Source organism: Rhizobium centroccidentale, assembly GCF_030182565.1.
Classification (GTDB): Bacteria; Pseudomonadota; Alphaproteobacteria; order Rhizobiales; family Rhizobiaceae; genus Rhizobium.
Genome location: NZ_JAQJCG010000003.1, coordinates 402,310 through 459,135, shown reverse-complemented (window position 1 = coordinate 459,135; position 56,826 = coordinate 402,310). Strand labels below are relative to the sequence as shown.

53 protein-coding genes (2 of these 53 cut by a window edge) are annotated in these 56,826 nt (G+C 59.4%); 23 read left to right on the top strand and 30 right to left on the bottom strand.

The window, feature by feature from the left end; genetic code table 11:
- Positions 1-132 carry the start of a thiol reductant ABC exporter subunit CydD gene (gene cydD / locus PH562_RS06025; RefSeq protein WP_285172020.1) on the bottom strand. The gene continues 1,518 nt to the left of window position 1, outside the view, so 132 of the gene's 1,650 nt are visible here — the first part of the coding sequence; the start codon lies at positions 130-132; its stop codon lies beyond the left edge, outside the window.
- Positions 133-374: 242 nt separating this feature from the next.
- Between cydD and PH562_RS06020 the strand changes: the two genes are divergently transcribed.
- The 6 genes from PH562_RS06020 (at position 375) to PH562_RS05995 (ending at position 7,012) form a co-directional block, all read left to right on the top strand.
- Positions 375-539, top strand: a complete 165-nt coding sequence (locus tag PH562_RS06020; RefSeq protein ID WP_162738136.1) for a hypothetical protein — start codon at positions 375-377, stop codon at positions 537-539.
- A 422-nt stretch (positions 540-961) separates the two neighbouring features.
- Positions 962-1,420 (top strand): universal stress protein, encoded by a 459-nt coding sequence (locus PH562_RS06015; protein WP_285172019.1) that lies wholly within the window; start codon positions 962-964, stop codon positions 1,418-1,420.
- A 131-nt stretch (positions 1,421-1,551) separates the two neighbouring features.
- Positions 1,552-2,808, top strand: a complete 1,257-nt coding sequence (locus PH562_RS06010) for an arsenic transporter (protein WP_285172018.1) — start codon at positions 1,552-1,554, stop codon at positions 2,806-2,808.
- Positions 2,809-2,864: 56 nt separating this feature from the next.
- Positions 2,865-3,467, top strand: coding sequence for a TetR/AcrR family transcriptional regulator (locus tag PH562_RS06005; RefSeq protein WP_113231151.1), 603 nt, complete (start codon positions 2,865-2,867; stop codon positions 3,465-3,467).
- 41 nt (positions 3,468-3,508) lie between these two features.
- On the top strand, positions 3,509-4,489 hold the full coding sequence (locus tag PH562_RS06000; RefSeq protein WP_285172017.1) for a zinc-binding dehydrogenase: 981 nt from the start codon (positions 3,509-3,511) through the stop codon (positions 4,487-4,489).
- 177 nt (positions 4,490-4,666) lie between these two features.
- Positions 4,667-7,012, top strand: coding sequence for a heavy metal translocating P-type ATPase (locus PH562_RS05995; RefSeq protein ID WP_285172016.1), 2,346 nt, complete (start codon positions 4,667-4,669; stop codon positions 7,010-7,012).
- A gap of 88 nt (positions 7,013-7,100) precedes the next feature.
- Here PH562_RS05995 and PH562_RS05990 read toward each other — a convergent pair whose 3' ends face one another.
- From PH562_RS05990 to PH562_RS05955, 8 genes are all read right to left on the bottom strand, one after another.
- Positions 7,101-8,141, bottom strand: coding sequence for an LLM class flavin-dependent oxidoreductase (locus tag PH562_RS05990; RefSeq protein WP_285172015.1), 1,041 nt, complete (start codon positions 8,139-8,141; stop codon positions 7,101-7,103).
- 12 nt (positions 8,142-8,153) lie between these two features.
- A complete protein-coding gene (locus tag PH562_RS05985; protein ID WP_285172165.1) occupies positions 8,154-9,065 on the bottom strand; it encodes an ABC transporter substrate-binding protein in 912 nt (303 codons plus the stop codon).
- Between the two features lie 104 nt (positions 9,066-9,169).
- Positions 9,170-10,114 carry an ABC transporter substrate-binding protein gene (locus tag PH562_RS05980; RefSeq protein WP_285172014.1) on the bottom strand — a complete coding sequence of 315 codons (945 nt, stop codon included), beginning with the start codon at positions 10,112-10,114 and terminating at the stop codon, positions 9,170-9,172.
- A gap of 93 nt (positions 10,115-10,207) precedes the next feature.
- On the bottom strand, positions 10,208-11,992 hold the full coding sequence (locus PH562_RS05975) for an amino acid ABC transporter permease/ATP-binding protein (RefSeq protein WP_285172013.1): 1,785 nt from the start codon (positions 11,990-11,992) through the stop codon (positions 10,208-10,210).
- Positions 11,993-12,031: 39 nt separating this feature from the next.
- A complete protein-coding gene (locus tag PH562_RS05970; RefSeq protein ID WP_113231144.1) occupies positions 12,032-12,580 on the bottom strand; it encodes a GNAT family N-acetyltransferase in 549 nt (182 codons plus the stop codon).
- Positions 12,581-12,588: 8 nt separating this feature from the next.
- Entirely contained in the window at positions 12,589-13,788 is a 1,200-nt protein-coding gene (locus PH562_RS05965; RefSeq protein ID WP_285172012.1) for a M20 aminoacylase family protein, read from the bottom strand.
- 15 nt (positions 13,789-13,803) lie between these two features.
- Positions 13,804-15,153 carry an LLM class flavin-dependent oxidoreductase gene (locus tag PH562_RS05960; RefSeq protein WP_285172011.1) on the bottom strand — a complete coding sequence of 450 codons (1,350 nt, stop codon included), beginning with the start codon at positions 15,151-15,153 and terminating at the stop codon, positions 13,804-13,806.
- Between the two features lie 24 nt (positions 15,154-15,177).
- Complete coding sequence (locus tag PH562_RS05955) at positions 15,178-16,170, bottom strand: LLM class flavin-dependent oxidoreductase (protein WP_285172010.1); 993 nt, start codon at positions 16,168-16,170, stop codon at positions 15,178-15,180.
- A gap of 371 nt (positions 16,171-16,541) precedes the next feature.
- On the opposite strand from PH562_RS05955, the gene PH562_RS05950 reads away from it, so the two are divergent.
- Positions 16,542-16,751: a hypothetical protein gene (locus tag PH562_RS05950; protein WP_229002183.1), complete on the top strand. Its 210-nt coding sequence runs from the start codon at positions 16,542-16,544 to the stop codon at positions 16,749-16,751.
- 43 nt (positions 16,752-16,794) lie between these two features.
- On the opposite strand, the gene PH562_RS05945 is transcribed toward PH562_RS05950, so the two are convergent.
- The 3 genes from PH562_RS05945 to PH562_RS05935 are packed head-to-tail and all read right to left on the bottom strand — an operon-like array spanning position 16,795 to position 20,244.
- On the bottom strand, positions 16,795-18,402 hold the full coding sequence (locus PH562_RS05945) for a DHA2 family efflux MFS transporter permease subunit (protein WP_285172009.1): 1,608 nt from the start codon (positions 18,400-18,402) through the stop codon (positions 16,795-16,797).
- A gap of 5 nt (positions 18,403-18,407) precedes the next feature.
- On the bottom strand, positions 18,408-19,550 hold the full coding sequence (locus tag PH562_RS05940; protein WP_285172008.1) for an HlyD family secretion protein: 1,143 nt from the start codon (positions 19,548-19,550) through the stop codon (positions 18,408-18,410).
- A gap of 43 nt (positions 19,551-19,593) precedes the next feature.
- Complete coding sequence (locus tag PH562_RS05935; RefSeq protein WP_285172007.1) at positions 19,594-20,244, bottom strand: UdgX family uracil-DNA binding protein; 651 nt, start codon at positions 20,242-20,244, stop codon at positions 19,594-19,596.
- A gap of 141 nt (positions 20,245-20,385) precedes the next feature.
- On the opposite strand from PH562_RS05935, the gene PH562_RS05930 reads away from it, so the two are divergent.
- The 8 genes from PH562_RS05930 to PH562_RS05895 all read left to right on the top strand — a co-directional run bounded on the left by PH562_RS05930 (position 20,386) and on the right by PH562_RS05895 (position 28,124).
- On the top strand, positions 20,386-20,739 hold the full coding sequence (locus PH562_RS05930) for a hypothetical protein (RefSeq protein WP_285172006.1): 354 nt from the start codon (positions 20,386-20,388) through the stop codon (positions 20,737-20,739).
- A 270-nt stretch (positions 20,740-21,009) separates the two neighbouring features.
- Positions 21,010-22,023 (top strand): taurine ABC transporter substrate-binding protein, encoded by a 1,014-nt coding sequence (gene tauA / locus PH562_RS05925; protein ID WP_285172005.1) that lies wholly within the window; start codon positions 21,010-21,012, stop codon positions 22,021-22,023.
- Between the two features lie 55 nt (positions 22,024-22,078).
- Positions 22,079-22,867 carry a taurine ABC transporter ATP-binding protein gene (locus tag PH562_RS05920; protein ID WP_113231135.1) on the top strand — a complete coding sequence of 263 codons (789 nt, stop codon included), beginning with the start codon at positions 22,079-22,081 and terminating at the stop codon, positions 22,865-22,867.
- The gene (locus PH562_RS05915; protein WP_113231134.1) at positions 22,864-23,718 is read left to right on the top strand and encodes an ABC transporter permease subunit; all 855 of its coding nucleotides are present in this window, start codon (positions 22,864-22,866) and stop codon (positions 23,716-23,718) included. The genes PH562_RS05920 and PH562_RS05915 overlap by 4 nt, the downstream gene beginning before the upstream one ends.
- 85 nt (positions 23,719-23,803) lie before the next feature.
- Positions 23,804-24,874 carry an LLM class flavin-dependent oxidoreductase gene (locus PH562_RS05910; RefSeq protein ID WP_285172004.1) on the top strand — a complete coding sequence of 357 codons (1,071 nt, stop codon included), beginning with the start codon at positions 23,804-23,806 and terminating at the stop codon, positions 24,872-24,874.
- Positions 24,875-25,026: 152 nt separating this feature from the next.
- A complete protein-coding gene (gene mntR / locus PH562_RS05905; protein ID WP_113231132.1) occupies positions 25,027-25,476 on the top strand; it encodes a manganese-binding transcriptional regulator MntR in 450 nt (149 codons plus the stop codon).
- A 218-nt stretch (positions 25,477-25,694) separates the two neighbouring features.
- On the top strand, positions 25,695-27,164 hold the full coding sequence (locus PH562_RS05900; RefSeq protein WP_285172003.1) for a sensor domain-containing diguanylate cyclase: 1,470 nt from the start codon (positions 25,695-25,697) through the stop codon (positions 27,162-27,164).
- Positions 27,165-27,284: 120 nt separating this feature from the next.
- The gene (locus PH562_RS05895) at positions 27,285-28,124 is read left to right on the top strand and encodes a mechanosensitive ion channel family protein (RefSeq protein WP_113231130.1); all 840 of its coding nucleotides are present in this window, start codon (positions 27,285-27,287) and stop codon (positions 28,122-28,124) included.
- A gap of 173 nt (positions 28,125-28,297) precedes the next feature.
- On the opposite strand, the gene PH562_RS05890 is transcribed toward PH562_RS05895, so the two are convergent.
- The 4 genes from PH562_RS05890 to PH562_RS05875 all read right to left on the bottom strand — a co-directional run bounded on the left by PH562_RS05890 (position 28,298) and on the right by PH562_RS05875 (position 31,941).
- Positions 28,298-28,960, bottom strand: a complete 663-nt coding sequence (locus tag PH562_RS05890) for a hypothetical protein (protein WP_285172001.1) — start codon at positions 28,958-28,960, stop codon at positions 28,298-28,300.
- 418 nt (positions 28,961-29,378) lie between these two features.
- Positions 29,379-30,470 carry an LLM class flavin-dependent oxidoreductase gene (locus PH562_RS05885; protein ID WP_285171999.1) on the bottom strand — a complete coding sequence of 364 codons (1,092 nt, stop codon included), beginning with the start codon at positions 30,468-30,470 and terminating at the stop codon, positions 29,379-29,381.
- Positions 30,471-30,598: 128 nt separating this feature from the next.
- Complete coding sequence (locus PH562_RS05880) at positions 30,599-31,321, bottom strand: nucleotidyltransferase domain-containing protein (protein WP_285171998.1); 723 nt, start codon at positions 31,319-31,321, stop codon at positions 30,599-30,601.
- Between the two features lie 149 nt (positions 31,322-31,470).
- The gene (locus PH562_RS05875; protein WP_285171997.1) at positions 31,471-31,941 is read right to left on the bottom strand and encodes an Lrp/AsnC family transcriptional regulator; all 471 of its coding nucleotides are present in this window, start codon (positions 31,939-31,941) and stop codon (positions 31,471-31,473) included.
- A 127-nt stretch (positions 31,942-32,068) separates the two neighbouring features.
- On the opposite strand from PH562_RS05875, the gene PH562_RS05870 reads away from it, so the two are divergent.
- Entirely contained in the window at positions 32,069-33,319 is a 1,251-nt protein-coding gene (locus tag PH562_RS05870) for an argininosuccinate synthase (RefSeq protein ID WP_285171996.1), read from the top strand.
- Positions 33,320-33,448: 129 nt separating this feature from the next.
- The gene (locus PH562_RS05865; RefSeq protein ID WP_285171995.1) at positions 33,449-34,366 is read left to right on the top strand and encodes an ornithine cyclodeaminase family protein; all 918 of its coding nucleotides are present in this window, start codon (positions 33,449-33,451) and stop codon (positions 34,364-34,366) included.
- Positions 34,367-34,405: 39 nt separating this feature from the next.
- Here PH562_RS05865 and PH562_RS05860 read toward each other — a convergent pair whose 3' ends face one another.
- The 3 genes from PH562_RS05860 to PH562_RS05850 all read right to left on the bottom strand — a co-directional run bounded on the left by PH562_RS05860 (position 34,406) and on the right by PH562_RS05850 (position 36,773).
- Positions 34,406-34,987 carry a nucleotidyltransferase family protein gene (locus PH562_RS05860; protein ID WP_113231124.1) on the bottom strand — a complete coding sequence of 194 codons (582 nt, stop codon included), beginning with the start codon at positions 34,985-34,987 and terminating at the stop codon, positions 34,406-34,408.
- 59 nt (positions 34,988-35,046) lie between these two features.
- Complete coding sequence (locus PH562_RS05855; protein ID WP_285171994.1) at positions 35,047-35,670, bottom strand: P-loop NTPase family protein; 624 nt, start codon at positions 35,668-35,670, stop codon at positions 35,047-35,049.
- 200 nt (positions 35,671-35,870) lie between these two features.
- Positions 35,871-36,773, bottom strand: a complete 903-nt coding sequence (locus tag PH562_RS05850; RefSeq protein WP_285171993.1) for a LysR family transcriptional regulator — start codon at positions 36,771-36,773, stop codon at positions 35,871-35,873.
- 104 nt (positions 36,774-36,877) lie between these two features.
- On the opposite strand from PH562_RS05850, the gene hglS reads away from it, so the two are divergent.
- From hglS to PH562_RS05835, 3 genes are read left to right on the top strand one after another with little or no spacing between them, the layout of a single operon-like run.
- On the top strand, positions 36,878-38,272 hold the full coding sequence (hglS, locus tag PH562_RS05845) for a 2-oxoadipate dioxygenase/decarboxylase HglS (RefSeq protein WP_285171992.1): 1,395 nt from the start codon (positions 36,878-36,880) through the stop codon (positions 38,270-38,272).
- A gap of 59 nt (positions 38,273-38,331) precedes the next feature.
- Positions 38,332-39,864 (top strand): L-piperidine-6-carboxylate dehydrogenase, encoded by a 1,533-nt coding sequence (gene amaB, locus PH562_RS05840; protein ID WP_285171991.1) that lies wholly within the window; start codon positions 38,332-38,334, stop codon positions 39,862-39,864.
- Positions 39,865-39,869: 5 nt separating this feature from the next.
- Positions 39,870-41,105 carry a pyridoxal phosphate-dependent aminotransferase gene (locus tag PH562_RS05835; RefSeq protein ID WP_285171990.1) on the top strand — a complete coding sequence of 412 codons (1,236 nt, stop codon included), beginning with the start codon at positions 39,870-39,872 and terminating at the stop codon, positions 41,103-41,105.
- On the opposite strand, the gene PH562_RS05830 is transcribed toward PH562_RS05835, so the two are convergent.
- A complete protein-coding gene (locus PH562_RS05830; RefSeq protein WP_285171989.1) occupies positions 41,102-41,242 on the bottom strand; it encodes a hypothetical protein in 141 nt (46 codons plus the stop codon). The two genes, PH562_RS05835 and PH562_RS05830, sit on opposite strands and share 4 nt — an antisense overlap.
- Between PH562_RS05830 and ydiJ the strand changes: the two genes are divergently transcribed.
- Positions 41,241-44,279, top strand: coding sequence for a D-2-hydroxyglutarate dehydrogenase YdiJ (gene ydiJ / locus PH562_RS05825; RefSeq protein ID WP_285171988.1), 3,039 nt, complete (start codon positions 41,241-41,243; stop codon positions 44,277-44,279). The genes PH562_RS05830 and ydiJ overlap by 2 nt on opposite strands.
- A gap of 81 nt (positions 44,280-44,360) precedes the next feature.
- Here ydiJ and PH562_RS05820 read toward each other — a convergent pair whose 3' ends face one another.
- A complete protein-coding gene (locus PH562_RS05820; RefSeq protein ID WP_285171986.1) occupies positions 44,361-45,464 on the bottom strand; it encodes a saccharopine dehydrogenase family protein in 1,104 nt (367 codons plus the stop codon).
- Between the two features lie 138 nt (positions 45,465-45,602).
- Here PH562_RS05820 and PH562_RS05815 point away from each other — a divergent pair, with 138 nt between their 5' ends.
- A complete protein-coding gene (locus PH562_RS05815; RefSeq protein ID WP_041678395.1) occupies positions 45,603-46,034 on the top strand; it encodes an Lrp/AsnC family transcriptional regulator in 432 nt (143 codons plus the stop codon).
- 10 nt (positions 46,035-46,044) lie between these two features.
- On the opposite strand, the gene PH562_RS05810 is transcribed toward PH562_RS05815, so the two are convergent.
- The 8 genes from PH562_RS05810 to PH562_RS05775 form a co-directional block, all read right to left on the bottom strand.
- Positions 46,045-46,869: an ABC transporter ATP-binding protein gene (locus tag PH562_RS05810; RefSeq protein ID WP_285171985.1), complete on the bottom strand. Its 825-nt coding sequence runs from the start codon at positions 46,867-46,869 to the stop codon at positions 46,045-46,047.
- The gene (locus tag PH562_RS05805) at positions 46,866-47,855 is read right to left on the bottom strand and encodes an ABC transporter ATP-binding protein (protein ID WP_285171984.1); all 990 of its coding nucleotides are present in this window, start codon (positions 47,853-47,855) and stop codon (positions 46,866-46,868) included. Before PH562_RS05805 ends, PH562_RS05810 begins: the two co-directional genes overlap by 4 nt.
- Before the next feature lie 3 nt (positions 47,856-47,858).
- The gene (locus PH562_RS05800; protein WP_015342901.1) at positions 47,859-48,716 is read right to left on the bottom strand and encodes an ABC transporter permease; all 858 of its coding nucleotides are present in this window, start codon (positions 48,714-48,716) and stop codon (positions 47,859-47,861) included.
- 3 nt (positions 48,717-48,719) lie between these two features.
- A complete protein-coding gene (locus PH562_RS05795) occupies positions 48,720-49,724 on the bottom strand; it encodes an ABC transporter permease (protein ID WP_095436624.1) in 1,005 nt (334 codons plus the stop codon).
- Positions 49,725-49,841: 117 nt separating this feature from the next.
- Positions 49,842-51,743: an ABC transporter substrate-binding protein gene (locus PH562_RS05790; RefSeq protein WP_285171983.1), complete on the bottom strand. Its 1,902-nt coding sequence runs from the start codon at positions 51,741-51,743 to the stop codon at positions 49,842-49,844.
- A gap of 195 nt (positions 51,744-51,938) precedes the next feature.
- A complete protein-coding gene (gene arfA, locus PH562_RS05785; RefSeq protein WP_285171982.1) occupies positions 51,939-53,447 on the bottom strand; it encodes an arabinosylfuranosidase ArfA in 1,509 nt (502 codons plus the stop codon).
- A gap of 218 nt (positions 53,448-53,665) precedes the next feature.
- Positions 53,666-54,595: an ArsR/SmtB family transcription factor gene (locus PH562_RS05780; RefSeq protein WP_113231112.1), complete on the bottom strand. Its 930-nt coding sequence runs from the start codon at positions 54,593-54,595 to the stop codon at positions 53,666-53,668.
- A gap of 178 nt (positions 54,596-54,773) precedes the next feature.
- Positions 54,774-55,274: an invasion associated locus B family protein gene (locus PH562_RS05775; RefSeq protein WP_285171981.1), complete on the bottom strand. Its 501-nt coding sequence runs from the start codon at positions 55,272-55,274 to the stop codon at positions 54,774-54,776.
- A 359-nt stretch (positions 55,275-55,633) separates the two neighbouring features.
- On the opposite strand from PH562_RS05775, the gene PH562_RS05770 reads away from it, so the two are divergent.
- Positions 55,634-56,656, top strand: a complete 1,023-nt coding sequence (locus PH562_RS05770) for an LLM class flavin-dependent oxidoreductase (RefSeq protein ID WP_285171980.1) — start codon at positions 55,634-55,636, stop codon at positions 56,654-56,656.
- 103 nt (positions 56,657-56,759) lie between these two features.
- Here the strand turns inward: PH562_RS05770 and cml are convergent, their stop codons facing one another.
- Positions 56,760-56,826 carry the 3' end of a CmlA/FloR family chloramphenicol efflux MFS transporter gene (gene cml, locus PH562_RS05765; RefSeq protein WP_285171979.1) on the bottom strand. Its footprint extends 1,130 nt past the window's final position, so 67 of the gene's 1,197 nt are visible here — the last part of the coding sequence; its start codon lies off the right edge, out of view; its stop codon occupies positions 56,760-56,762.

Here is a 56,826-nt window from a genome sequence, read left to right as displayed (position 1 = left end):
CTCGCCGACACCGCCACCTTCGCTGATCGCGCCGACACCGACCGCAAGCATTGCCGCCTGACCGATCCATCCAAGAGAAGACAGGCAGAGCAGCGCCGATGCAAGGCGGAGGCCGCGACACTTTGCAGCCATCGGCTCCTTCGCCGCCTTGCCGATAGTCAAACTCTCCGACGCAGGCGAGTTCGCAAGCTTGCGTCTTTCCAACATTCCATCGGTGGCGGAGGAGGCTGTCACGTGAGCCCGTCCTTTCCAAGTCAGTGTCATCAAGGAGGGTTCGCCGACCAATAAAGATCGAATGAACTGCATTGCAGACCACCAATCTGTCGTTGAACCCAGAACGCACTTACCGCGATCGACGATATCGGAGCCCCAATATGACCGGCTTTCTGCCTCTTGTCAGCGACAAGAATAGCAGTGCCCGTCTCGCCGATGGGTTGATTCCGTGGCAAGCTGTTCGCGACATGGTTCTAAGGCAGATTGTGCACTGCGCAAAAGCGTGCAGGATGTCGCAGGGCTTCGCCGCAGCCATGTCAGATTGACGCAGAAGCCCATGATATTTCTAGGCTGTTGCGATGGTGGCGCCCCATCGTTCGGCGGCTAAACCGTTTGCACTGCAGCAATTTTCCCCGATCCTGCCACCTCTTCGGGAAGCATGTATCCACGGCCGCTCACGATCCGATCGGAGGTGAAAACCGCGACCATTTGACCTCTATTACGGTAAACTTCACGCCAGGCTGGCGAATCACCCGATCGAATCGACCGCGCCGACGGTGAAATGAACAGTCATCGGCGGAGGGCCTACAGATAGGTACGGCTTGCATCACGCCGGCAACGAGACTTGACGGAGGCCGCCATTATAGATGTGTTGGGTACTCGTTTGCTTGTCCGGGCAAGTTTAACCGGAAAGATTGCAAGCGGCGCCGAAGAACGCCTTCGGGCCGAGACGTTTTGGGAGAATGCGATGTACGACAAGATCATTTGCGCAATTGGGTTGGGCTCGCGCGAGCGCGCCGAACGCCTATTGCGGACGTCTCAGGCACTTTTATCTCCAGGCGGTGAATTGACGGTCGCGCATGTTATCGAGCGTTTCCCCTCGGGACGCGAAAGCCCCGACGATTGGGCTGTTTCAGTGATCACCGAGGCTGAGGAGAAGCTCGATGCTCTGTGTAGGCGTCTCGGCGTTACCGCCTCCGTCGACGTACGCATGGGCACGGCATCGAAGACGCTGCTGACCGTCGCCAAAGAGAAGGAGGCCGACCTCATCATTCTTGCGACGCATACCTCCGATATTATCGATCGCATATTTGGGTCGACGGTCGAATATGTCATACGCCATGCAGAATGTTCCGTCCTTGTCGAGCGAGCCGACAAATCGCATGACGATACGACAAGGAAAACGGCAACAGCGAAGAAGGCATAGCGCTCCGTCAGATCGGCATATCATGCAGGATTCTGTCGAGATATAGCGTGGTTACGATTTGCGCTGGCCCGCAGTGATGCTACATAGCCGCTCCGACCCTAAATCCCAGAAGAGTTACCAAGACAAGCCGAATGACCGAATCCGCCATCACCTGGAGCATCGCCGGCCTGACAGCCCTCGGTGTTGTCACACGTCCATTCCGATGGCCGGAAGCGATCTGGGCTGTTCTCGGCGCAGCACTTCTCGTTGCGCTGCGGCTCATCGGCCCTGCCGATGTATGGACAGGTATATCCAAAGGATTCGATGTCTATCTCTTCCTGATCGGCATGATGCTGCTGTCGGAGCTGGCGCGGCGCGAAGGGCTCTTCGACTGGGTGGCGGCTATCGCCACCTCGCATGCCAGGGGCTCTCCTCGCCGGCTGTTCGTGCTCGTCTATATCGTCGGCGTGGTCGTGACGGTATTTCTGTCGAATGACGCAACCGCCGTCGTACTTACGCCGGCCGTCTACGCAGCCTGCCGTGCGGCGCGGGTGAAGGACCCCATGCCATATCTGCTGGTCTGCGCCTTCATTGCGAATGCCGCGAGCTTCGTGCTGCCGATCTCCAATCCAGCCAATCTGGTCATCTTCGCCGGCGGCGAGATGCCGCCCCTGTCGCGCTGGATGCAGACCTTCCTGCTGCCATCAATCGTGTCGATCATCGTTACCTTCGTCTGTCTCTATTGGACGCAGCGCCATGCACTGGCCGAAGACACGATCGCCCGCGAGGTTGGACAACCCGCCCTTTCCCGCAGCGCCAAGCTGGCAGGATGGGGGCTGATAGTCACAGCCCTCATTCTGATCGTGGCGTCGGCCATGAACGTCGATCTCGGCATCCCGACATTTGTCGCGGGCCTCCTCACGACCGTCATCGTTCTCGCGCTTACGCGGCAAAACCCGCTGAAGACGGTTCGTGGCATCAGCTGGAGTGTAATACCTCTGGTTGCGGGCCTTTTCGTGATTGTCGAGGCGGTCAATCACACCGGGCTCACCGCTCTGCTGTCCCAAAAGCTGGCATTGCTGGCGGCTCAATCGCAGACACAGGCGGTTGGCGTTGCCGGGCTTTCCGTTGCCATCGTCTCCAACCTCGTCAACAATTTGCCGGCCGGTCTTTTCGCCGGCAGCGCGGTGCAGGCCGCCCATGTTCCTGATTCCATTGCCGGCGCGGTGCTGATCGGCGTCGATCTCGGACCCAACCTCTCCGTTACGGGCTCGCTCGCCACAATCCTCTGGCTTGCCGCTCTTCGCCGCGAAGGGCTCCACATGGGAGCACTGGCGTTTCTGGGGATCGGCGCTCTCGTGATGTTTCCCGCTTTGATCCTCTCGCTTGCCGCTCTCGCACTGATCTGACCGCGAACAACATCGGGTTTATAGACGACCGGTCGATTATTTGTTACGGACCGCTCATGATGACGAAGAAGAAATCAGAGCTGACTCGGAGCCATATTCTCGCAATCGGGCGGGAGCTGGTGCTGCGCAAGGGTTTCGGAGGCGTAGGCCTGAAGGAGCTGCTCGAACAGAGCGCCGTGCCGAAAGGCTCGTTCTATTACTATTTCGCATCCAAGGAGGCCTTCGGCTGCGCCTTGTTGAAGCAATATTGCTCCGACTATGCGGAGCGGCTCGACGCGCTCTTCGGCTGGAAGGGCAATGGCCGCCAGCGCTTGATGCATTATTGGGATGCCTGGCTTTCCGATGGCAATACGGCCAGCCTCGCCGACCGGTGCCTGGTCGTAAAGCTGGCCGCCGAGATCTCCGATCTCTCCGACAATATGCGCGTGATCCTGCTCGGCGGCGTCGAGGACCTCATTCGCCGCATTACCAAAACAATCACCGAGGGACGCGAGGACGGTTCGATCTCACCATCCTGCATCCCGGAAAAGACGGCGCGTTCGCTCTATAGCCTGTGGCTCGGGGCAGCAATCCTGGCGAAGCTCGGAAAAGACAAGACACCGCTCGACCAGGCCATGCTTGCCACTGAGCAAGCCCTTTCGGCACCCGGCGGCCTTTGATCCAAAGCAGGACCTGCATGTCAACACACAAGGAAAATACAATGCGCAGTGCCATCCACGATGTCTTCGGCGATCCGGCTGCGGTCCTTTATCTAGCCGACATGCCGCTGCCGGAGCCCGCCGCCGGAGACGTGCGCATTCGCACCATTCTCTCCCCCATCCACAATCATGACCTTTGGACCGTGCGCGGCGCCTATGGCTACAAGCCGGTTTTGCCCGCCATTGGCGGCAGCGAAGCGGTCGGCTTCGTCGATGCCGTCGGACCTGACGTCGACAAGGCATTGATCGGCAAACGGGTCGTTGCGGCCGGTGTCCATGGCACTTGGGCCGAACAATTCACGGCACCGGCAGCAAGCCTCGTTCCGGTGCCGGACGTGATTTCCGACGAAGCCGCGGCGCAACTGATCGCCATGCCGTTCAGCGCTATCTCGCTTTTGGAATTCCTCAATGTCGAGCGCGGCGATTGGATCATCCAGAACGCAGCGAATGGGGCTGTCGGCAAAACCTTGGCCATGCTGGCACACAGCCGCGGCATACACATGATCAATCTCGTTCGACGAGACGGCGGCATCGATGAGCTATCAGCATTCGGCATCGGCAATGCCGTCTCGACCGCGGCGCCCGATTGGAAGGCGACGGTGCGCGCCATGATCGGCGACGCGCCGATCCGTGCCGCAGTCGATTCCGTCGGGGGTGTTGCAAGCAACGACCTGGCAGACCTGCTGGGCGAAAACGGCCTTTTGGTTTCCTTCGGCACCGCGGCCGGCAAACCGATGCAGATCGCCTCGAGGGCCGTCATCTTCAAACAGCTCACGATCAAGGGCTTCTGGGGTATCAAGATCAGCGCCGCCATGCCGGCGGAAGAGCGCCGACGGCTGATCAGCGAGCTAATCTCCCGCGTCGCCTCAGGTGAGGTCAAGCTGCCCGTGGAGGCAGCTTACGACATTGCGGAGATTGCGGAAGCCGTGAAATCCTCGCTGGCGCCCGGCAAGACCGGCAAGGTTCTGCTGAAACTGCTATAGGTCTCTCTGCGCCGTGTCATAGCAGCCGCCGCAGGGAACTGAGGCGGCTTCATGGTGCGGGCCAGATCGATTGCCGTCACCGCGAGCGATCGCCTAAAAAATTCATGAAATTGCTCTTGTACCTCTAGTTACTAGAGGCTGTAGCAATGGTTCCGGTAGAAAATCTGGAACCGAAACATGACGCCGACAACACAACAGAGCCGCTATCGCGTAGAGGGCATGGATTGCGCTTCATGCGCTGCGAAAATCGACACCGCCATTCGCCGACTGCAGGGCGTCGAGGATGTTTCCGTCTCGGTCACCGCAGGCACGATGACGGTCAGGCATCAGAGCGATCCGGAGCTGTTGCCCAACATAACCAAGCGGGTCATGGGACTGGGCTACAAGGTTTTCCCGCTGCCGCAGAGCAATGCCGCCGTGTCAAAGATCGAAGAGAGCGGCCATGCTTGCGGGTGTGGACACGATCATCACACGGATAAGTCCAGTGGCCACGGCCATGACCATGCAGGCCACGAGCATGAGCATGATCACGGCGACCACGATCATGGCGCCGGGCATCAACATGATCATGCCGGTCACATCAACACCTCTGAAGAGCGCGATGGCTCGGTTGTCGGCCTTCACGGTCACGATCACGGACCGACCACCGGGCCGTGGTGGAAATCCGCCAAAGGCCGCCTGACGATCGCCAGTGGTGTAGCGCTTACTGTCGCCTGGGGTGTCGGCAAGCTGATACCGGCATGGGATATGTGGATATTCACTGCGGCCATGCTCGTCGGCTTGGTGCCGATCGCAAGACGCGCCTTTATGGCCGCAAGAATGGGAACGCCGTTCTCGATCGAGATGCTGATGACGATTGCGGCCGTTGGCGCCGTAATCATCGGCGCCAGTGAGGAAGCTGCTACCGTGGTCTTCCTGTTCCTGATCGGCGAGCTGCTGGAAGGTGTCGCCGCCGGCAAGGCGCGCGCGAGCATTCAGTCCCTGACGGATCTGGTGCCCAAAACCGCTCTCCTTGAAGAAAATGGCAAGACCCGTGAAGTGCATGCCGAAAGCCTTGCCGTCGGCGCCATCATCCTGGTTCGCCCGGGCGACCGCATTCCGGCCGACGGCGTGATCCTTTCCGGCGAAAGCGCCATCGACGAGGCGCCGGTGACAGGCGAAAGCACGCCGGTGCGCAAGGGCGTGGATGCAGCCGTCTTTGCGGGCACGGTCAATGGCGATGCCGCCCTGCGCGTCCGCGTAACGGCGGCAGCATCGGACAATACCATCGCCCGCGTCGTCAAGCTCGTCGAGGAAGCGCAGGAATCGAAGGCTCCGACCGAGCGTTTCATCGATCGCTTCTCGCGCTATTACACGCCTGGGGTCGTCGTTGTCGGTGCGCTCGTCGCGGTTATTCCGCCTTTACTTCTGGGCGCCAGCTGGAGCGAATGGGTCTATAAGGGCCTGGCAATCCTGCTGATCGGTTGCCCCTGCGCCCTGGTCATCTCGACGCCGGCGGCAATCGCAGCGTCACTGTCTTCAGGCGCCCGCCGCGGTCTGTTGCTGAAGGGCGGCGCCGTGCTCGAAAACATCGGCAAGGTCACCGCTGTTGCTTTCGACAAGACCGGCACGCTGACCGAAGGCAAGCCCAAGGTCACCGATATCGTCGGTCTAAGCATGAATGAAACGGACGTGCTACGGCTGGCAGCCGCGCTCGAAACTGGATCGAGCCATCCACTCGCCCGCGCCATCCTCGACCGCGCGGCTGAAGCTGAAACGGATATCCCTCAGGTCATCGACGCGAAAACCATCGGCGGCAAAGGTGTGAGCGGCACGGTCGATGGTTTGGACGTTTTCCTTGGATCGCCGCAGGCAGCCGCCGATCGCGTATCATTGACCTCGGAGCAATCGGCTCGGATCGCCGCGCTCAACGATGAAGGGAAAACGGTTTCCGTCATCGTTGCAAAGGGTACGGCGGCCGGCCTGCTCGCCATGCGCGACGAACCGCGCGCCGATACGGCTGCAGGCCTTAAGGCTCTTGCCGATGCGGGCATCAAGACCATCATGCTGACGGGTGACAACCAGCGCACGGCGCGGGCTATCGGCAAGACACTCGGCATAGAGGTTCGCGCGCAACTGCTGCCAGAAGACAAGCAAAGGATTGTCGGCGAGCTGAAGCAGCAAGGCTTTCATGTCGCCAAGGTCGGTGACGGCATCAACGATGCGCCGGCACTCGCAGCCGCCGATGTCGGGATTGCCATGGGTGGAGGCACCGACGTTGCGCTGGAAACGGCGGATGCCGCCGTGCTGCACGGCCGCGTCGGCGATGTCATCGAGATGATCGATCTTTCCAAGCGTACGATGAGCAATATCGGCCAGAACATCACCATCGCGCTCGGCCTCAAGGGCGTGTTTCTGGTGACCACGATCGTTGGTATCACCGGGCTCTGGCCGGCAATCCTCGCCGACACCGGCGCAACGGTGCTGGTGACAATGAATGCGCTACGCTTGCTCGCGCTTCGGCCTCGCCGGGTGGCCGCCTAGGCTATTCACGGACGCCGATCGATAGGTCGGCACCATACGGACCGGGAGGACCTTATCTCGCCTGCCCGGTCTTGCCGTTATGCAACCCTCAGGATGCGGATCGGCGCAGAAGCGTGGCCTCCTTCCAGCCAAGCTCCGGAGCGATCAGCGTTACGAAGTCATGGATGATCTGCCGATATTCCTCATCATGAAATTCGTAGGGCAGCTCCAGCCGGAATTCGTTGACATGAGGCAAGATCGGATCTTTGCGCAGGCGTTCAAGAATTTCATCCGAAGAGCCGACGATATCGCGGGCGAAAAGCGTGCGACGTTCGCCCTGAGGTGAAAGCGTGCGCTCATAGCGGCCGGCGGCATAGTCGGTGTAGCGTTTGCGGGTGATCGCATCCGCGCTGTCGAAGGGCACGATGACTCGTCCGAGCGCCACCCGCCTCGTATCGCCGCCAGACGCGCGATAGGTTTCCAGCTGTCGCGATTGAGCAACGAAGAAATCGTCGGTCTGCTCGCCCGTGGTGACATTGCCGATCAGCAGATTGAAGCCGCTGCGTCCGGCCCATTCGGCAGATCGCAATGAGCCGCCGCCATACCAGATGCGATCGATCAGCCCCTTCGCATAAGGCTGAAGCCGCGGACGCTGCGGGCCGAATGGCGTCTTGATGAGCGTATCCTGATTGCCGAGATAGGCGCCTCTCAGATTGTCGGCAAAGCGCAGCACCCGCTGATGGGAGAAATCGTGGTTTTCCCAGTCCCCATCGAAAGCAAGCGGCCCGATCAGATCCGCGTGCAGCGGCCGGCCGGCACTCAAGCCGATGTTCAACCGTCCGCGCGACAGTACATCCACGGTCGCCAAATCCTCGGCAAGCCGGTACGGGCTTTCGTAGCCGATGGGTATGACGGCGGTACCAAGCTCGATGTGGCGCGTGCGCTGCGTCGCCGCAGCGAGGAAGGCGCTGGCTGAGGAAATGCCGGGCTCCAAGTGCCGCTGGCGAACCCAGGCGCTGTTGAAACCCCTCTGCTCTCCGTATTCGAGCAATTGCAAGGTCTGTTCCAGACCGGCTAGCGGATCTTCATCCGGATAGTTTCCAGGTGTGAGAAAGCCGATATGGCTGATCGATGGGGCTTGGCGGCTCATGCGGCTGTCTCCTCAAAATTTCGGTAGGCCCGGCGGATTGGTTTCCGACCTCGGCAAGGCTTCTTCGGCAAGGTGCCAATGGTCGAGGATCTTGGCGTAGGTACCATCCTTGATCAGCCCGTTCGTTGCGATGGTGAGCGCCGCCGCGAGACCGCTGCCCTTGCGCGTGGTGATTGCGACATCCGAGCGATCCGGCCAGCCGGCACTCAGCGTACCCACGCGCTTGATGTCCTTGTCGCGGGCAGCGATGTAAACAAGCTGGGCATGCGGCTGCACGATGACATCGGCGCGGTTGGACCGCAGAGCCAGAAGGCTCGCCGCATCGTCATCATAATATTGCAGCTCGATCGGCTTCAGGCCGGCTTTGACATCCACGTCGCTCCATTTCAGCAGGATGCGCTCCTGATTGGTGCCGGCGCCGACGATGATGCGCAAGCCGGCAGCATCCTTCGGTTCCTTGATACCAGTGATCTTGCTGTCACTCTTGACAAAGAAGCCGTGCAGGCCCTGCCGATAGGTGGAGAAATCGAACTTCTCCTTGCGCTGCTCGGTGACGCCGACATTGGAGATGACGGCGTCGTATTTGCCCGAGGTCAGCCCAAGCGGCCAGTCGATCCACGCGACCGGGACAAGCTCGAGCTTCAAGCCGAGCGCGTCGGCAACGGCATAGGCGTAATCTGGATCGGCGCCGACAACCGTCTTGGCATCCGTCGCATAGGTCGCAAGCGGCGGACCGCCCGGCGCGACTGCCACGGTGAATGTGCCTGATGTGACGAACTTAAAATCCTTTGGGATAGCGGCAATCGCCGCGTCGTTTTTCGCCGCGTGAAGACGTCCTGGCTGTTCCGGGCTCAGATCGAAATCTTCGGCCGCCGTTACCGGAGCAAGGCCGGTCAAGGTAAGCGCCACTGCGGCCGCCAGCATAGTTTTGAAGTTAATGCGGATAATCACGGAACCTGTATCTCCATTTGAGATGGATGGGAACGGACCGGCGTGAGCCCCACTGACGCCGGTCCGCCCGACCAACATTACGAACCGCTCTTCGGCAGGCCCGCAGGGTTGGTCTTGGATTGATCGACCGCTTCGGCTGTCAGGCTCCAGCGCTTCAGCACTTCGCCATACTTGCCGTTCTTGATCAGATCGTTGAGTGCGAGGGTGACCGCATCGGCAAGGCCTGCGCCCTTCTTCGTCGTAACCGCGATTTCGGCCGTCAGCGGCCAACCGCCCGAGACGGTGCCGACAAGCTTCCTCGTGCCGTTGATGGCGGCCTTATAGGCCTGTGTCGCATTCGGATTGAACTCGACATCGGCACGACCGGACTGCAAGGCAAGATCGGCGGCGGCGCGGTCGTCGTAATATTGAACCTCGATAGGTTTCAGGCCGGCTGCCACATTCTGCCGGTCCCATTCCAGAATGATCTTCTCCTGATTGGTGCCGGCCCCGGTAATGACCTTCAGACCTGCAACATCCTTGGGCTCCTTGATCGAGGTGATCTTACTGTCGGCCTTCACGTAAAAGCCGAGCACGTCCCTGCGATAGGTGGAGAAATCGAACTTCAGCTTGCGCTCTTCCGTGACCGTCACGTTGGAAATGACGGCATCATATTTTCCTGAGGAGACGCCGAGCGGCCAGTCCTCCCAGGCGACCGGTACCAGGTCGAGCTGCAGGCCGAGGGAGTCGGCGAGCAACTGCGCGATATCGGGATCGGTGCCGACGACCGTTTTCGCGTCGGTCGCATAGGTGGCGATCGGAGGGTCCCACGGGTTGATCGCGACTGTGAACTTGCCGGGATTGACGAACTTGAAGCCCGGCGCAATCGCCTTGATCGCTGCCTCGTCCTTCTCGGCTCGGATGCGATTGGATGTATCCGGGCTCAGGTTGAACTTTTCGGCCGCAATCGTCGGCGTCCCACTCATCGCTACCGCCGTTAGAACGCCGGCAACGATATATCTTGCTCTCTCAATGAATGTCATTTCCCTTCTCCTTTTTCAATTATAAGTTGTTGATGCTGCTATAATGATCCCGACGCCTGCTGCGTCAGAGCGTCGAATGCTTGCCTGCGACTGCTAGAGAACCTTGGCGAGGAAAGCGCGCGTGCGCGCATGTCTCGCGTCGTTGAGGATCTGTGTGGGCGTACCGGCTTCGATAATGTGGCCGCCCTCCATGAAGACGATGCTATCGGCGACCTCGCGAGCAAAGCCGATCTCGTGGGTGACGATGACGAGCGTCGTGCCGGTGCGCGCAAGCTCCTTGATCACATCGAGCACTTCGCCAACGAGTTCAGGATCAAGTGCCGAGGTCGGCTCGTCGAAAAGAAGGACCTTCGGTCGCAGTGCCAAGGCGCGGGCGATGGCAACACGCTGCTGCTGGCCGCCGGAAAGCTGGCGGGGATAGGCATCGATCTTGTCGCTGAGGCCGACGCGCGCGAGAAGCTCTTGCGCATAGGCGGTCGCTTCGTCGCGGCTCACCCCGCGTACCTGGATGGGTGCCTCGATAATGTTTTCTAAAACAGTGAGATGCGGGAACAAATTAAAGTTCTGGAAAACCATACCGATGTCGGTCCGGCGCTTCAGAATGTCCTTTTCCTTGAGTTCATAGAGCACCTCGCCCTTCTGGGTGTAGCCGACCAGCTCGCCGTCGACGGAGATGAAGCCGCTGTCGACGCGCTCCAGATGATTGATGGCGCGCAGCAGCGTCGATTTACCCGAACCCGACGGACCGATAATGGCCGTGACGCTGCCGGCAGAAAGGTTAAGCTCGACATCGTCGAGAACTTTCAGTGTGCCGAAGCTCTTCGAAATGCCGCGGATGCGAACGGCACCGCCCCTGGCACGAAGATCCGTCACGCTCCGAAAAGCGGCGAGTGCCTCGGTGTCCGATCTGGCGCCTGCCGCGGAGGCAGGCAGTGGCCGCTGAAAGCGCCGGAAGAATGCCTGAAACGGCAACGGCGTCGGATTGCGCACCGCGCCCTTGGAGAAATAACGCTCGATATAGTGCTGGGCGATCGACAGCACCGTCATGATGACGAGATACCAGACCGTTGCCACCATCAACAGCGGAATGACTTCCAGATTGCGGCGATAGATGACCTGCACCGTGTAGAAGAGTTCCGGCAAGGCGAGCACGTAGACCATGGAGGTGCTTTTGGCGAGGCCGATGATCTCGTTGAAGCCCGTGGGCAGGATGGAGCGCATCGCCTGCGGCAGAACGATGCGAAACGCCTGACGGCGGCGCGACAGGCCGAGGGACGCAGCCGCCTCCAGTTGACCCTGGTCGACTGACAGAATGCCGCCGCGCACGATTTCGGCAAAGAAGGCCGACTGGTTCAGCGTCAGTCCGAGAAAGGCTGCCGCAAAGGGCGTCAGGAGCTGCGTGGTCGGATAATCGAACAGAACCTTGTCGGTGAACGGAACGCCGACGCTAATAGTTTCATAGAGATAGCCGAGATTGTTGAGAACCAGAAGCAGCACGATCATCGGGATCGAACGCAGCAGCCAGATGTAACCCCAAGAGAGGCTCGCAAGCAGCGGCGACTTCGAGACGCGCGCCAGCGCCAATGCCGTTCCGAGGATTGAGCCTGACACCGCCGCAAGCGCCGTCAGCAGCAGCGTCCTGCCAAGGCCAACCAGCACCGGCTCCGCAAAGAACCACTCGGCGAAGACACCCCAGCCCCATCGCGGATTGGTAAAGGTGGAGTAGAGGACGACCGCTATGACGAGGGCAGCAAAGATCGTGCCGACGGTTCGCCCAGGGTGCCTCGCCGGCACAATGCGATAACGCGAATAATCTGTCTTCGTCTCGGCGGCGCCAGTGCCTCGATCGACACCCGCAAAATCCGTCGTCAGCGCCATGATGCTTACCCCTTATGATTGTCGTTGATCCGCAATGCGTTACCGGCCGGCGGCCGCCAAGCGCTGCTGCGAGCCGGAGGTTTCGGCGATATAGGCCAGAGCCAAATGGCTGATATCTTTCTCGAAAGGCAGGCTCTTGTAGACTTCCGGATCGACGGAGGTATCGAACAGGGCTGTGTAGCCGTTGTTGAGATAAAGGCCGACCGCCTCGGGTTGGCGAAAACCTGTGGTCAGGTAGATGCGGCGATAGCCCTGCCGCGCCGCCTGGGCCTCCAGTTCTACCAGCAGCCTACGCGCCAATCCCTGGCGACGGAGATCGTGCCGCGTCCAAATCCGTTTGAATTCGGCGGTTTGGTCGTCATAGTGCTTGAAAGCGCCGCCGCCGATCGTCTCCCCGTTTCGGAGCAAGAGCAGAAAATTGCCATGCGGCGGTGCAAAGGCCTCCGGCGGATAGCGGTTGAGTTCGGCAGCCGCCCCTTCAGCGTTGAAATAGTTGCCGTAGCGGCTGTCATATTCATGGATCAGTTCGTCGATCAGCGGCTTGGCGCGCGGGTCCAATGTGGTCGTATAAAGAAACGTGTCGCTCATGTCGTTCGTCACCCGTTGTCATTCGCGAGGAAGGTTTCGGCGAGCCGCACCCAGTAGCGGGCTGCCGGCGCGATGATGGCGTCGTTGAAATCGTAGCGGGCGCTGTGCAGCGGCGCGCTGTCACCATTGCCGACGAAGAGGTAGCTTCCGGGCTTTGCCTCGAGCAGGAAGGCAAAGTCTTCGCTTGCCGTCCGCGGCCGGAAATCCGCCTCCACGGCAGCGGCTCCAAGCGCCCGCAAGGCGACATTGCGGGCAAATTCAGTCTCCTCGGCATGATTGACGAGTGCGGGAAAACCGAGATGGTAATCGACTTCCGCCACGGCGCCAAAGCTTTCCGCCTGCGCGCGCGCCAAAGCAGGAATTCGCTCCTGCAATCTGGCACGGACAGTCTCATTGTAGGCGCGCATGGTCAGCTTCATCTCCACGCTTTCCGGGATGACGTTCGAAGCCGAACCGGCGTGAATGGAGCCGACCGTCGCGACCGCCATTTCCTGAGGATCGATATTGCGCGAGACGACGCTTTGCAGGGCCGTGATGAAGGAGGCCGAAGCCAGCACCGGATCGACCGCACGATGCGGCTCGGCACCATGCCCGCCCTTTCCGACGATCTTGATGACCGCCTTGTCGACGGAAGCCATCGCCGGGCCGGCAACGAAGCCGAACTGTCCCGTCGGCACACCGGGCCAATTGTGCAGGCCGAAGACCGCATCGACCGGGAAGCGATCGAAAAGTCCCTCCGACAACATCTTGCGCGCACCTGCGCCGATCTCCTCGGCCGGCTGGAATATCAGCCGCAGCGTGCCACTGAAATTGCCGCTTTCGGCGAGATAGCGGGCAGCGGCCAGTAGGATCGATGTATGTCCGTCGTGACCGCAGGCGTGCATGACGCCGGGATTGCTGCTTGCATAATCAACTCCGGTCGCCTCTTCGATCGGCAAAGCATCCATGTCGGCACGGATGCCGATACTGCGGTTGCCATTGCCCCGCCTCAGGGTCGCGACCACGCCGGTACCGGCGATACCTGCTGCGACGTCGTAGCCCCATTCCGCAAGCAACGAGGCCACCTTCTTGGCGGTGCGATGCTCCTGAAAGGCGAGTTCGGGATATTGATGCAGGTCATGCCTGAGCGCGACGATCTCATCGAGATAGGCGGCAATCCCTGCCTCGATCGGATCGGCAATCAAAGCGGTCTTGATGATGGCGTTCATGGTGATCGTCCTGGCTCAAGCGCCTACGGCCTTTGCGGGTTCGATGTCGACAGCCTCTGCCGCATAACGGCTTTCGCGATATGGCAGTCCAAGGTGATCGCGGAGCGTCTCGCCTTTCAAAGCGGGATCGAAATAGCCGCGCTCGGTCAGGATCGGCAGGACATGCCTGGAGAAATCGTCGAAGCCTTCACCGATCACCGGGAAGCCGAGGATGAAGCCATCCGCGGCCTCTCCTTCCACCCAGCGGATGATCTCATTGGCAATGTGCTCGGCCATGCCGATGAAGGAGGTTCGCGGCGTCGCCGCATCGAGCGCTACCTCGCGTAAGGTGAGACCCTTCTCGCGCGCCGTCTTCTTGATGCGATCGGTCGTGGCCCGGAAATTGTTGCGTCCGATATCGCCGAGATCGGGGAATGGCTCATCCAACGGATAGGCGCGGAAATCGTGATGATCGAAGAAGCGGCCAAGATAGGCGAGCGCCTCCTCGATCGTGACGAGGTTTCGGATCGCCTGATACTTAGCTTCCGCCTCCTCCTGCGTTGCGCCGACGATCGGCCCTATGCCGGGGAAGATGCCGACATCGGCGGCTCTGCGGCCATGCGCGATCGCGGATTGTTTGACCTGCTTGTAGAAGGTCTTCGCGTCTTCGAGCGGTCCGCCATTGGTGAAGACCGCATCCGCGTGCTTGCCGGCCAGCCGGATACCGGAATCGGAGGCGCCCGCCTGGAATACCACCGGCTGGCCTTGCTTGGAACGGCCGATATTGAGGGGACCCTCAATGCGGAAGAACCGACCCTTGTGGTTCAGGCGATGCAGCTTGGATTTGTCGGCGTAGACGCCGGTCTTACGGTCGCGCACGAAGGCATCGTCGTCCCAGGAGTCCCATAGCCCCTTGATCGCATCGAGATACTCGTCGGCGATCTCGTAGCGCAATTCATGCTCGGGATGCTCGCGGCTATAGTTGCGGCCGGAGCCTTCGAGCGGAGACGTCACGGCGTTCCAGCCGGCGCGGCCGCCGCTGATGAGATCGAGCGAGGCAAATTGGCGGGCGATGGTGAAGGGATCGCTGTAAGAGGTCGAGACCGTGCCCACGAGGCCGAGCTTCGTTGTAAAGGCGGCAAGCGCTGACAGAATGGTCAGCGGCTCGAAGCGATTGAGGAAATGCGGGATCGATTGCTCGTTGATATAGAGTCCGTCCGCGACGAAAGCGAAGGCAATACCGGCCTCTTCGGCCTTGCGGGCCGTCTTGACGAAGAAGTTCAGATTGGTGCTGGCATCGACCGGGACGCTCGGATGCTTCCAGGCATTCATGTGGCCGCCGGGGCCTTGCAGCATGATACCAAAGGTGACGTGTTTTTGAGCCATGATGATCCTCCTGGGACAGGCCGCTCAGGCAACGAGGGAAAGGCGTTCTTTGGCGAGCAATTCTATGGAGTTGAGCCGTTCGGTCGCGGTCAGCGCCGGCGTGTCGAGCACGAATTCCTCGACGCCGTATCGGTGATGGAGCGCGTCAAGCTCGGCGCGGATCTGCGCCGCCGTGCCATGCAGCACGCTCGGCGCCTTCTCCTCGGTCCGGAAGTCCGCGAAGCCCGCCTGACGCGCGAATTCCGCCGCCTGTTCCTGGGTGCCGACATTGACGCTCTGGCCGTTGGGCAGGAAGAGCTTGACGATGCGCAACTGGCCGACGCGCTCACGGGCATGAGCCTCGCTTTCGGCAGCGAAGGCTGCGAGCGCCAGGATCGGCACCTTGCCGCCCGTCGCATTCGCGTAGGCCTCGAAGGTATTGCGCAGATTTTCCGGATCGCCGTTCAGATGGCCGGCAAACACTAGCTTCCAGCCCTTCTCTGCGGCGAGCTTCGCGCTCTCGACGCTGGCGCCGAGAAGGAAGCGCTCCGGCGCGCGCGGCGGAAACGGCGTGGCCAGCGCGCCATCGGAATGAGGATCGGCCGCGAGATAGGTGTTGATATCGGAAAGCTGCTCGGCAAAGTCCGGCTTCTTTTCTTGATCGTAGGCGCGCTGCAGCGCGCGGGTCGACAGTGGAAATCCGCCTGGCGCCTTGCCGACACCGAGATCGACACGGCCGGGGGCCAGCGAGGCGAGGAGATTGAAGGCTTCGGCAACCTTATAGGCGCTGTAATGCTGCAGCATGACGCCGCCGGAGCCGAGACGGATCTTCGAGGTCCTGGCCAGAAGGTAGGCAATCAGAACTTCCGGAGCCGAACTTGCGAGGTTCGCCATGTTGTGATGCTCGGCGACCCAGAAGCGATGATAGCCAAGTTCCTCGGCCCGAATGGCCAAGCGAGCCGTGGCGCCGAGCGCATCGGTGGCACTGAGCCCCTGTTCGATCGGGCTCTTGTCAAGAAGGCTAAGAAGGTAAGACATGCCGTTTCATCCATGTTTGCACCCAATGCCGACCATGGGGCACTGTAGTCTATAAAAAACATAGATTTTAAGTTATTTAAGAAACAGCTTTCTTTTTCTTTCGCCGGATGCGGAAAAAATCAGCAGTGACCAAAAGCGGCATCGATGGGTGCCGCTGTAGGTTTCAATGACAGGATCGAGCGCCTGATACTGCGCCTGTTCAGAGGAAAGCGCAGCGTCAGGCCGTTAAACCGTGTTACCGATTATTTTGACGGGCTGTGACGTCTCTCACACGCAAAAAAGGCGCAATCGACTGCGATTGAACGCAATAGATTGCCAAAACCCGCAAATCAGTTCACCTTTCAGTCATGCCCGATATCGCACGACCATTCGTGACCGATGATGATCCCGACCGGGACATCCGCTGCCAGGACGCGCTGCAAGCCGCTTTTCGAGAGTTGCTGAGTGCTGCGACCCTGGCGGGATGGTCGGAGCGTGAAGTCGCCTTGGCGATTGCCGAGCTTGCAGACAAGCATTTGCTCTCGCTTGAGACCCATGACAACACCGACGCCCTCATCGCGCTGTTGCGGCGAATGACCTAGTCAGCCAACCGTCCACCTGCGGGAGGATCGATCGTTGCGGTGCTTAATGCATGCCGCCGCCACCCTCCTTGAGATCGACATTGCTCAGGATCAGCGCAAGCGGAATGGCGCAGAGCACGACCAGCATCAGCACATGGAATACATCGATATAGGCGAGGAAGCTCGATTGAGTCTGTACCTGCTGCCCTATCCACGCCGTCGCCTGCGCCTGGGCATCCGCCATGGTCGCACCTTTCTCGGCAAAATAGCGCGTCATGGTTCGCAGCGTCTCCTGATAGGCCGGTGACGATGGCGTGACATGCTCCACCAGGCGGCTCTGGTGCCACTGCTCGCGATGCGCCAGGACATTTGACGCGATGCAGACGCCGATGGAGCCGCCAATGTTGCGTGCGGCATTGATCATGGCCGATGCCTGATTGGTTTGCTCAGGCTTCAAACCGTAGTAGGAGGCGGAGGTGATCGGGATGAAGATCAGGGGCAGGCCAAGCCCGATATAGAGGCGAGACCAGACGAAGAAGCCGAAGTTCAGACCGGGATAGAGCCGCGTCAGCTGCCACATGGACATCGCAATGATCGCCGCACCGATGGCGATCAGATACTTCGGCTGGACCCAGGAATTCACACGACCGGCAACGAACATCATGACCATGGTCACAATCCCACCCGGCGAGAGCGCCAGGCCTGCCCAGGTCGCCGTATATCCGTAGTTCTGCTGCACGACCTCGGGGATGAACTGCGTCGTCGCAATCAGGATTGCGCCGGTTGCCATCATTACGATGAAACAGGAGCCGAATTGCCGGGTGCCGAGCAGCCATCCATCGATGATCGGGTTTGCCTTCGTCAGAACCCACGGTATGGCAGCCAGGAAGGCCAGAACACATATGGCGACCATGACGATGATGAAGTTGGAACCGAACCAGTCATCGGTCTGTCCCCGATCCAGGACGAGCTCCAGCGAACCGAGAAAGGTTGCCACCAGCAGAAAGCCGATGAGATCGAAGCGAACGCCCTTCTTGCGGAATTCCTCACGCATGGCCCTCGTCTTCGGAGTTTCCTTCAACAGCAGATAGACGAGCACGAAGGCGAATATGCCGACGGGACCATTGATGAGGAAGCACCAGTGCCAGGAGAGGTTGTCGGAGAGATAACCGCCCAGGGTCGGTCCGATGACCGGCGCGACGACCACGGCGACACCGAAGAGCGCAAAAGCCTGACCGCGTTTTGCCGGCGGAAACGCATCGGCAAGGATCGCCTGCGAGGTCGGCACCATGCCGCCGCCGGCAAAACCCTGTATGACACGGAAAATCAACAGCACCTGGAGATTCCACGATAGACCGCACAGAACAGAAGCGATCGTGAATGTCACCAGGCACAGGAGATAGAACCGACGGCGTCCGAACCGTTCGGCGAAATAGCTGCTGGCAACCAGCACGATGGCATTGGAAACGAGATACGTCGTGACCACCCATGAAGCTTCGTCGGAGCTGACGGCGAGCCCGCCCGAAATGTAGCGCAGCGCCACGTTGGCAATCGTGGTGTCGAGCACTTCCATGAAGGTTGCCAGCGACACGACCATGGCAATCAGCCAGGGATTCGTGACTTGTGCGGATGACGCTCCTCTTCCACTCGCCGCTGCGCCTGCACCGCTCATCTCGCTCAGCTCCTCGGGCGCACCGTCACTGTCGGCACCACGGACATGCCGGGACCGATTGCAACATCAGCGGGCCATCTGTCGACGATGATCTTGACCGGCACGCGCTGCGTGACCTTGACGTAATTGCCGGTCGCGTTTTCCGCTGGCAGCAGCGAAAAGGCGGTGCCGGAGCCCGGCTGAACCGAGGCCACCTTGCCGTGGAGCGTGTGATTGGGATAGGCATCGATCGTGATGTCCACCGGCTGACCCGGCCGCATGTCGGTGAGCTGCGTCTCCTTGAAGTTCGCCGTAATCCAGACATCGTCGGGAACGAATGTCGAGATCGCCTGTCCCGCCTCCACATACTGCCCCTTGGCGCCGGCAAGGCGCACGATGCGTCCTGGCTGGGCCGCCGTGATCGTCGTGTAACTAAGGTTCTGCTGCGCTTCTTCGGCTTGGGCCTGTGCCTGCTTGAGGCTGGCGAGCGCACTGGATTTTTGCGCCTCGGCAACGGCCTTGTTCTTCTGCGCCGAGATGATGTTCGCCTGCATCTGGGCGAGGCTCGCCTGATCCTGCTGCAGGGTTGCCGTAGCCTGCTGCACGGCCTGCACGCTGCCGGAGCCGGTCTTGACCAGTTGCTGCTGGCGATTGGATTCCTGCTGTGCAAATTGCAGAGCGGCGGTGGCGGAATTCTGTTGCGCCTTGGCGACGTCGACGGCGGCGCTCGCTGCCTCGATCTGCGCGCCGGCGCTGTCGACCGAGGCCTTCGCCACCTCTACCTGCCCGTTCGCCTGATCGAGCGCGATCTGATAGTCACGCGGATCGATCCTCAAGATGACATCGCCGGCTTTGACGGACTGGTTATCGGTTACCGGAACCTCGGCAACATAGCCGGATACTTTGGCGGCAACCGAAAAGCTGCGCGCATCGACAAAGGCATCATCCGTCGACTCATAGGGATGGAAATAGATCTTCCAGACGAACCATGCCGCTACGATCAGTGCAAGCAACACGACAATGCCGAGCAGAATGGAGAAGGGATGACGGCGAATGAAGGAGGGGCGCTTTTCAGCCGTTGCATCATTTTGGCGACCGGCGTCATCAACAGGCTGCTGTTTCAGCCGATCCGGCTTGGTTTCCGCAATATTGGGTTGATTATCAGCCATGACATGACCTTTGCTGTTCTGCAGTTGCGTCTGGAGAGGATTGTCAGTGCCGCAGAAAACTTCGGATCTTTTTGAGATCCCGAATGAAGGTGAGCCGGTTTTTTTCCCTCTCGTCCGCTTCCCTGATCCGCAGGAGCGCCGAAGGATGAATGGTCACTAGGACATCGAGTTTTCGCGACGGATGCAGAATCTGGCCGCGGTCGCGCATGACCTTAACTTTCGAGCCGAGCAGCGAGGATACGGCCGTCGCCCCAAGCGCGACGACAAGTTTCGGCTTTAGCAATTCGAGCTCTGCTCCCAGCCACCAGGCGCAGCGCTGCACCTCGCCGGCATTGGGCCTGGCATGCAATCGCTTCTTGCCACGCATCTGATATTTGAAATGCTTCACGGCGTTGGTGACATAGCAGCGGTCTCGATCCACGCCGGCTTCTTCAAGGCATTCATCAAGGAGCCGGCCCGCCGGTCCGACAAAAGGCCGGCCGGCCACATCCTCCTTGTCGCCCGGCTGTTCGCCGACCAGCACGATGTCGGCCCGGGCCGGCCCTTCGCCGAACACCAGATGAGTGGCGTTGCGATAGAGATCGCAGCGTGTGCAGGATCGAGCATCTTCATGCAGATTATCAAGTGTCTCTGCATTCGCATGCTCATAAGTGAGCGATGGGCCTGCGCCGGCCGAAGGAAATCTATCGAGCATTGGGGGCTCGCTATGGTTCCAGATTCTACGACGATCAACTAATCGTCCTTCTGTTTGTTCCATGCGGGATTCTCATCAAAAGGGAACACCCTCCCCAGGTGCTCGTTAAGACAGTGAGACCACGAGAACGGAGAACCCGCCATGAACAGCGAAAGTAAAACCGGCTCCTTTGCATTGACCGCATTCTTCGACGACGAATATGAAGCGGAAGCTGCAGCCCAGGCGTTGATGGATGCCGGTATCCCGAAGGACGCGATCACCATGACACCGGGCAACCGGCCCGATACCTCACCGACCGATCACATCGGTTTTCTGGATGCATTGACGGGCATCTTCTTTCATGAGGAGCAGCGTGCCGCCTATGCAGCCGCCCTCGAACGAGGAGGAACGCTCGTCACGGTGCAGGAAATGAATGAGGCGCAGCATAATATCGCGCTGCCGATTCTGGCGGAAAGAGGCCAGATCGATCTCAACGAGCGCGAAAGCGCCAGTTAGGCGGCGGGGCTTTCGCCTTCCTGTGGGAATGACCGACGCCGACTAGAGTTCAGGATCTCGACGAGGTCCTGAGCGGCGGTATCCGTGTCGGCTTCGCTCCGCCGAAAAGGTGCTAGCCCTGTCGTCTTCGTGAATTCAGACAAACAATTCCTATTATATTCTATAAAAATAGTTTGCTATTTCTATCGATCCCGCCCCCGATTTCGCTAGGTTCTACGCATTGCATTCAGGGAACCGCCGGAAAATCTGATCCGGCCAAGGGGACTAATCATGAAGTTCAATACACTGATCGCTGCGGCCGTCTTAGGTCTCGCCAGCATTTCCATGGCGGCCAGCGCGGCCGCTGCCGACAAGAAGGTCGTCGTCGCCTATCAGACTGATGCCCTGCCCTCCTCGGTCGCCATCGCCAATGGCGATTTCGCGAAGGAGACCGGCTACGAAATCGACTTCCGCAAATTCAATTCCGGGGCGGAGATCTTCGCCGCTATCGCATCCGGCGACGTCCAGATCGGCTATGTCGGCTCAAGCCCGTTTGCCGCTGCCGCCTCGCGCGGGCTGGAGGTGAAGGCATTCTACCTCTCGTCCATCTCCGGCGTCGATGAAGCTCTGGTGGTACGCAATGGCTCCGGCATCAACACGCTTGCCGATCTGAAGGGCAAGAAGCTCGCGGCAGCCCCCGTTTCCACCGACCACTATCAGCTGCTCGCCCTCATCAAGTCTCTTGGCTTGAGCGAAAAGGACGTACAGGTCTTTGCCATCTCGCAGCCGGAAATCGTCGCAAGCTACAATCGCGGCGATATCGACGGCGGCTTCGTCTGGGACCCGGCACTCACTGAGCTGAAGAAGAACGGCAAAGTCCTGGTGACCTCCAAAGATGTCGCCGACAAGGGCGCTCCGACATTTTCCGCCTGGGTCGCAACCTCGAAATTCGCAGCAGACAACCCGAAGTTCCTGAAGGCCTATGCCTCGGTGATCAACAAATACTACGCCTCGTTCGCAGCCGATAAAGCGGCGTGGGGACCGGATAGCGACAACGCCAAGGCGCTTGCCAAGCTTCTGGGCGGCACGGCAGACCAGCAGGCAGCAGCGCTGAAAAACCTCACTCTGCTGACGCCCGACGTGCAAGCATCGGCCGCCTGGCTCGGTGGCGGCGATCAGTCCGGCGCGGCAAAAATCCTCAAGGACACGGCCGCCTTCCTGAAGATCCAGGGAAAAGTCTCCGAAGTCCTGCCGAACTACGGCGCGTTCGTCACCGCCGATGCGCTTGTCAGCGCAAGCAACTGATCCTCCCCGGCGCCGGCGCGCTTGTCACGCCGGCGCCGCAATATCGAGAGAACCCATGCTTCAAGTCGACCATGCAAGCGTCTTCTTTGCAGCGCGTGACGGCAGGACCGTTCACGCGCTCGATCGCGTTTCCTTCAACATTCCCGAACGCGGCATCGTCGTGGCGCTTGGCGCATCCGGCTGCGGCAAATCTACTCTGCTCAATGCGATCGCCGGCTTCCTGCCGTTGTCCGAGGGGAAGATCACGCTCGACGGCAGGCCTGTTTCCAGGCCAGGCGCTGATCGCGGCGTCGTGTTCCAGAAGGATTCGCTGCTGCCATGGAAGTCCGTCATCGACAACGTGGCTCTCGGCCTGCAATTTGCCGGACTGGGCAAGCGGGAACGCCGCGATCGAGCATCCGAGCTTTTGCGGCTGGTGGGCCTCACCGACTTTGCCAATGCTCTACCCTATGAATTGTCGGGCGGCATGCGCCAGCGGGTCGGCATTGCACGGGCGCTCGCCCCTGATCCGGATATCCTGCTGATGGACGAACCATTCGGCGCGCTCGACAGCCTGACGCGCGAGCAGATGCAGGAGCTTCTGGTTTCCATCTGGGCCAGAACCGACAAGCGCATTTTCTTCATTACCCACTCGATCGAGGAGGCGTTGTTTCTCGGCACGGAGGTTCTGGTTATGTCTCCGAGGCCGGGGCGTGTCGTCGCGCGTTTCGAGCTTGATTTCGTGCATCGTTTTGCCGCCAGCGGCGATACGAGAGCGATCCTGTCTTCTCCCGAATTCGGCAATCTTCGGGACGAAATTCGCACCATCCTCCACAGTGCTGACAACATCAGGAGTGCGGCATGAGCGACATCATCGAAACGCACTCCGCCACCGTTTCTCAAAGGGAAACACAACCGAAGCTGGTTCGTGTTCCCGGCTTCGGCGTTGGCGAGAAACCCACCGTCGCCATCAGCATTGCGACTGCAATCGTCTGCCTGGCATTGTGGTGGCTCGTCGCCAAGCTCGGCCTGGTATCTCATCTCTTTCTGCCTCGCCCCGATGAGGTGCTGGCGCAGATCGGCGTTGTCTATCGCGACGGCTATGCGGGTGCCTCGCTTTCCGAACATATATCGGCAAGCCTGTTCCGCATCGTCGTCGCCGCGGCCATCGCGATCGGGGTCGGCATTCCTGTCGGTCTGCTGATGGGCCTCAACCGCTGGGCAAAGGGAATTCTCGATACGCCCATCGAATTTTATTGGCCGCTTCCGCCCCTTTCCTACCTGCCGCTGATGATCATATGGCTCGGGATCGGTGAGACCTCGAAGATTACCCTCCTCGTGCTCGCCATGTTCGCGCCGATTTGCCTGTCGGCCCAAGCCGGCGTTCGTTCGCTGCCCCTGGAGCGGGTCAATGCCGCGCGGTCTCTCGGCGCGAACCGGCTGCACCTTTTCTTCAACGTCGTCCTGCCTTCGGCCCTGCCGGAAATCCTGACCGGTATCCGGATCGCCTTCGGCATCGGCTGGGGAACGCTGGTGGCAGCCGAACTCATTGCTTCGACCCGCGGCGTTGGCTTCATGATCATGTCGGCATCACAGTTCCTTGCCACCGACGTCGTTTTCGTCGGCATCGGCATCATTGCGGTCTGCGCCTTCGCCTTCTCGACCGCCGTCCGCATTCTTGAAGCCGTGCTCGTCCCTTGGAAGGGTAAGCTTTAGACGCAAGGAAGGTGAGCCGAGGATTGATCACGGCTCGCTTCGCTACAAATCCCCTATCAATTCAGACGGACCGACAGGCGCAGGCATGAGCGATAGCAGCGAATTTCTCTGGTACATCCCGAATGACGTCAAACCGGGCCATCGCGGCGATTCCGCCGTCGAGAACCATAACAGCCTGGAGACGCTCGCGAGCCATGCCAAGGCGCTGGAGGATCACGGCTGGAAGGGTGCATTGATCGGCACCGGCTGGGGCCGGCCCGACACCTTCACCGTGGCGGCCGCACTTGCTGCGCGCACCACCAGCTTCGAGCCGCTCATCGCAATCCGTCCAGGCTATTGGCGCCCGGCGCACTTCGCCTCCGCTGCTGCCACGCTGGATCAGCTGAGCGGCGGCCGGGTGCGCATCAACATCGTTTCCGGCAAGGACAATCTTGCCGCTTATGGCGACAGCGAAGGCGATCAAGCCCACCGCTATGGGCGCACCAAAGAATTCATGCGGCTTACCCGCAAGCTCTGGACCGAAGAGAATGTCACCTATGAGGGAGAACACTTTCGCGTCAGAGAATCCACGGCGGCTCCGCGTATCGAGCCTCGCGGTGAACGTCTGCATCCCAAGCTCTATTTCGGCGGCGCTTCGGATGCTGCGGAACGCGTTTCCGCCACGGAGGCAGATGTTCAGCTTTTCTGGGGCGAGCCACTCGCCGACATCGCGGAGCGGATCAGCCGGCTGAGGGCGCTAAGCAGAGATCTTGATCGCGATCTGCCGCCGCTAGAATTCGGACTGCGCATTACGACGCTGGTGCGCGACACAACGGAGCAGGCCTGGACCGATGCCGAGGCGAAAGTCGCCGAGATGGCTAAGAATAAGGGCGTCGGCTGGAACGATCACCGGCAATCGATCGCAGTGGGCCAGAAACGACTGTTCGATCTCGCCGCGCGCGGCGATGTGCTTGACGACAATCTCTATACCGCACCGGGCAAGTTCGGCGGCGGCGGTGCCGGCACAACCTGGCTGGTCGGCTCGCCAGAGGATGTCGCCAGCTCCCTGCGCAAGTACCGCGATCTCGGCATCACGCATTTCGTTCTTTCGGACACACCCTACCTCTCGGAAATAAAGCGGCAGGGTAAGCAACTGCTGCCGCTGTTGCGCGTCTGAAGGCGTGGCGCGACGAATCAACTGAGACATAGGAATTTCGATTTCACGGCTGGCCGGGATCGGTCGCCGGGGTTTCATAACGTCTTTGAATTATTTATAGTCGAGGCTAAACATCATTACATGACTCTTAATCAAGAGGGAGATGAGCCGCCTTGACGAAATTGCCTGCCGCCCTGGAAAGCCGTCTTTCTTCGACCGAGATCGAGACGCATGCCGAGGCCTTTCAGAAAAGCCGAGACGATCGACGCACGGAATTGATGGAGGATTACGTCGAGCTCATCGCCGATCTGATAGAACATGCCGGTGAAGCGCGCCAGACCGATATTGCACAGAGGCTGGGAGTGACGCAGCCGACGGTTGCAAAAATGCTCAAGCGGCTCGCGGAGGAAAACCTGATCACGCAGCGCCCCTATCGTGGCGTGTTCCTGACTGAAGAAGGGCAGCGCCTGGCGGTGGCAACCCGCCGGCGTCATGAGATCGTCGAGGCCGTCCTTTGCCGTCTCGGCGTCGATCCTGATACGGCAAGAAATGATGCCGAGGGCATCGAACACCATGTCAGCGAAAAGACCCTAGAAGCCTTCGAGCGTTTTTTAAAGACATGACTGCCCCTGCATCGGATCAACCCGATAGCGATCGCGCTAGAGAGCCGTTTGGGGCACAGTTTTGACAAGAATGAGTTGAAAAGAAGCGGACAGTGACTGTCCGGCTTGACCGGCCACTTGATATCAACGCAAGGTTTACCAATGCTCGCTAAGCAGAATTTAGCGAACTGCCGGCTTTCCATTTCGCATACTGACTTTTGTTGCCGGTGCAGGGAATCATGATGAACGCCCAGGACTTCAGCAGCACCGTTTTCGACCTTGCCCCCGTCGCCATGTGGCTGGAGGATTTCAGCGGCGTCAAGGAGCAGTTCGAACTCTGGCGTGCGGAAGGCGTGACGGACCTGCGTTCCCATCTGCTCGCCGACGTGCAGCGCGTCGGGTCCTGCTCGCAAAAGATCAAGCTTCTTGCCGTCAATGCCAGGACGCTGGAGCTCTTCGAGGCGCCGTCCTTCGAGACGCTCGTCGGAAGTCTTTCGCGGGTCTTCCGGGACGAGATGCTGCAAAGCCATGTGAACGAGCTTGTGGCGCTCTGGGAAGGCAAGACCGAGTTTTCCGGTACCGCAATCAACTATTCCCTCGGCGGCAAACGGCTCGACATCCTGCTACGCGGCGTCATCCTGCCGGGCCACGAGACCTCCTGGAACAGATTGCTGCTGACGACAGAAGACGTGACGGCCCGCGAGGAGGCGAGACGGCAGGAAGAGCGGCAGCGCCGCTATGCCGAAGGCATGTTCGAGCATTCGCCGGTTTCCCTTTGGGTCGAGGATTTCAGCCGGATCAAGATCCTGCTCGATGAGATCCGCCACCGAGGCATCGTCGACTTTCAGGTATTTCTCGACGTGCATCCGGAATTCGTACAGCAATGCATGAGCGAGATCAGCGTGCTCGATGTCAATCAGGCAACGCTCGATCTCTTCTGCGCACCGGACCGCCAGACCCTGCATCAGCGGATCGGTGAAGTGTTCCGCGATGACATGGAGAAGCATTTTCGGGGGCAATTGGTGGAATTGTGGAACAGTCGCCTTTTCCATCAGCGTGAGGTGCTGAACTACGCGCTCGACGGATCGGAGCGTCACGTCCTCCTGCAGTTTTCGGTCTTTCCCGGTTACGAGGACGACTGGTCCCTGGTGCAGGTGGCGCTTACCGATATTACCGCGCGCAAGAAAGCGGAAGCCTACCTCGAATATCTCGGCAAGCACGATGTGCTCACCAGACTTTACAACCGCGCCTTCTATATGGAGGAGCTCAACAGATTGGAGCGCAAATCGCTTCGGCCGGTATCGGCCATCATTCTCGATCTGAACGGCCTGAAGGAGTCCAATGACGAGAGCGGCCACGATGCTGGCGACGCGCTGCTGCGCCGCATGGGCGAGGTGCTGAACAGCGTCGTCTCCCTGCCGAACCACGCCGCCCGCATCGGCGGCGACGAATTTGCCGTTCTCATGCCGGGCGCCGATGAAATCGCGGCTGCCGCGATGGTCGAGACGATCAACGAACTGCTGAAGATCAACAATCAGTTCTATTCCAGCGCGCCCCTCAGCGTCTCCATCGGCATTGCCACGAGCTTGCCCGGCGAAACCATGGAGGCCATGATCAAGCGCGCGGATCTCGGCATGTACGAACAAAAGAAGGCTCATTACGCCGCAGCGGCCACCATAGGCCCACATCAGGCAAAGCACGGCGCCTGACGCTCCGGCAGAGAAAATAGCCCGCATAAGCCATTGAACAGTTGAGTTTCATGCGTCCGATCGCCCGGAGCAAAAAACGCGACTTCTCATTTGGCTTTCTGGAAAAGATGGAGTTTTGACATGGACGATCAAACGACCAATATCGTCGTCGCCACTCGCTCGGCACTCGACCAGGCCTCGGCACTCGCGGTTCAATATGGATTTTCGCTTCTCGGCGCGATCATTCTTCTGATCGGTGGCTGGCTTCTTGCGGGCATTATCAGCCGGTCGGCCTACCGTGTCATCTCGCGCATTCGCGGCATAGACGAAACGCTCGCGAGCTTCTTCCAGAATGTCTTGCACTACAGCTTGCTTATCCTTGTCTTCATCACCGTCCTTGGCCAGTTCGGCGTTCAGACCGCCTCCATCATCGCCGCTCTCGGCGCTGCCGGCCTGGCGATCGGCCTGGCACTGCAAGGCACGCTTCAAAACATCGCCGCCGGCATCATGCTGCTGATCCTGCGGCCATTCCGGGTCGGCGAATATATCGAGACCGCGAACGTCAAAGGTTACATCAAGGAGATCGGGCTCTTCGCGACGGAGATGAGGACGGCCGACGGCCTCTATCTGATGGCGCCGAACTCGACGCTCTGGAACACGCCCATCATCAACCACAGCCGCGAGCCGGACCGCCGCCAGCAATTGTCCGTTGCCATGGGTGAGAAAATCGACATCGATCTTGCCCGCAAAACAATCCTCGATATCCTGAAAGCGGATCAGCGCATCAAGACCACACCCGCACCGAAGGTTTTTCTCGACGAGCTGGCCGTCGATCAAGCCGTGCTCAACATCGAATATTGGGCGATCACCTCGTCCTGGTCTGATGTCCGGCACGATGTCATCTCGAAGCTCAAGGCTAAGCTTGCCGAGCCCGACATAACGATCAAATCGCCGACGGAAGCGACAGGATCCGCTGACTGAGTTCTCCGGTGCAACGCTAAGCCTGCCGCCGGCAGGGAGTTGAACCAGCGGCAGGCTTCGCGAGGTCATGACACCTCGAGCAAGATCGATGTCCTGCCCGCTCTAAACTTCCGCGAGGGACATTTGTTCCCCACCGAGATATGCAAAGGGCCGAACTTAGAAACCTCGGGTATCTACCATTTGATACGGTAGTCCAAGCGTACATTGCCAGCCGGTGTCAAAGTCTGCGGATCGGCGAAGGAGGCCGAGAAATTGAGGTTCGGCGCCAAAGGCTGCTGAAACGAGACCATGCTCGAAAAGACGCTGCCCACGTCCTTCAGATTGCCGATCGCAGATAAGGACGTTCCCGTCCAAGGAACAGCAACGGTAACGGCTTGTGTCGCGGTAACGGAATTTGCCGCATTCCGCGTGCCCGCGTAATTTACGTTCAGCGACCTCGACGTGCTCATGTCCAGATTTTCCGACACTGTCCAGCTTCGCGAGCGCTCGAGGCAAAGCGTTCCCGTGCTATTGAGAGTGTCCACCCTCACGGAGACTTCGCGACGCCACACGGTCGAAAAGCGCTTGTGATCGTCGATCGCCGTGCCCCAGAGCGTTGCCAGGCTGCTGCTTCGCAAGATCGCGCCGGTGGCAGCGCTACCAAGGCCAAGATCCATGCCGGCACTAACATCCCAGGCCATCGGCAGCCGGAAACCAAGCGTCGTCTTATATATTCGCGGCGCCACTTTGACCGGCGACCAGATCATCAGATCGCTGGCTTTGGTGACCTGCGGCAAGCTGACACTCGCAAGAAGACCAAGAACGCCGCGAAGAATGTGTTTTGACTTGAAGCCCATGTTAAAGCCCGCATTCTCTATACCCCGACCTCATGATGTTCAGGGCGCAACAAGGCAACAGCCAGCGCGGAACAACGCCGCATTCTGGCTTCGGATTGATTTTGTTCGGTTAAGCGCCAGCAAGATAGCGACGCATCGGAGCCAAGATTTACGGCGTCCGGTCGAAGGGAATGACGCTGCTTCCAATCAAGCAGCACCCTTCACCGAAAAAGAATCCCATCCGGGGTCACGCTTGTAAACCCCTTGCCCTCGAGTTTTTTGCTGCGTTGCACACATGTCGCACCTGCGACGCCGCAGCATGAAAGCGACATCATCGCGAGCGGCCAGGAAAATCAGCCTTGGCCGGATAGCCAATTCGTCATTGAAGGATGATCACATTCCCGCGAGCGGCAGGGGCGCGAACCATAGAAACGGTGATTCACCCTACGCGGAGCCCAGCCTTCTTCAGAATCGGAAGCACCCGATCGCAGAAATAAGGCAGTTCCTGCGTGTAGTTGACGAAGGACAAGGCGATGCCGGCATAGCCTTGCCCGGCAATGGCGATCATCTCTTCGGCAATGCGCTGCGGCGTGCCGATCAGCGGGTAGCTGCCCGCGCCGCCGGCAAAGCGCTGCCGGTAGTGGTCATAGGCCTCGCGATCATGGGACTGCGAGAACTCTTTTTTGCCGGCCATGTGTTGGTCGACGGCAGCGTGATCGGTCATCGTCACGGCATAGCGGGTATAATAGTCTTCCGCCTCCGTCTGTGTCTCGCGGCAGACGACGTGACAGACGGTATAAACGCCGACCTGCCTGCCTTTTCCTTCCGCCCGTGCGGCGATATCAGCCACATGCTTCCCGGCGTCATCGATCTCGGTGAAGGTGGTGAAAAGATAGTCGCAATGCGCCGCGGCAAAGTCTCGGCCGGGGCCGCCGAAAGCCGCATTCATCGTCACCGGCCGCGGCGCCTGCAGGCTTGCGGGACGGCTGACGGCTTCCTTCAAATGGTAATAGGTGCCGGCATAGTCAAAGGGCTCATCCGAGGCATAGAGCCTCTCGACGATTTCGAGCCATTCGGCTGCCTGGTCGTAGCCCTTTTCGACGAGCGGCACGCCGAACATGCCGAACTCCTTCGGGTTCCAGCCACAGACAATGTTCAGTCCCGCCCGCCCCTGGCTGATATGGTCGACTGTCGCAAGCGACTTGGCGGCATAAAGGGGATGGACGATCGGCACGTGCACCGTCATGAAGAGGCCGATCTGCTCGGTCGCAGCCGACAGCGCAGCCGCCCAGGTGAAGGTCTCGAACGACCATTCGCGCACGCGGTTCTTGCCCCCAAAACCGCGCCAGCGGGCGATCGGTAGAAAGAACTCAAGCCCCGCCCGATCCGCAATCTGCGCCGCCGTCAGATTGTCCTGCCACCCTGCCGTCCAGCGCTCCGGCACGTCGGTAATGGCAAGGCCGCCATCCGCGTTGGTCGAAAAAACACCGAGCTTCAGCCGGTTCGGCCCCTTCAGCGGATGCATCTTCATGGCGGCTTTCTCCTCCCGAGTTCACCTCGCGCCTATCCTGCAAATCCGCAGCGACCCGATAGGGAATGTGTGAGCATTGCAATGAAGAATTTCAAGCTTAAAATTTTTGATCAGCGCATAACAATCAATCACGAGACGAGGCTCTTTCGTCTCGCTTGTTGCGATGCCATGCGCTTGTCACCAGCGAAAAATGGACCACCATGCCGATCCAGCTCGCGATGTGTGAGGTCGCACAATGCCTTCACCTCTCCCGCTGAAGCCTGCGTGAAGGCATCGTCGAAGCTATCGGCCAGGTCCAGAGCCACGTCACGCAGCAGGCGAGGAATCCATTTGCCCCTGCCCGACCATTTGCCTCGTCCCAGCAGCATAAGGTCGGCCAAAGGTTGATAGAGTTGCGCGGCAATCGCGCGTGCCTCCGAGGCCGCCGGCTCTCCATGCAGGTCATCGAGAAGATCGGTGATCTGGTATTTCAAAGCATTCAGCTTCTTACCTTCCAGCTCTGGTGGGCTGGCACGGAGGATGTCGGCTGCATAGACTTTCCAGATCTGCCCCTTGTCCGGATTGGGCCCGAGGATCCGGCCCGTCGCAACCATATGAATGATGACAGGGTAGCCGCGCGCAATATCGCTCTCGAAGAAACAGCTGAGCGTCTCCGGGTCGTGAACAAACACTTCGAATGGGAGCTCGCCTTCGATAAAGGTTTCGCGCCAAGCGGTTTCCAGCCGATCAAAGACCACGACCAGATCAATGTCGGAGCCCTTTCTTCCCTCACCTCGTATGATCGGCCCTGAGGCAAAGGCAAAGGAATAGCCAGGAAAGCGGCTGGCGAGAACCGAGCGTGTCGCCTGCATTGCCGTTTCGAATATGCTCATCTCGCTCTCCAAACATCAATTGTCTTGCTGGTCCGATACACTCGCTAAAATCCGAGCAGGCAGGCATCGCTCCGTAGGCCGAACGGCGCTTCGCTGCCGCCATACTTGGCCGACAGCTGGCTGAAATACTACGAAGCCAGGGGCAGCTCAAAGCTTCGCTTCAGCGTTTCCATCGGCACATCGGTCTTGACGTTCAATACGCTCGGGATACGAGTCAAGTGGTCGGCCTGAAAGCGCCAATAGCTATGAAGATCGGCCGTCACGATGCGCAGGATGGCATCACATTCTCCCGTGGTCAGATAACATTCCATGACTTCGGGAAACCGTCTGACAGCCTCCGCGAATTGCAGGGTGACCTGTGCATCCTGCGTCTTGAACCAGACGCGTGCAAACACGGTGAGGCCCGCACCCACCTTTGCCGGGTCCAGAACGGCAACGTAGCGATCGATAATGCCAGCATCCTCCAGCAATCGCACGCGGCGAAGACAGGGTGATGGCGACAGCCCCACTTCCTTCGCGAGGTCCACATTGGAGATGCGTCCGTCGCGCTGTAGCACCCGGAGGATACGCCGATCGATCTCGTCCAAAGTGGCTGACACAATATAGCTCCTACTGCCGATTAAGTGGTATAATATGCCAAACTCTCTCGTATTATTGAACTCTTCGCAAGCTCATTGCGCAAGGATTGGCCTATCGTTCCAGCCGTCAACATGGAAACGGAAGCCGATGTCGAAAAAGCTCAAGAAAGTCGTGCTCGCCTATTCCGGAGGACTGGACACATCCATCATCCTGAAATGGCTGCAGCAAACCTACGACTGCGAAGTCGTGACCTTTACCGCCGACCTTGGCCAGGGCGAGGAGCTTGAGCCTGCCCGCCGAAAGGCCGAGCAATTGGGCGTGACAGATATCAGGATCGAGGATGTCCGCGAGGAATTCGTTCGGGATTTCGTCTTCCCGATGTTCCGGGCAAACACACTCTATGAGGGGCAGTATCTCCTCGGCTCCTCCATCGCCCGCCCCCTGATCGCCCAGCATCTCATCAATATCGCACGCGAGGTGGGTGCCGATGCCATTGCCCACGGCTCCACAGGCAAGGGCAATGATCAGGTGCGTTTCGAACTGGCGGCCAATGCGCTCGACCCGTCGATCACGATCATCGCGCCATGGCGCGAGTGGGCCATCCAATCGCGCACCCAGCTGATCGAATATGCCGAAGCGCATCAAATTCCCGTGCCGAAGGACACGCGCGGCGAGGCTCCTTTTTCGACCGACGCGAATCTCCTGCACACCTCCACCGAGGGCAAGGTCCTGGAAGACCCGGCTGAAATCGCGCCATCCCATATCTATCACCGCACCGTCGATCCTCTAGATGCACCAAACGAGCCGGAAATCGTCGTCATCGGCTTTGAAAAGGGCGATGCGGTTTCCCTGAATGGAGAAGCGATGACGCCCGCAGGCCTCCTGACGAAGCTCAACCAATTGGGCGGCAGGCATGGGATAGGCAGGATCGATCTCGTCGAGAACCGTTTCGTCGGAATGAAATCGCGCGGCGTTTACGAAACCCCGGGCGGCACGATCCTGCTCGCCGCCCATCGCGGCATCGAATCCATCACGCTCGACCGCGCCGCTGCACATTTGAAGGACGAGATCATGCCCCGCTACGCTGCGCTGATCTACAACGGATTTTGGTATTCTCCCGAGCGGGAAATGCTGCAGGCATTGATCGATCGGAGCCAAATCCATGTCAGCGGCGAAGTGACACTCCGGCTCTATAAGGGCTCAGCCAGCGTGATCGCGCGTACCTCGCCCACCTCGCTCTACTCGACCGACCTCGTCACCTTCGAGGAAAGCTCCGGAGCATACGATCACCACGACGCGGAAGGTTTCATCAAACTCAATGGCCTACGTCTGAAGAGCTGGGCAATGCGAAACGCCAGGATGGCGGCATCACAAGATGCAGCTGTGAGACACAGATAGGTCCAGCTACATAATTCATGCCCATCGGTCCTGCGTCCATTGTTTTCAAACCTGCTGTAGCCGACCGCTATTGACCTCAACTGCACTTGAGGTTGCAGAGTGATTAGGCACGAGGAGGTCGGATCGGCAATGAAGATATTGAAAGACGAGGATTTATGCCCTGCCGCAGCCATGCGTGGGGCAATCGATGCCTTGGAAGCAGCCTTCCGAGCCAAGGCGGCCGGCAAGTTGGTGTCCCCGCCCCGGCATCAGGTCTCCTTTCCCAATCGTGGAGACATCGTGTTCACGGTCGGCGGCATCGATGGCGAGCGGCCGCTTGCCGGCTTTCGCGCCTACGAGACCTTTGCCGGCGGGCAGCATTCACAAGTCGTCGCTGTTTGGCGTGCCGACACGGCTGAACTGCAGGGCGTCATCTTGGGCGAACGGCTCGGCCAGATCAGGACAGGGGCAATCGGAGGCATAGCCATCCGCCACCTCAGCACTCCCGCCGCCCGCACGGTCGGCATCATTGGCAGTGGCGCGCAGGCGCGAACGCAGCTCATTGCCGCTGTTGCCGTTCGCGACATAGGCTCTGTCCGGGTCTTCAGCCGAAACCCGAGAAACTGTGCCGCCTTCGCTGAAGAGATGCAATTGGAACTCGGCATTGCCGTTGAACCGGTTACAAGTGCTGCAAAAGCCGTGGCCGATGCCGATATCGTGTTATGCGCAACAAGCAGCGACAGGCCGGTGATCGATGCTTCGGAGTTAAAAGTCGGCGTCCACATCAATACGATCGGCCCGAAGACGCTGAAGGGACATGAACTCGGCCTGGATGTCGCGAACATGGCCAGCATCATCGCTACGGATTCTCCTGAGCAAACGCGCGCCTATGCGTCCCCATTTTTCCTTTCCGGAACCATGCACGAGGAGCGAATGCTCGATCTTGCTGCCATAGTCGCCGGCCATGCTGCCGGCAGAACATCTCCTCTCGACACCACGCTCTTCTGTTCGGTCGGCCTCGCGGGCACGGAAGTCGTCGTAGCATCGGCCATATTCGACATGATCTGACATTCGGCCGGAAATCACACGGCTGAGCCTCGAAACTCCTCAGCCGTCCCAGCCAACGATCGTCAGCCTCGGCCAGACTGCAATCCAGCGATTGACTTTCTGCTCGTAGATCGCCTGCGTGATCTGCTTCTTGTTGGGGCGCACGACGCCATTCAGCAGATCGGAAAGACCGAACGGAGCACAATAATCCAGACGACCGTGACTATTGGAACGCAATCCCGCGGCGGTTGCCGTAGTCGGAAAAGTGGTGATGGCGTCCAGGGTCGATTTGTAAGGCGGGATCGGGTATCCGAACTTCGCCTCGTACCAGCAATGAACCCGGGCTTCATTCTTCACATCGATCCAAACCGGCAAATCGGGAAACATCCCGCGGATCCGAGCGGCATGATCGGCCTCCGCTTGTTCAGACAGATCATCGGCATCGAAATAAACAATGTCGAGGTCATTGATCCCATGAGACAGAGGCAGCCCGAAGGCATGATTCCAAACGGTCTGGGCAACGGCTCCTGCCACCAGCCAGCAATCTGGCAGTGCAATCTCATCCCAGCGCCGGAGAAGCGACATGAGCAAAGCGCTCTTGAAGACGATATCCTCCAGTTCGGCATGTTCACTTATCGTCATTGCCCCCACCCCACTGGAAATGGCCCTGCGGCCATGGTGTATGGCCTTGCCTCCTGTATTTAAGCACGATTCTCGGCTTTAATTGTAGACTTGGTCGCTGTATCCGACTGGCTCTCATCGGCTTTGCGTGCAAGCCGGAGCAGCCGATCCATTTCGCCGTGCGAATTCAAAAGGACGACCGGCACTTGCGGCCCATACAGGTCGATACTTCGAACAAACAGAGGCGCATATTTCCTCTCGAAATTCCAGATATAGGAGAGGAAAGCCCTATCTGGCAGAGGTTCAGGGCAACCTTCGGCCATTGCAGGGCGAACTGTTCCATAGTGCCGCGAAACCCTCTTCGCCAGACCCAATAATGCGACACGCCTCGGCACTCGAACCCAAAGGACGAGATCGGTGCGCGACAATCTCAGATCAAAGGTGGATGCGCCACTGCCATCCATGACCCACCTCTCCCGTCGCGCCAGCTCGAAGATAATCGACCGTTGCTCACCCTTTTCGCGCTCTTTCCAACCGGGCAGCCATCGGACGTCCCGGTCCAGCGATTGAAACTCCAAACCGAATGTAGTCGCAATCTTCTGGGAATAGGTCGTCTTGCCGCCTCCGGAGCAGCCAATGACAAGTACCCTGTTGGCGCCGGCAAGTAATGCAGCAGCTTCGGGCAGCAAAACATAGTTTGGCAAAGGTTCCTCCCGTCCGACACGAATGTCTAAGTCGCGCGACACTATTCTATCAGCGGGGCGCTCCGGCCCGTTCGGATGTCCACGCACTCCAAATAAAAATCGTTTTGAACGCCCAACGATTCAAATCCATTTAGATTGGCTCATCTGCGACGAATTTTTCGCCTCGCAGCAGCAGACGCAAATCAGCGCTGCGGCATCATCTACGATTGCGGTGTGACCTCGCTCAACAGCCAATCCCGAAACAGTGTCGCAGTCTCGTTCGTCTGCTTCTTTTCCGGCATGACCACGTAATAGCTGTTCTCGGTCGGCATCGGCAGATTAAACAGCGGGAGAAGCGTGCCAGCCTTGAGCTCATCCTCGATCAGATAGGTCGGCAAAAGCGCCACACCGAGCCCGGCGATGGCTGCGGCGATGATCATGGAAAACTGGTCGAAGCGCGCGCCGGGATAGGCATTCTCCGTCGGCAGCTCCTGCAGATCGAACCATTGCGCCCACAGCTTCGGGCGCGTCGTCAGATGCAGCAGCGGGGCTCCCGATAGTTCTTCCGGCGAGATCAGACCCAGCCGTCCGGCAAGCTCCCGGCTGGCGACGGGGAGAACGGTTTCGTTACAAAGAAAAGTCGCGACGGCTCCCGCCCATGCCGGCAGGCCGTAGTGAATGGCGAGATCGAAATTATCCTCGTCAAAATTGAAGGGCTTGGAGCGTGATTCCACGGTGATGGCGACATCGCGATGTTCGTCGAGAAACCGGCCGAGACGCGGCACCAGCCAGCGCGTGCCAAAGGTCGGCAAGGTCGCGACCTTCAGCGATAGTTTCATCTGACCGGCGGCAACAGCGCCGATCATCAGCCGCTCGGAGCGCAGAAGCAGATCCTTCACCTCCGGCAACAGCCGAAGCCCGGCCTCAGACAGGACGACCCGCTGACGGACACGTTCGAACAACTTCAGGCCCGTCTGCTGCTCCAGATCGCTGATCTGACGGCTGACGGCGCTTTGGGTCAGGTTGAGTTCTTCAGCGGCACGCGAAAAATTCTGATGGCGCGCAGCACATTCGAATGCCTGAAGATTGACGATGTCAGGGATAAGGCGCCGACGCATGATCATTCCATTTTCGCATCAAGTTAGAATTCTCTCTCACAACACCAGCCGTCCAACAAGAGATATTCTGCGAGATAAGAATGACATAGTCTTTCAGGAAGAGATCGCACATGAAGCCTGATCACGTCTCGACCGGCGATATTCGCAGCGCTTTTTCAGCCGCCATGTCGGCGATGTATCGCGAAGAAGTTCCCGCCTACGGCACGCTCATGGAGCTGGTCGCCCGCGTCAATGACGAAACGCTGGCGGCACAGCCCAAGCTGAAGGAGCGCCTTGAGGCGACGGACTATCTCGATCGCATCTCGGAGGAACGGCACGGCGCCATCCGGCTCGGCACCGCGGCGGAGCTGGCAATGATGGCACGCGTCTTCGCCGTCATGGGCATGTATCCGGTCGGCTACTACGATCTTTCGACCGCCGGCGTGCCGGTTCATTCGACCGCATTCCGCCCGATCGGCGATGGGGAGCTGAAGCGCAATCCCTTCCGCGTCTTCACCTCGCTGCTGCGGCTCGATCTGATTGCCGATGAAGATCTTCGCAAGGCGGCCGCAGACATTCTCGCTAAGCGCCAGATTTTCACCGATGGCGCCGTCGCACTCACCGAAAAGGCCGAGCGTGAAGGCGGCCTGACCATGGCCGACGCTAGCCAGTTCGTCGACGAGGTGCTGGAGACTTTCCGCTGGCATGACGAAGCCAATGTCGATGCCGGCATGTACCATCGCCTCCATGATGCCCATCGCCTGATTGCCGATGTCGTGTCCTTCAAGGGGCCGCACATCAACCATCTGACGCCGCGCACGCTGGATATCGATCGCGTCCAGGCGCTGATGCCCGATTACGACATCGCCCCCAAGGCCGTTGTCGAGGGGCCGCCCACGCGGGCCTGCCCGATCCTGCTGCGCCAGACCTCGTTCAAGGCGCTCGAAGAGCCGGTCTCTTTCCGCAATGCCGATGGCGTCTGGGAAGCGGGCTCGCACACCGCCCGCTTCGGCGAGATCGAGCAACGCGGCATTGCGCTGACGCCGAAGGGCCGCGCGCTTTATGACAAGCTGCTCGATCAGTCGCGCAAGATCGTACGCCCCGCAGCCGACGGATCGAATGCGCGCGATTATGAGGCCGCTCTCGCTCAAAGCTTTGCCGACTTCCCGGACGACTGGGCGGCAATCCGCGCCGAAGGCCTCGGCTATTTCACCTATTCGCTGACAGCCAAGGGCAAGACTGCCGCAACGAGCTATGGGGATATCGACGCGCTGATCGACCAGGGCCTCGTCCAGTTCGACCCCATCGTCTACGAGGATTTCCTCCCCGTCAGTGCTGCCGGCATTTTCCAGTCCAATCTCGGCGATGGTGCGCAGCAGGACTTCGTCGCCAGCCCGAACCAGCAGCGCTTCGAAGCCGATATCGGCATGAAGGTGCTAAACGAATTCGACCATTACGCCGGCATCGAACAGGCATCGATCGACGCCTGCCTACGGGCATTATCCAAACAAGATGCCGCCGAGTGAGATGATGCGGCGATATCAGCCGCGCGCCACCCGGATCAAGACAAGTGGAGTTTCAAACGATGAACATTGCAGCCAAGACCACATCCGTTGCAGCCGAAGCTGCCGCCATTCTCGAAAAGCTCGGCGTCGACAAGGTGCTTTATACTGAGGGCGATATGCCCTCCTATTCCCCGGTCACCGGCGAGAAGATCGGCAGCCTCAAGACCGTTTCTGCCGATGAAGCAGCGAAGAAAATCGAGAAGGCGCATGCAGCGTTCCGCGCTTGGCGCCTCGTGCCGGCCCCGAAGCGCGGCGAACTGGTGCGTCTGCTTGGCGAAGAGCTGCGCGCCGCCAAGGACGATCTTGGCCGGCTGGTATCGATCGAAGCCGGCAAGATCCGCTCCGAAGGCCTCGGTGAAGTGCAGGAAATGATCGACATCTGCGATTTCGCCGTCGGTCTTTCCCGCCAGCTTTACGGCCTCACAATCGCAACCGAACGCCCGGGCCATCGCATGATGGAAACCTGGCATCCGCTCGGTGTCGTCGGCATCATCTCCGCCTTCAATTTCCCGGTCGCGGTCTGGTCGTGGAATGCGGCGCTGGCGCTGATCTGCGGCGATGCCGTCGTCTGGAAGCCCTCGGAAAAGACGCCGCTGACCGCCCTTGCCTCGCAGGCAATCCTCGATCGTGCACTTGCCCGCTTCGGCGACGCGCCGGAAGGTCTTTCGCAGGTACTGATCGGCGATCGTGCGATCGGCGAAATCCTGGTCGACCATCCGAAGGTGCCGCTCGTTTCGGCAACCGGATCGACGCGCATGGGCCGTGAGGTCGGACCGCGGCTTGCCAAGCGCTTTGCCCGCGCCATCCTCGAACTCGGCGGCAACAATGCCGGCATCGTCTGCCCCTCGGCCGATCTCGACATGGCATTACGCGCTATCGCTTTTGGCGCCATGGGTACGGCCGGCCAGCGCTGCACGACGCTGCGCCGTCTCTTCGTCCACAAAAGCGTCTACGATCAGCTCGTTCCGCGTCTGAAGAAGGCCTATCAGAGCGTATCGGTCGGCGATCCCCTGCACTCTTCCGCGCTCGTGGGCCCGCTGATCGACAAGGCGGCGTTCGACAACATGCAGAAGGCAATTGCGGAAGCAAAGGCGCATGGCGGCTCCGTCACCGGTGGCGAGCGTGTCGATGTCGGCCATGCCGACGGCTATTACGCAAAGCCGGCGCTGGTGGAAATGCCGAAGCAGGCCGGTCCGGTCATGGAAGAAACTTTCGCGCCCATCCTCTATGTCATGCCCTATGACGATTTCGACACCGTCATCGATGAGCACAATGCCGTTGCCGCCGGCCTGTCCTCCTCGATCTTCACGCGCGACATGCAGGAATCCGAGCGCTTCCTTGCCGCCGACGGCTCCGATTGCGGCATCGCCAACGTCAATATCGGCACCTCGGGCGCTGAAATCGGCGGTGCATTCGGCGGCGAGAAGGAAACCGGCGGCGGCCGCGAATCCGGCTCGGATGCCTGGAAGGCCTATATGCGCCGGGCGACCAACACCGTGAACTACTCCAAGGCCCTGCCGCTGGCGCAGGGTGTCTCCTTCGACATCGAGTAAGCTCCATGACGATCGCCACGAAAATCGAAGAGTCGGGCTTCAAGCCCGCTTCGCGGATCGCCTCCATCGGCGTCTCCACCATTCTTCAGATCGGCGCGCGCGCCGGCGCGATGAAGCGTGACGGCCTGCCTGTCATCATTCTCGGTGCGGGCGAACCGGATTTCGATACGCCCGACAATGTGAAGGAAGCGGCCAAGGCCGCCATCGATCGGGGCGAAACGAAATATACCGCGCTCGACGGCACGCCGGAGCTGAAGAAGGCGATCGCCGGAAAGTTCAAGCGCGAGAACGGCGTCGACTACGCGCTCGATGAAATCACCGTGGCGACGGGTGCCAAACAGATCCTGTTCAACGCCTTCATGGCGTCGATCAATCCCGGCGACGAAGTCATCATCCCGACGCCCTATTGGACCTCCTATTCCGATATCGTTGAGATCTGCGGCGGCGTACCCGTTCTGATCCCCTGCGATGCCAAAGCCGGCTTTCGCCTGAAGGCGGATCAGCTCGAGAAGGCCATTACGCCGAAGACACGATGGCTGCTTCTCAATTCGCCGTCGAACCCGTCGGGTGCAGCCTATTCCGAGGCCGATTATCGGCCGCTGATCGAGGTGCTGCAGCGTCATCCGCATGTCTGGCTGATGGTCGACGATATGTATGAGCATATCGTCTATGAGGGCTTTGAGTTCACCACGCCCGTCGCGATCGAGCCGAGCCTCAAGAGCCGGACGCTGACGGTCAACGGCGTTTCCAAGGCCTATGCCATGACCGGTTGGCGCATTGGCTACGCCGGTGGCCCGAAGGCTCTCATCAAGGCGATGGCGGTCATTCAGAGCCAGGCGACCTCCTGCCCCTCTTCCGTCAGCCAGGCGGCGGCCGTTGCTGCACTCAATGGCCCGCAGGACTTTCTTGAGGGTCGCAAGGCAAGTTTCCAGCGTCGGCGCGATCTGGTGGTTGGTCGGCTGAACGCCATTGAAGGCCTGGATTGCCTTATGCCGGAAGGCGCCTTCTACACATTCTCCGGCTGCGCCGGCGTGCTTGGAACGACAACGCCATCGGGAAAGATGATCGAGACGGATGCGGATTTCTGCGTCTATCTACTGGACGAAGCCCATGTAGCCGTCGTGCCCGGCTCAGCCTTCGGATTGTCGTCCTATTTCCGTATTTCCTACGCGACGTCGGAAGCCGATCTCGTCGAAGCCCTTGATCGTATCGAAAGGGCCTGCGCGGTGCTCCGGCGCTAGAACAGTTGCGGCAGACGCGCAAGACGGCTGCCCATCCGGAATTGCGTGAAAACAAAGAGATAGAGCATTTCCATAATTCCGTTTAAAAACGGGAATGCTTCAATCATCGCGTAAAACGCCGGAAGTCTTCGCATCATGATACCACGCCTCGTTTCGGCGAAAGACAGTTTGCAACATCAGACAGGCGCCTTCGCCCGTCGACTATCAGCACTCGGCTTTCAAGGAGATGTTGAGACGGATGACGGCGCGCGGACGGTCGCCTCGACCGACAATTCCATCTATCAGGTCAAGCCGACGGCAATTCTCTATCCGCGCGGCGTCGATGACCTGAAGATCATCGCCAAAGCCATATCCGAACCTGCCTTTTTCGATCTTGTCATCGCCCCGCGCGGTGGTGGCACCGGCACGAACGGCCAATCGCTAACCTCGGGCATCGTCGTCGACTGCTCCAGGCACATGAACCGGATCCTGGAGATCGATCCGGTCCGAAAGATCGCCCGTGTCGAGGCCGGTGTCGTCAAGGATCAGCTCAATAAGGCGCTGAAACCATACGGGCTGTTCTTCGCGCCCGAGCTTTCCACCTCCAACCGCGCCACGATCGGCGGCATGATTTCCACCGATGCCTGCGGCCAGGGCTCGTGTCTCTACGGCAAGACCAGCAACCATGTTCTGGGGCTGCATGTGGTGCTCTCAGACGCTACCGACTGGTGGTCGCGCCCGCTCGCCGAGGCCGAGCTGAACGAGATCAAGGCGCGTGATGATCGGATCGGCGAAATTCACCGCGTCGTCGATGCGATCGCCAGGGACAAAAGCGAGCTGATCGCGGCGACCTTTCCGAAGCTCAATCGCTACATGACCGGCTACGATCTCGCCCATATCAGGCGCGACGACGACCGCTTCGATCTCAATGCGGTGCTGTGCGGATCGGAAGGCACGCTTGCTTTGATTGCCGAGGCCGAACTCAAGGTGCTGCCGATCCCGGCACAATCGGCCCTCATCAACATCCGCTATGATGATTTCAACACGGCGCTGGAGGATGCCAGGCGGCTGGTAGCGCTGAAGGTGGCCTCGGTCGAGACAGTCGACGAGAAGGTGCTGGGTCTCGCCAAGGGCGACATAGTCTGGAGCGGCATCGCCCGCTTCTTTCCGGAGGATGCGTCCGGCGCCGCCAATGGCATCAACATCGTTGAGGTGCTGGCTGATGATCGAGACGAGCTGGAACCCAAGCTGACATACGTGACTGCCGCCCTCGATGACCGCTCTTCAGCGCGCCACAAGGGTTATACGATCGCACGCGAAAAGGCCGAGATCGAAGCAATCTGGTCGATGCGCAAACGCGCCGTCGGCCTGCTCGGCAATGTCGAAGGACCGGTGCGGCCAGTGCCCTTCGTCGAGGACACCGCCGTTCCGCCCGAACATTTGGCTGCCTATATAAGGGAATTCCGCGCCCTTCTCGACGCCGAAGGGCTGGATTACGGCATGTTCGGCCATGTCGATGCCGGCGTGCTCCATGTTCGCCCGGCGCTCGATCTTACTCGGGCCGACCATCACCCGCTCGTCCGCAAGATCAGCGACGGCGTTGTTGCGCTTACCCGCAAATATGGCGGCGTGCTCTGGGGAGAGCATGGCAAGGGCGTGCGCTCGGAATATGTGCCTGCTTATTTCGGGGACCTTTATCCCAGCCTGCAGGACATCAAGCGCGCGTTTGATCCGGAAGATCGCCTCAATCCCGGCAAGATTGCCTCTGGCTTATCCCGCCCGTTACTGAAGATCGATGAAGTGTCACTGCGCGGAGACTTCGATCGAGCCATCGGCAACGACATCCGTGCCGCCTTCGACAATGCAGCCTATTGCAACGGTAATGGCGCCTGTTTCGATTTCGACGCGACAAGCCCGATGTGCCCCTCCTTCAAGGCGACCGGCGACCGGCGCTATTCGCCAAAGGGCCGCGCGGCGCTGATGCGCGAATGGCTGCGCATGCTGGCGGAGCGGAAGATCGACCCGCGGCGCGAGGCGGAAGTGCTACGTCGCGCCAATCCTTTCGGCAATCTCTTGCGGCGAGTGGTCAACTCGCTCAATCCGGCCAATCGCGACGACTTTTCCCATGAGGTGCGGGCGGCAATGGACACCTGCCTCGCCTGCAAGGCCTGCGCCGGCCAATGTCCCGTCAAGGTCAGCGTCCCGGCTTTTCGATCGAAATTCCTGGAGCTCTATTACGGTCGATACCTTAGGCCGCTGAAGGACCCAATCGTTGCGGCCATCGAAACGACCCTGCCGCTGATGGCGCGCTTCAAGCCCGGCTACAATCTGCTCACCGGGTCGACCGTCGGCCAGGCCTTGATGCGGCTTGCCGGTCTCACCGCGCTTCCCGCGATGCCTGCAGTATCGCTCGAACGGGAAGCCGCTCGTCTCCGCGTGCGGGTTGCTACTCCGGAACTGTTGGGAAACCTCTCCGCAGAGGAGCGAGCCCAAGCGGTCGTCATCGTTGCCGATGTCTTCTCCACCTATTTCGATCCGGCCGTCGTCATCGCAGCGCTCAAGCTCGCCCTGAAAATGGGTTTCAAGCCGTGGCTCGCCGGATCACAGAACAACGGCAAGGCCTTGCATGTGCACGGCTATCTCGGTCGCTTCGAGAAAGCGGCGGCGAAATCGCGAGATTATCTCGATCGCATCTCGCAAATGGGCATTCCACTTGTCGGCATCGATCCGTCAATGACGCTGACCTATCGCAGCGAATATGCGGCTCTGCCATCCGCCAAGCTGCACGCGCCGGTGCTGCTGCTTCAGGAATGGCTTGCGGCCAATATTGACCGAATATCAGCATCAGAGGCTGTGCCGCACGAACGCTTCACGCTGCTTGCCCACTGCACGGAGAGAACGAATGCACCGGCTGCTCTCAAGCAATGGTCCGTGCTCTTCAGGAAATTGGGGATCAAGCTCGACATGGCCGATGCCGGCTGCTGTGGCATGGCCGGCACCTTCGGCCATGAGGTGCGCAATCGCGCCATTTCGGAAAAGCTCTACGCGATGAGCTGGCAGGAAAAGATCGCCGAAAACGGCAATCAGACGGTGGTGGTTATGGCGACCGGCTTTTCCTGTCGTTCACAGGTCGCCAAGATCGATCATCAGACCATCCCGCACCCGATCGAGATCCTCGAGCGGCTGATTGATTAGCCTTCAGAAAGTTTCCTCAACGGCCGAAATACATGTGGCGCCCGAAGGCGCCACGTACAAAACATCAAATAAAGTAACCGCTTAGACGGCTTCTCTCATCCTGATTTTTTCCAGGCTGTAAACCTGCCCGAAGCGATTGGCGAGGAAGTCGCCGAGATCGATTTCTTCCTGGCAGACGAAGCCCTTGGAGGGCAGTTTGCCCTGGGCCAGCAGATCGAGCACGGTGGTGATGCCAGCTGCGGTGGTGATCTGGATGGCGCTCATCTTCTTGCCCGCAACAATGCCTGCATAGACCTTGTTGGCATAAGTCTCCTGCATGTAGCGGCCGTCGCGCCAACCGCAGACGGTGACGAAAACGACGACCACGTCCTGCATGGTGGCAGGCAGTGCGTTCTCGAAGAGATCCTTCAGCACATCGCGCCGGTTCTTGAGGTTGAGGTCGTTGAGCAGCGCCTTGATAATGGCCTGGTGGCCGGGATAGCGGATGGTGCGGTAGTTCATCGTGCGCACGCGGCCAGCTAGCGTCGTGGCGAGCGTGCCGAGGCCGCCTGACGTGTTGAAGGCTTCATAGGTGACGCCGTCGAGCGAAAATTCCTCGCGCTCTTCCATGGCCGGCACGGTGACAAGCTTGCCTTCGACGATCGCTTCGCAGGGCTCGATATATTCGTTGATGAGGCCGTCGGTGCTCCAGGTCAAATTGTAGTTCAGGGCATTGGATGGATATTGCGGCAGCGCGCCGACGCGCATACGCACGCTGTCGAGGCTGTCGAAGCGCTTGGCAAGATCATTGGCGACGATCGAGATGAAGCCCGGCGCAAGTCCGCATTGCGGGATGAAGGCAGTATTTGCTCCCTGAGCCAGTTCCTCGACCTTCTTGGTCGTCGCGACGTCTTCGGTGAGGTCGAGATAATGGACGGCGGCTTCAAGTGCCGCTTCCGCGACGAAGCCTGTGAGATGGAACGGTGCGGCCGACAGAACGGCGAACTTGCCCTTCAGAACGCCAACGAGCCCGGCGCGGTCGGCAATATCGACGGCGGCGGTGGAAATCGCAGGATGGTGGTCGATCTTGTCCAGCTGTTCCTGGCTGCGGTCGGCGACAACGACCGTGTAATCACCCGTTTCGGCCAGCATCAGAGCGATCGCCCCACCGATCTTGCCCGCGCCGATGACCACTATGTCTTTCATATGACTCCCCTGCATTTCATTGATAAGATTTTTATAAGTGTAGGTAGGAGTTGAACGATTCATAGCGACAAAAGACGCAATTCGTTGTACAAATCTATACAAACTGACGAATAGAATTTGCAAAATGCAGGAGCCGCCATGCAGGTCACCGATAAGGACCGCGAACTGATCGCCTTGCTCGGCCAGAATGCCCGGATGCCCGTCGCGACTCTCGCCAAGAAGCTGTCGCTGTCGCGCACCACCGTTCAGGCGAGGCTGGAACGGCTGGAGCGGGAGGGTGTGATTGCGGGCTATGGTGTGCGGCTGTCGGAGACCTATCTGTCCGGCCTCATTCGGGCGCATGTGCTGATCACGATCGCGCCGAAAGCGCTGTCAGCCGTGACCGCATCGCTGAATGCTATCCCCGAGGTCACGACGCTTCATTCCGTCAGCGGCACATTCGATCTGATCGCTATCATCGCAGCACCCTCGATCTCCGAGCTGGATCAGCTGATCGACGGCATCGGCACCATCGACGGCGTCGAACGCACCCTGTCATCCATCATCCTTTCGACGCGGATCTCGCGTTGAAGATGACCGATCATGCGATCGATGCCGGCTCCATCTCCGGCGTGGTGGACAAGACTGCTTCCTTCAAAGCCTGCGAATAGGGATGCTGCGGATTATCGAGGACGGCGCGCGCACCGCCCTGTTCGACGATCTCGCCCTTCTTCATGATGATGATGCGATCGCTGATATAATAGGCGGTCGCCAGATCATGGGTGATGTAGATGATCGACAGCCCCAGCTCTTTCTTCAGCTGACCGAAGAGATTGACGATCGCCATTCTCAGCGAGGCATCGACCATCGAAACCGGCTCGTCGGCTACCAGCAAACGGGGCTGCGGTATGAGTGCGCGGGCAATGGCGGTTCGCTGCAGCTGGCCGCCCGAAAGCTCATGCGGAAACCGCCCCTTCACTTCGGCAAGCGTCAAGCCGATATGGGCAAGCGCCTCATCTGCAATACGCTCGACATCGACACGGCTTGGCCTTGGACCTGTGGGTGCAAAATTCCTTGCCGTTTCAAAAAGATATCGATCAACTCTCTTGAGCGGGTTGAACGCTTCGAACGGATTCTGAAGGACCGGCTGTACCTCCCGCATGAAGTCGCGGCGCTCGGACCGCCCGTGGATGGCCACGGCTCTGCCGCGAAAATTCAGGCTGCCCGATGTCGGCGCCGTCTGGCCGAGGATCATAGACGCAATCGTCGATTTGCCGGAGCCCGACTCGCCGACGATAGAAAGGATTTCCGGCTCTTCTCCCAGGCTCAGGCTGACATCGCGAACCGCCATGATATGACGACGACTAAGCATACCGCCCTGACGATAGATCTTGCTGACATGCGAGAGAGAAAGAAGGTCGCTCATCGCGCTCCTCCCGTCACCGCGAAACAGGCGACACGCCGGTCCGGCTCGACGCTCACCATAGGCGGCACTTCGCGGCTGCAGATATCTATGCGCTTCGGGCAACGCGGATGAAAACGACATCCTTCCGGCGGCATGGCGAGATTGGGCGGCCGTCCTTCCAGCGACGGCCGGGTCGAGGCATCACCGATCCGCGGCAGGCTTGCGACCAGATGCTGCGTATAGGGATGGAGCGGCAGCTGGAAAAGCTTGCGCGTCGGCGCCTCCTCCACCAACCGGCCGGCATAGACGATGCCGATACGATCGGAAACGGCGGCATGAACGCCCATATCATGGGTGACGAACAGGAAGGACGACCCCATCTCGCGCTGTATTTCGCGGATCATCTGGAGCACGTCGCGCTGGACGATGACATCGAGCGCCGTCGTCGGCTCGTCGGCGATGATGAATTCCGGCGTCAGGATGGTCGCAAGCGCGATCGTCATGCGCTGGCGCATGCCGCCCGACAATTCATGCGGATAGGCGTCGAGAAGATTCGCATCGAGCTTCAGCCGCTGAAGGTGAGCACCAACCCTATCGAAGAAGGTGCCGCGATCGGCCTTCATGTGGCGGAAGGCGAAATCCGTGAAGGAGTGCCGGATGCGGCGCACGGGATTGAGCACGTTCATCGATCCCTGCATGATATAGGAGAGATGCCGCCAGCGAAGCGATGCCCGCTGCTCCGCCGTCATGGCGTAAATGTCCTGAGTCCCATTGTTGAAATGGAATTTGACGGCACCGGAGACGACGCGCAGCGGCGGCCGGATGGCGCCCGCAATCGTCTTGATCAACGTCGTCTTGCCGCTGCTCGATTCACCGGCAACGCCATAGATCTCGCCGCGGCCGATCGACAGGCTGACATCGTCAACCGCCCGCACCTCGCGATCGACACCATAAAGGAAGGCCCGGTAATATGCCCTAAGGTTGTTGACCTCGACGACAGCCTCCATCCCTCAGCCTCCCATCCGGTTCAAACGACTGCGGGGGTCGTTATATTCATTCATTGACATCGACAGCAGGAAGAGCGCCATGAACAGCACCACGATGGCGGCAACCGGCGCTGCAACCCACCACCATGTTCCGGCGATCAGCGCCGAATGCGCATTGGCCCAGTAGATCATCATGCCCATGGTCGGCGTCTCGATATCGGTAAAGCCGAGCACCGCAAGCGTGATCTCCATGCCGATCGACCAGATCATGTTGTTCATCGTGGTGGCAAAAACGATCGGCAGCACATAGGGCAGATGCTCCTCGACGAGGATCTTGCGCATGCTCATGCCGGAATAGACGCTCTGCGTGGTGAAAGGCCGCGTCTTCAGGCTGATCGCCACGGAGCGGATCAGGCGCGCATCGTAGGACCAGCCGAGCGAGGCCATGACGATGATGAGCACCGTCCAGGTCATTTCATCCTTGAGCACGAAGTAGAACAGGATCAGTAGCGGAAACTGCGGAATGACCATGATGCTGTCATTGATCGCCATCAGCACACGATCGACGGCACCTCCGGCATAGCCGGCCACCAGCCCCACGACAAGCGAGATGATGCGCGAGAGAATGGCGACGCCGATGCCAAAATAGAGTGTGTTGCGAAGCGCTGTCGTCAGCTGCCAGAAGACATCCTGACCACGCGATGTGGTACCCAGCCAGTACTGCCCATCCGGCGGCATGTCGGGCGGCAGCAGATAAAGATCGGCCGGGCCATAGGGCGAGAAATAGGACAGGATCACCAGCCCGACGATGATGGCGAGCAACAGAAGACCGAAGAGGAATTCCATATTCTGGCGTGCGAGGTCACGAACGATCGTCAGCATGGCCTACTCCACCTTGATGCGCGGGTCGATCAGCGGACCCAATATGTCGATGATGAAGACAGCCGCGGCGACACCGACGATCGACAGCGCGCTAAGCCCAAGGACGAGACTGTAGTCGCCTGCGTGCACGGCCGAAATCAGGAGATTGCCGATACCGGGATAGCCGAAGACGATTTCTGTGATGACCGTGCCGTTGAAGACCGCGCCAAGGGACATGGCAAGGCCGGTGAACTGCGGCACCATGGCATTGCGGGCGATGTAGGAGCGCAGGATCTTGCGCTTCGGCACGCCACCGAGCTCGGCGAAAACGACGTAATCCTCGGTGATGATATTGGAGACGAGCGCCCGCATGCCGATCAGCCAGCCGCCTGTCCCGACAAGGATCAACGACAGTGCCGGCAGGATGGAGTGGCGAAGAATGTCAAGCACCAGCGCAACGGAGAGATTGAGGTTGGTGTTCATCTCATAACCGCCATTGATCGGCAGGATCGGCCAGACATAGCCGAAGAGAATGATGAGCACGAAGGCAAGGATGTAATAGGGGATCGGCTGCATGGCGATGAAAACCAGGCTGACAGCCTTCAGCACCGCGCTCTTGCGATAATATCCTGCGAGCGCGCCGATCATGTTGCCGAGAATAAAGGTAAGGATGACGGAAACAGTCATCAGGCCAATCGTCCAGGGCAACGCCCTCGCGATGATGGCGGAAACCGGCGTAGGGAATGCCGACAGCGACGGCCCGAGATCACCGGTCGCAAGACGCCCCCAGAAATGCAGATATTGCTGCCAAATGGTGCCCTCGAGACCGTAAAGCTCACGTAACGACTGCCGCATCAGCTCGACAGCGCGGGGATCGGATTGGCCCATCTGCTGAATGGTCCCGATGCTTTCCTCGACAGGATCGATCGGGGTCATATGGGTAATGAAGAACGTCGCGGAAATACCGAGGAAGACAACGAGCAGGAATTGGCCAAATCGTCTCAATACGAAAACTGGATAGGACGTCATGCCACCGTCTTCCTTACTGCTTGCGCTTCATCATCAATTCAAAAGATTCGCCGGACGTGCCTAGTGTCCGGCGAAAGGTGCCCGACGCGGCGATTGCCGCATCGGGGTCGGGAGAAATCAGGGCTGTGCCGGCTTCAGCTTGACCATCATCAACCGGGAGTTCGCCCAATTGGGTACGGGGTCAGTATAGGGGTCGGCAATGGTCGGATAGCCTTTCCAATAGGTCGTATCCATCGAAGTAAAGACGTTATAGGACATCAGCGGAATGGTCGGCATCTGCTGCGCAACCAGCTTCAGATAGTCCTTGCCAAGTTCGATGCCCTTCGGATCGTCGGCGCTGATGCGGCGGATGTTTTCGATGATCTTGTCGAGATCCGGATTGGACCAGCGCTGCCAGTTGCGCGGCGCCTGGTTCTCACCCTTCTTGGCGACAAACTGCGAATGCCAGCTGTCGAGGAAGAAGGACAGATCAGGATCGCCGCCCCAGGTCTCGACGCTCCACGCAATCGCAACCTGATAATTGCCGGGCTGCAATCCCGCCTGCCAGACGCTGGTGGATGGAGCAGCTTTGGAATCGATCCCGAAGGCTGCCCATTGCTGGGCGATCAGAGTGCCCGCGCGGGTGAACACCGAGCGAGTGTCGCCTTCGACCGTCAGGCGGATCTTGAACGGCTGCCCGTCAGGCGTCATCCATTTGCCGCCGACCTTCTTGAAGCCAGCCTTTTCCAATAGCTCGGCGGCGGCCTGCGGATCTGGCTTCCACCAGCCATAGCCGAAGGCAGCGCTGATGGCGGCCGGATCGGTCGGGATCTGATCCTTGTATTTCGGCTGCTTGCGCAGGATATCCGCAATCTGCTGACCGATCGTCGGATCATAGGGCTTGATCTTGCGCTTGCCCGTATCGATCTCGAAATTCTTCAGCCAATCCTGCATCGGCGCCTGATAATCCGTCATCGCGATCGCCGTTGGCGGAACGCCAAGTGCGGAGAGCGTGGCCGCGCCACGATAGCTCGCCATATCGACGGCCTTGATATCGATCAGCAGTGCCAGCGCCCAGCGCACATCGGCATTCTGGAACAGCGGGTCCTGATTGTTGAAGATCACGGCGGGCAGCGTCGGATCCGGATGGGCGAAGGGGAAACCGGGGAACCAGCTTTCGACCGTCTTCGACTTTTCCTTCAGCGTGAACATGCCTTCCGGCGTGTTGTCGTGAATGATATCGAGATTGTGCTCGAGCTGCGCGATCGTGCGCTTATCCGGCGGACCTGGATCGACATAGGTCACATATTTCGGGGCCGGTTCGCCGAAGCGGGCAAGCGAGGTGCGCTGCCAGTCGTCGCGCTTTTCCCAGGTGTACCATTTACCCTGCGGATCGAACGCCTTCAGCTTATAGGCGCCAAGCGAAACGGGATTGGCGAAATCGTAGCGAACCGGATCGGCCACCTTTTCGAAGACATGCTTCGGCATGATCCAGGCGCCGTTCCAGCGAACGGTGAAGATGGCGTGGAAACGGGAATTCGGCTTCTTAAGCTTGAAGACGACCGTATAAGGATCCGGCGCCTCGACGCTTGCAACCTGAACCGAGAAGGCCGCGCTCCAGTTCATGCCCGGATGGTCCATCTGGGTCTTGACGGTGTAGACCACATCGTCGGCGGTGAATTCGACGCCGTCACTCCAATAGAGGCCCTTGCGCAATTTCACCGTCATCTGGGTGAAATCGTCATTATATTGCGGCTTGTCGGAAGCAAGGGAATTGTCCCAAGCCGAACCGCCCAGACCTTTCTCCGGATCGATGTACCAGAGCGTGTCCATCGTCAGCTGCTGGAGGCCGGTCGAAACGCCGCCGCCGCCATTGACCCAGATGTTGAACCAGCCCGGATTCTTGATCGTTCCCTCAGGGTTTTCGACGATCAAGGTCTCCTTGCGGGGCAAGGCGGTATAATCTTGAGCCTTGGCTGCCGCTATGAGGCCGAACGTGGCCAGCGCGACGCCGAAGGCAAGCTTCTTCCACTGCTTCATGATCTCCTCCCATTTTTATCGACTGCGCGGCACACTCCAAGCAATGGTGGGTAGACCGCGATTTTCACCCCTTTTTCCCCGGCCAGCCGCTCAAAACAGCGTGCGGCGGTCCGGGCCTGCAACGGGTCGTCGGCCGCCTCCTCGCGACCATCAGACCGTTTTCGGTGCCGGAGTGCATACCCCGGTGGCAAAGCATCACACCGCGAGCCGGATCACGGTGTAGGATAGCGGCTTCAGCGTAGCGCGAAGCCGGCCATCCTCGATCTTGGCATCGCTTGTATTGGTCGGGACGACCGCGTTCGGATGCGCTGCCGTGTTGGTTGCCTGCAGATCGCTGTGGACCATTTCATGCTGTTCGACGACCCGGGCTCCGGCAAAGCCTTCGAGACGTGTATCTAGATCGAGCGCGCTGTCAGGATGCCGGTTGACGGCAAAGAGCGTGACCATTTTGCCGAGCTCATCGTGAACGGCCGACACATCAAGATAAGGCACATCATCGGCCTCGTCGCTGTCATAGGTCGGACCATCCGTGACAAGACGCAGCGCATAGCCGCGACCGTATTTCGAGGCGAAATAGAGCGGATAGTAAATCGTCTGCCGCCATGCGGGGCCGCCATCTTCCGTCATGATCGGCGCGATCACGTTGACAAGCTGGGCGATGCAGGCAATGCGAACACGATCAGAACGGCGAATGAAGGTATTGAGAATGCCGCCGACCTGCAGCACGTCCTCGAAATTATAGACATCTTCAAGCAGATGCGGCGCATCCGGCCATTCATCGCGGGCAAGGATCTCTTTATCCTGCTGGTTGGAGTGATACCAGACGTTCCACTCGTCGAAGGAAATGCCGATCGTCTTCTTCGACCGCTTCTTCGCCTTGATATAGTCGATGACGCCGCCGATGGTGACGATGTAGCGATCGAGTTTCTCGGCCTTGGCGAGATAGGCCAGCGTGTTCTTTTCGCGGTTGGCGAAATACATATGTAGCGAGATATGGTCGGCGCTGTCGTAGCACTGATCCAGGACCTCAGCTTCCCAATCGGGATAGGTCTTCATGTCGGAATTGGACGAGCCGCAGACGACGAGTTCGAGCGATTTATCAAAGCCGCGCATCGCCTTGGCAGTCTCATCGGCCAGGCGTCCGTATTCGTAAGCCGACTTGTGACCGACCTGCCAGGGACCGTCCATTTCATTGCCCAGGCACCAGAGCTTCACCCCATGCGGATCGGCCCAGCCGTGCTTGCGCCGCAGGTCCGACCAGTATGTGCCGCCTGGATGATTGCAATATTCAACGAAGTTTCTCGCCGCATCCAGCCCGCGCGAGCCAAGATTGACGGCAAGCATCGGTTTGGTATTGGCCTTCTTGCACCAATCGACGAATTCATTGACGCCAATCTGGTTGCTCTCGCGCGTCCGCCAGGCAAGATCGAGACGCACCGGCCGCTCGGAACGAGGTCCGACGCCATCTTCCCAATTATAGGCTGAAACGAAATTACCACCGGGATAGCGGCAGTAGGGCGAGTTGAGTTCGCGCACCAGCTCAATCACATCCTTACGAAATCCGTTCTCATCGGCAGTCGGATGGCTCGGCTCGTAGATGCCGCCATAAATCGCCCGGCCCAGATGCTCCAGAAAAGAGCTGTAAAGCCGATCATCGATGTCGGCGATTCGGAAATCACGGTGGACGATCACATGCGCCTTCACGGCCTTCCTCCCATATATATCAGATATTTCGTTCTTATACCTTGATCTTGATACACTTTTGGAAGGCCGTCAACATATTCAAGGCGGGAAATATCGCAAAAGTCACGGGTATAGCACCGGCTGGGCAATAAAATAGCCAGAAAAATCAGCAACTTATGAAAAATATGACTTATCGGAAATCGGCCCCGACAATATACTATGTATCATAAATTACGATACTATTGGGCCAAATCGATGCGCATGAGGATATCGCGGCCATAATTGCCGAAACCGCGGCCGAAAATATTGATGCCACCGGTGTTGCGCGCATCGTCGGCAATGCCGATCCGCAGGCGGATCGAGGAATGCTGGCCGATGGCGAGATCATCGATCGTTACATCGGAAGAGGCAACTCCGTCTATGAAAGTGCCCTTCTTGGAGATTCGCCAGGTCTTAAGCTTACCGTATTGAGAGCCTTCCAGCTTCCACCAGCTTGGCGTGAAGGCCCCGCGCTTGTCGCCATAATCGCCGGGAGACGTCCATGTGCCGACAGCAACGCCGTTGATCCAGACCGTGATGTCGGACGGCCAGTCCGGATTGGTGCCAGGCACTTCGGAGGACAACTCCATCGAGAATTCGATGGCATTGACATTCCTGTTCAAGATCTTGGCATTGTTCGGGAATTTATATTCGACATGGCCGCGCCCGAACCAGAGAAGACCAGCCTGCATGCGTTGCGGATCGAGAAAATAGTCGGGAACATCGAGCAGGCCGATGACGCCCTCGGTCGAGCACAGGCCGCATGGCGCATGCGTCTCGCAGCTCGTATAGAGGCCGATCGGCATGGCGACTTCGATCACGTCCTCATCATGCTTGAAGGCCTGATCCTCGAAGCTCAGCAGGATCTCGTCATAAAGCGCAGTGCAGATCTTCTGGTAGCCTTTACGCGCCTTCGCAGCCTTGGTTTCGACAAGGCCGGCCTCCTCGAGGATCATGATACCAGTCGCGACGGTCGATTGCGGCAAATCCAGTTCCCGGGCGATCTCGTTGACATTCAACGAGCCCCTTGCGCAGAGCAGCTTTAGCATATCGACGCGCGCCGGGGCCGAAAGCGCCCTGAAGACCGCAGCGTTCTCACCCGCATAAATTGTCAGAAAGCCGCGCTGCATGAAATCCTGAATTCCCCATCAATAGGTTTCATTTATATCAGGATTTTTGATTTCACAAGAGATATTACTGAAATGGCCCGGCCTGGCGTCTCCTGCGCACAATGAGAAGACGCCAGCCAGCTCACGAGCTGTACAACTCCCCGCGGCCGAATCCCCGACCGCCGCTCAGCCTCCAGTTTTACCGGCAAGTCTCTATTCGCTTCAGGGCAGCGGTAATGCCGGAGAGAGAGTAAGAATAGCTCGTCTCGGTGCCACGCTTCGAGGTTGCCTGCAGCTGCAGCTGCGCGCCGCCCTTCATGGCATTGACCATGGTCGGCTCCTGCGATTCGTTCCTTACCCAGCCGTGCCGGTCTTTTGTAAACATCGGGAATGTCTGGTCGCCGACCGTCGCCGTCATTTGTGCGCTGTCTTTCAGATCATAGCCCATTGCTGCTTCCGGAACCAGTTTGTCACCGGGAGACAAGCGGGAGACAATGAAGAAATTGTCGCCGTGGTCGACACTGGCGGGCTGCTGCGCAACCGGCCTGGATAAAACATAGCAACTGACGCTGTCGCCGGATTTATAAGAATATGCACCCCAATGATCGAATTGATCGATACGGACGGGCACTTCCGCATGCGCGATACCGGCGCTGAATGCGACGAAGACCAGAGCGGGGGCGAAATTTCTTGCAAACATAGTTTCCTGCCATTTCTTGTTTCAAGGACATTGAAAGCGAGAGATGCACTCACACGCGCGGCAGTTTCGGTGCGGTGCGTTATCCGATTGTTAATGTCTTCGTTAAAATTTGTTCATGTTAGGAAGCGCGCAAGAAACCATATGTGGGAAGAACACAACCTCGTCGACATTGACGATCAGTTCACAGTTTGCGCTGTTCCATCCGCTGCATCCATGCACATATAGCCGCCTGAACCTACGGCTTTTGTAAGCCATGCTATGAAGACGCAAGCAAGCGGCACCTTTGACGCGCCGGTTTCTGCATGGACATGCGTGATGCAAAAACAGGCCGTGCTAACCGGATATAATAGGATTGTACCATGAAGAAGATCGGTTTCCTTTCATTCGGCCACTGGACGCCCTCGCCCCAGTCGCAAACGCGGTCGGCAGCCGACACGCTGCTGCAATCGATCGATCTGGCGGTCGCGGCCGAGCAATTGGGCGCGGATGGCGCCTATTTTCGCGTGCATCATTTCGCACGTCAGCTCGCATCGCCCTTCCCGTTGCTGGCAGCTGTCGGCGCAAAGACCAGCCGCATCGAAACCGGCACCGCCGTCATCGACATGCGCTATGAAAATCCATTCTACATGGCCGAGGATGCGGGCGCTGCCGATCTTATCGCCGGCGGCAGGCTGCAGCTCGGCATCAGCCGCGGCTCGCCGGAACAGGTGATCGATGGCTGGCGCCACTTCGGCTATACGCCGATGGAGGGCGAAAGCGATGCCGATATGGGGCGCAGGCATGCCGAAGTGCTGCTCGATCTCTTGCGCGGTGAGGGATTTGCACAACCCAATCCGCGGCCGATGTTCCCCAATCCTCCCGGTCTCCTACGTCTAGAGCCGCATTCCGAAGGCTTGCGTGACCGGATCTGGTGGGGTGCGTCCTCCAATGCCACGGCCGTATGGGCGGCAAAGCTCGGCATGAACCTGCAAAGCTCGACCCTCAAGGACGACGAGACCGGCCAGCCCTTCCACGTCCAGCAGGCCGATCAGATCAGGCTCTATCGCGAGGCCTGGAAAGAAGCCGGACACAAGCGCGAGCCGCGGGTTTCGGTCAGCCGCAGCATCTTCGCGCTGGTGAACGATCTCGACCGCGCTTATTTCGGCCAGAGCGGCAAGGATGCTGACAAGATCGGCTTCATCGATGAAAAGACACGCGCCATTTTCGGCCGCAGCTATGCCGCAGAGCCGGATGTGCTGATCGAGGAGCTGGCAAAGGACGAGGCTATCGCTGCGGCCGACACACTGCTGCTGACGGTGCCGAACCAGCTTGGGGTCGACTATAACGCCCATGTCATCGAGAGCATCCTGACGCATGTCGCACCAGCACTCGGGTGGCGCTAGGACGGTCCTGAAACAGGAAGAGACAAAACTGACCGCCCGCGAAGTTGACCTTCGTGGGCGGTCGTTTCAGATTTTATCTGGTGCGGGCCACACGCTTGACGGATCAAGCTAAGGCGTTGTGACGCCGCAAGCCATAAAGTGCCGACAATACCAGCAGCGCAGTGACGGCA

What these genes read in the sequence shown, in the direction of transcription:
- PH562_RS05860 (WP_113231124.1), bottom strand. Translation starts at nt 34,987, where the DNA reads ATGACGATAAGTGAACATGCCGAACTGGAGGATATCGTCTTCAAGAGC.
- PH562_RS05790 (WP_285171983.1), bottom strand. Translation starts at nt 51,743, where the DNA reads ATGAAGCAGTGGAAGAAGCTTGCCTTCGGCGTCGCGCTGGCCACGTTC.
- PH562_RS05870 (WP_285171996.1), top strand. Translation starts at nt 32,069, where the DNA reads ATGTCGAAAAAGCTCAAGAAAGTCGTGCTCGCCTATTCCGGAGGACTG.
- PH562_RS05815 (WP_041678395.1), top strand. Translation starts at nt 45,603, where the DNA reads ATGCAGGTCACCGATAAGGACCGCGAACTGATCGCCTTGCTCGGCCAG.
- PH562_RS05985 (WP_285172165.1), bottom strand. Translation starts at nt 9,065, where the DNA reads ATGCTGGCGGCCGCAGTGGCGCTTACCTTGACCGGCCTTGCTCCGGTA.
- PH562_RS05895 (WP_113231130.1), top strand. Translation starts at nt 27,285, where the DNA reads ATGGACGATCAAACGACCAATATCGTCGTCGCCACTCGCTCGGCACTC.
- PH562_RS05810 (WP_285171985.1), bottom strand. Translation starts at nt 46,869, where the DNA reads ATGAGCGACCTTCTTTCTCTCTCGCATGTCAGCAAGATCTATCGTCAG.
- PH562_RS05865 (WP_285171995.1), top strand. Translation starts at nt 33,449, where the DNA reads ATGAAGATATTGAAAGACGAGGATTTATGCCCTGCCGCAGCCATGCGT.
- PH562_RS06000 (WP_285172017.1), top strand. Translation starts at nt 3,509, where the DNA reads ATGCGCAGTGCCATCCACGATGTCTTCGGCGATCCGGCTGCGGTCCTT.
- PH562_RS05975 (WP_285172013.1), bottom strand. Translation starts at nt 11,992, where the DNA reads ATGGCGCTGACGACGGATTTTGCGGGTGTCGATCGAGGCACTGGCGCC.
- PH562_RS05965 (WP_285172012.1), bottom strand. Translation starts at nt 13,788, where the DNA reads ATGAACGCCATCATCAAGACCGCTTTGATTGCCGATCCGATCGAGGCA.
- PH562_RS05995 (WP_285172016.1), top strand. Translation starts at nt 4,667, where the DNA reads ATGACGCCGACAACACAACAGAGCCGCTATCGCGTAGAGGGCATGGAT.
- PH562_RS05955 (WP_285172010.1), bottom strand. Translation starts at nt 16,170, where the DNA reads ATGTCTTACCTTCTTAGCCTTCTTGACAAGAGCCCGATCGAACAGGGG.
- tauA (WP_285172005.1), top strand. Translation starts at nt 21,010, where the DNA reads ATGAAGTTCAATACACTGATCGCTGCGGCCGTCTTAGGTCTCGCCAGC.
- PH562_RS05770 (WP_285171980.1), top strand. Translation starts at nt 55,634, where the DNA reads ATGAAGAAGATCGGTTTCCTTTCATTCGGCCACTGGACGCCCTCGCCC.
- PH562_RS06015 (WP_285172019.1), top strand. Translation starts at nt 962, where the DNA reads ATGTACGACAAGATCATTTGCGCAATTGGGTTGGGCTCGCGCGAGCGC.
- PH562_RS05805 (WP_285171984.1), bottom strand. Translation starts at nt 47,855, where the DNA reads ATGGAGGCTGTCGTCGAGGTCAACAACCTTAGGGCATATTACCGGGCC.
- PH562_RS05945 (WP_285172009.1), bottom strand. Translation starts at nt 18,402, where the DNA reads ATGAGCGGTGCAGGCGCAGCGGCGAGTGGAAGAGGAGCGTCATCCGCA.
- PH562_RS05795 (WP_095436624.1), bottom strand. Translation starts at nt 49,724, where the DNA reads ATGACGTCCTATCCAGTTTTCGTATTGAGACGATTTGGCCAATTCCTG.
- PH562_RS05990 (WP_285172015.1), bottom strand. Translation starts at nt 8,141, where the DNA reads ATGAGCCGCCAAGCCCCATCGATCAGCCATATCGGCTTTCTCACACCT.
- ydiJ (WP_285171988.1), top strand. Translation starts at nt 41,241, where the DNA reads ATGATACCACGCCTCGTTTCGGCGAAAGACAGTTTGCAACATCAGACA.
- PH562_RS06010 (WP_285172018.1), top strand. Translation starts at nt 1,552, where the DNA reads ATGACCGAATCCGCCATCACCTGGAGCATCGCCGGCCTGACAGCCCTC.
- PH562_RS05960 (WP_285172011.1), bottom strand. Translation starts at nt 15,153, where the DNA reads ATGGCTCAAAAACACGTCACCTTTGGTATCATGCTGCAAGGCCCCGGC.
- PH562_RS06005 (WP_113231151.1), top strand. Translation starts at nt 2,865, where the DNA reads ATGATGACGAAGAAGAAATCAGAGCTGACTCGGAGCCATATTCTCGCA.
- PH562_RS05900 (WP_285172003.1), top strand. Translation starts at nt 25,695, where the DNA reads ATGATGAACGCCCAGGACTTCAGCAGCACCGTTTTCGACCTTGCCCCC.
- PH562_RS05820 (WP_285171986.1), bottom strand. Translation starts at nt 45,464, where the DNA reads ATGAAAGACATAGTGGTCATCGGCGCGGGCAAGATCGGTGGGGCGATC.
- PH562_RS05800 (WP_015342901.1), bottom strand. Translation starts at nt 48,716, where the DNA reads ATGCTGACGATCGTTCGTGACCTCGCACGCCAGAATATGGAATTCCTC.
- hglS (WP_285171992.1), top strand. Translation starts at nt 36,878, where the DNA reads ATGAAGCCTGATCACGTCTCGACCGGCGATATTCGCAGCGCTTTTTCA.
- PH562_RS05940 (WP_285172008.1), bottom strand. Translation starts at nt 19,550, where the DNA reads ATGGCTGATAATCAACCCAATATTGCGGAAACCAAGCCGGATCGGCTG.
- PH562_RS05920 (WP_113231135.1), top strand. Translation starts at nt 22,079, where the DNA reads ATGCTTCAAGTCGACCATGCAAGCGTCTTCTTTGCAGCGCGTGACGGC.
- PH562_RS05830 (WP_285171989.1), bottom strand. Translation starts at nt 41,242, where the DNA reads ATGATGCGAAGACTTCCGGCGTTTTACGCGATGATTGAAGCATTCCCG.
- amaB (WP_285171991.1), top strand. Translation starts at nt 38,332, where the DNA reads ATGAACATTGCAGCCAAGACCACATCCGTTGCAGCCGAAGCTGCCGCC.
- PH562_RS05970 (WP_113231144.1), bottom strand. Translation starts at nt 12,580, where the DNA reads ATGAGCGACACGTTTCTTTATACGACCACATTGGACCCGCGCGCCAAG.
- PH562_RS05890 (WP_285172001.1), bottom strand. Translation starts at nt 28,960, where the DNA reads ATGGGCTTCAAGTCAAAACACATTCTTCGCGGCGTTCTTGGTCTTCTT.
- PH562_RS05885 (WP_285171999.1), bottom strand. Translation starts at nt 30,470, where the DNA reads ATGAAGATGCATCCGCTGAAGGGGCCGAACCGGCTGAAGCTCGGTGTT.
- PH562_RS05880 (WP_285171998.1), bottom strand. Translation starts at nt 31,321, where the DNA reads ATGCAGGCGACACGCTCGGTTCTCGCCAGCCGCTTTCCTGGCTATTCC.
- PH562_RS05780 (WP_113231112.1), bottom strand. Translation starts at nt 54,595, where the DNA reads ATGCAGCGCGGCTTTCTGACAATTTATGCGGGTGAGAACGCTGCGGTC.
- PH562_RS05935 (WP_285172007.1), bottom strand. Translation starts at nt 20,244, where the DNA reads ATGCTCGATAGATTTCCTTCGGCCGGCGCAGGCCCATCGCTCACTTAT.
- PH562_RS05910 (WP_285172004.1), top strand. Translation starts at nt 23,804, where the DNA reads ATGAGCGATAGCAGCGAATTTCTCTGGTACATCCCGAATGACGTCAAA.
- PH562_RS05915 (WP_113231134.1), top strand. Translation starts at nt 22,864, where the DNA reads ATGAGCGACATCATCGAAACGCACTCCGCCACCGTTTCTCAAAGGGAA.
- PH562_RS05850 (WP_285171993.1), bottom strand. Translation starts at nt 36,773, where the DNA reads ATGATCATGCGTCGGCGCCTTATCCCTGACATCGTCAATCTTCAGGCA.
- PH562_RS05775 (WP_285171981.1), bottom strand. Translation starts at nt 55,274, where the DNA reads ATGTTTGCAAGAAATTTCGCCCCCGCTCTGGTCTTCGTCGCATTCAGC.
- PH562_RS05835 (WP_285171990.1), top strand. Translation starts at nt 39,870, where the DNA reads ATGACGATCGCCACGAAAATCGAAGAGTCGGGCTTCAAGCCCGCTTCG.
- PH562_RS05930 (WP_285172006.1), top strand. Translation starts at nt 20,386, where the DNA reads ATGAACAGCGAAAGTAAAACCGGCTCCTTTGCATTGACCGCATTCTTC.
- PH562_RS05980 (WP_285172014.1), bottom strand. Translation starts at nt 10,114, where the DNA reads ATGACATTCATTGAGAGAGCAAGATATATCGTTGCCGGCGTTCTAACG.
- PH562_RS06020 (WP_162738136.1), top strand. Translation starts at nt 375, where the DNA reads ATGACCGGCTTTCTGCCTCTTGTCAGCGACAAGAATAGCAGTGCCCGT.